The sequence below is a fragment of the Pseudomonas jinjuensis genome (assembly GCF_900103845.1).
Lineage (GTDB): Bacteria > Pseudomonadota > Gammaproteobacteria > Pseudomonadales > Pseudomonadaceae > Pseudomonas > Pseudomonas jinjuensis.
On the sequence record NZ_FNIJ01000016.1, the window covers coordinates 1 to 57,354 of the forward strand.

A 57,354-nucleotide genomic window follows, 5' to 3' on the forward strand; every position below is an offset into this window, starting at 1 on the left:
CAGCTTGCTGGCGATCAGTTCCTCCGGACACGTTGGCATCAAGCGAAGCATGGATCGAGAGCAGGCTCGCTCCTACGAAAAGAGGCAAAAACTTCAGCCCGCCGCCAACACCCCCGCCTCCGCCTCGCTGCGCTTCAGCACGGCATACAGCACCCCGGTCACCACGCTCCCCGCGGCGATCGCCAGCAGGTACGCCAGCGCGTGGTTCATGGCGTTGGGGATCAGCAGCACGAACAGCCCGCCGTGGGGCGCCAGCAGTTTGCAGCCGAACAGCATGGACAGCGCCCCGGTCAGCGCGCCGCCGACGATGCTCGCCGGGATCACCCGCAGCGGGTCCTTCGCCGCGAAGGGGATGGCGCCTTCGGAGATGAAGCACAGCCCCAGCACCAGCGCCGCCTTGCCGGCCTCGCGTTCGCTCCGGGCGAACTTGCGGCGGGCGAGCAAGGTGGCGATGCCCATGCCGATCGGCGGGACCATGCCGCCGGCCATCACCGCCGCCATCGGCGCGTAGCTCTGCGAGGCCAGCAGACCGACCGAGAAGGCGTAGGCGGCCTTGTTGATCGGGCCGCCGAGGTCGACGCACATCATCCCGCCAAGCAGCAGGCCGAGCAGGATGGCGTTGGTGGTGCCCATCCCGGCGAGGAAGGTGGTCAGGCCGGACATCATCCCCGCCACCGGCTTGCCGACCACGTAGATCATCACCAGCCCGGTGAACAGGCTGGACAGCAGCGGGATGATCAGGATCGGCTTGAGCGCCTCGACGCTGGCCGGCAGCGGCAAGCGGCGGGCGATTTCCCGGGCCGAGTAGCCCGCCAGCAGGCCGGCGACTATGCCGCCGAGGAATCCCGCACCGAGCGTGCTGGCAAGCAATCCACCGATCATCCCCGGCGCCAGCCCCGGGCGGTCGGCGATGGACCAGGCGATGTAGCCGGCCAACATCGGCACCATCAGCTTGAACGCCGCGTCGCCGCCGATCTGCATCAGCGCCGCCGCCAGGGTGCCTTCCTGCTTGAACGCCTGGATGCCGAAGACGAACGACAGCGCGATCAGCAGGCCGCCGGCCACCACCATCGGCAGCATGAAGGACACGCCGGTAAGCAGGTGCTTGTAGATGCCCGTCGCCTCCTTCTTGCCGCCCGCAGCGGCCGGTGCAACAGCCGGCCCCTCTTCCCTGCCCTCGGCAACCGCGCGTTCGAGGATCGCCCGGGGCTGCTTCAGCGCCACGCCGGTGCCGCAGCGGAAGATGCGCTTGCCGGCGAAGCGCGCGGTGTTCACCTCGATGTCCGCCGCCAGCAGCACCACGTCGGCGGCCTCGATATCGGCCGGCTGCAGCGGATTGCGCGCGCCCACCGAGCCCTGGGTTTCCACCTGCAGTTCCCAGCCCATCTGCTTCGCCGCCTGCTGCAGCGCCTCGGCGGCCATGAAAGTGTGCGCCACGCCGGTCGGGCAGGCGGTGATCGCCACTACCCGTCTGGTGGCAGACGGCTGCACGGCGGGCGCGGCCGATCCCGCCCAGACCTGCGCCTCGCGCTCGGCGCGCTGCAGGAAGGCCGGGCAATCCGCCAGCGCCTCGGCCGGAGTGGCCTGGACCAGGCGCTTGCCGGCGAAGCGCGACAGGTCCAGCGGCAGGCTGCTGACCACCAGCACCAGGTCGGCGGCCTCGATCTGCGCGGCGCTCAGCTGCAGTTCCGGCTTCTGCGGATCATGCTGTTCGACGCTCACGCACCAGCCCAGCCGCTCCGCCGCGGCGCGCAACAGCCGCGCGCTGAGCACGCTGGCGATCTGGCCGCCGGGGCAGGCCGTGATCAGGGCAAGGTTCATGGAAGTACCTCTTGTTGTTCTGGGGTGCCTTTTGATGGGTATCGCTCCGCTCAACCCATCCTACGGTTGGTGGCGGCGGTGATATTCACGCCCCCGGATTGACGCGCACCGCGCCCTCGATGATCGCCAGCCGCTCCGGGTCCTGGATGCCGAAATCGAACTGGGTCACCGCCAGCGCGGCGACGGCGGTGGCATGGCGGATGACGCGCTCGGCGTCCCAGCCGGCCAGCAGGCCGTGGACCATCGCCGCCAGCAGCGAATCGCCGGCGCCGACGGTGCTCGCCACTTCCACCCGCGGCGGCGTCGCCCACAGCGTCGCGTCCGGGCCGAACCAGTTCACCCCGTGGGCGCCGTGGGACACCACCACATGCTCGATGCCGCCGGCGCGCAGCCGTTCGCCCAGCTCGCGCTGCCCTGCCCCGGACAGGTGCGGCTTGCCGCCGATCTCGGCGAACTCCACGCCGTTCGGCTTGATCAGCCAGGGCTGCGCCTGCAATCCCTCGACCAGCGCCGGCCCGCTGCAGTCGAAGGCCACCCGCAGGCCGAGGCGCTTCAGCCGCAGCAGCAGTTCGCGCAGCCAGTCCGGCTCGACGCCGCGCGGCAGGCTGCCGGCGACCACGGCAAGCTCGTGCCCGGCGGCAATCTCGTCGAGCCGCGCCAGCAGCTGCTCCTGCGCCTGCGCATCGACTTCCGGACCAGGGCCGTTGAGGTCGGTGATGCGCCCGCTGCGTTCGGCCAGCTTGATGTTGCTGCGCGTCTCGCCCGGCACGCGGACGAATTCGTCGACGAAGCCACGGCGGCGGAACAGTTCCTCGAACGGCGCCAGGTTTTCCGCGCCGAGGAAACCGCTGACGGTCAGCGAATGGCCGAGATCGGCGAGCACCTGGGCGACGTTCACGCCCTTGCCGGCGGCCTGGGTCAGCACCGCCTCGCTGCGGTTCACGTCGCCGAGTTCGAGATGTCGCAGGCGCACGGTGAGGTCCAGCGCCGGGTTCAGGGTCAGGGTCAGGATTCGGGCCATCAGTGCATCTCCTCCAGTGCCTGGGCGACCAGCGCGCGGACCTCGGCGGCCGAGCCGAGGCCGAGGGCGGTCTGCGCCAGTTGGCGGACTGCGGACAGTTGCAGTTCGCGCACGCGCTGCTTGACCAGCGGGATGCTGCGCGCCGAGACGCTCAGCTCGTCGACTTCCAGCCCCAGCAGCAGCGGCACGGCCTGGGCGTCGGCGGCCAGTTCGCCGCACACGCCGACCCACTTGCCATGGGCATGGGCCGCGCGCACGGTCATGTCGATCAGTTGCAGCACCGCCGGGTGCAGGCCGTCGGCCTGGGCGGACAGGGTCGGATGGCCGCGGTCGATGGCCAGCGCGTACTGGGTCAGGTCGTTGGTGCCGACGCTGAAGAAGTCCACCTCGCGCGCCAGCACCGGGGCGAGCAGCGCGGCGGACGGCACCTCGACCATGATGCCGAGCTGCAGGTCGCCGTCGACACGCAGCTCGTCCTTCAGGCGCAGGGTCATGTCGCGGGCCTGCCGCCATTCCTCCAGCTGGCCGACCATGGGGAACATGATCCGCAGCGGCCGGCCATCGGCGGCAGAAAGCAGCGCGCGCAGCTGGGTCTGCATGATCTGCGGGCGCTGCAGGGTCAGGCGCACGCCGCGCACGCCGAGGAAGGGGTTTTCCTCCGTCGGGACCGGCCAGTACGGCAGCGGCTTGTCGCCGCCGACGTCGAGGGTGCGCACCACCAGCGGGCGGCCGCCGAGGGCATCCAGCACATGGCGGTAGGCCGCTTCCTGGGTCGCGTGGTCCGGCGCCTGGGCGCTTTCCATGAAGATGAATTCGCTGCGCAGCAGGCCGACGCCCTCGGCGCCCAGTTCCACTGCCTGCGCGGCGCCGGCGGTGTCGCCGAGGTTGGCGACGACCTCCACGGCATGTCCGTCGCGGGTCTGCGCCGGCTCGTGGCGGCGCGCCTCGGCCAGTTCGCGGCGGCGCCGGGCTTCCTCGCGCTGGCGCAGGGCCTGGGCCAGCACGTCGTCGGCCGGCGCCACGCTGAGCAGGCCCCGATCGCCATCCAGCAATAGCAGCGTGCCCGGCTGCAGCGCCAGCACGTCGTCGCCGGCGCCGACCAGCGCGGGAATGCCGAGGGCGCGGGCGATGATGGCGCTGTGCGAGGTGGCGCCACCGCGCGCGGTGACGATACCGGCAACGCGCTCGCGATCCAGCCGCGCCACGTCCGACGGGCCGACCTCGTCCATCACCAGGATGTACGGCTGCTCCGGCGCCTTCGCCGCCTCCACGCCGCAGAGCCGCGCCAGCACGCGCCGGCCGACGTCACGCAGGTCCGCCGCACGCTCGGCCAGCAGTGCATCGCGCAGCCCTTCCTGCTGGCTGGCGACACGCTCGATCACCGCGTTCCAGGCGGCCTCGGCGCTGTCGCCCTCGACCAGCCGCGCCTGTACTTCCTCGGTCAGTTCCGGGTCGTCGAGCAGTGCCTGGTGGGTGACGAAGATCTCGCGGATCGCCTTGACCTGGCTGGACTGCACCAGCGCCTCGATCTCCGCGCCGATGGCCGACTTGGCCTGTTCCAGGCGCAGCATTTCCTCTTCCGGCGAGCGGCCGTGGGGGGAGAATTCGAAGACCTGCGGCACCTGTGGATAAGCCGGGCCGCTGGCGATCCCCGGCGATGCGGCGATGGCCTGCAGCACGCTGCCGGCGGGCGGCGCGGTGCGTTGCACGGAAGCCACTTCCTCCATCGCAGCCTCGGCGACTTCCGGCAGCGGCTCGACTTCTTCGCCCAGCCCCTCCTCCACCGCCGCCACCAGCGCCGGCAGGGCATCGGCGGCGATCTGCGGTTCGGCGAAGAACTCCAGCCCCTGGCCGCGCCGGGCACCAAGGCTGAGCAGCTTGCTCAGGCTGCGGATCGACACCGGGGCGCTGTCGCTGCCGGCGATGCGCACGCGCAGTTCGCCGGTGAAGTTCTTCGCCAGGCTCATGAGGACCTGCGCCGGCCGCGCATGCAGGCCGTGGGGGTTGGCCAGCGTCACCTGCGCGCTCGGCCAGTCCACCGGCAGTTCGCCGCCCAGCGCTTCCAGCACTGCGCGCACCGAGGTCGCGGACGCCAGCTCGCCGCCGCGGCCGTCCACCAGCAGATCGCCCAGGCGTTCCAGCACGCCGCGCTGCGCCTCGCCCTGGCTGGCCAGGCAGAACAGCCCGCGCACCGTGGCACCGGCATGCGCCACCTCGCGCGCCGGGGTGACGAAGGCCAGCCCAGGGCGCAGCACCTTGTCGCCGCTGTGCAGCCACCACAGGCCGTGGCCCAGCGGCAGCGCCTGGTCCTGCGGCAGGGTGGCGGTGAAGCCGGTCTCCACGCAGCCGAGCTTCTTCAGCCGGCGGGTGGCCTGCAGCACCAGTTCGTCGAAATCGTCCACCGCCACGCCGAGGCCGACCAGCTGCGCCTCCAGCGCCAGCGGCTGCGGCGCGCCCTGCAGCACCTGCAGCAGTTCTTCCGGGGTGCGCGCCTCGCGCAGGGCGGCGCCGGCGTCGGCCTCGCCGAGGGTGCGGGTGAGCAGTTGCAGCAGGCGCAGGTGTTCGTCGGATTTCGCGGCGATGCCGATCGCCAGGTGCACGGTCTGGCCGTCGCCCCAGTGCACGCCCTCGGGGAAATGCAGCAGGCGCACGCCGGTGCGCAGCACCAGCTCGCGGGTTTCCGGCGTGCCGTGGGGAATCGCGATGCCCTGGCCAAGATAGGTGGAACCCTGCCCCTCGCGGGCCTGCAGCCCGGCGAGGTAGCCGCTGGCGACCAGGCCGTCCTCTTCCAGCATGGCGCCGAGCAGGGCCAGTGCTTCGGACTTGTCCGCCGCTCGCTGGTCCATGCGAATCTGCCGGGGGTCGAGTTCGAGCATCGTGCATCTCCTCGCCACGCCCCGCCGGGGGCGCGAGGGCGGCGTTTCGGGCGGTAATCCGCTTGTATGGTGAATCAGCTTAGCCGGGTGGGCAGGGGCAGGAGCCGGCGCTTGCTGAATCGTTTCACCTATTGAGGCTGGCACGTTACTCGATAATGCGTGATCCTTGAAGACCCCAATCGTCGGCAGCAGTCCAGGGATTCCGTTGAAACTCAGTGATATCGCCCGTCTGGCCGGCGTTTCCGTCACCACCGCCAGCTACGTGATCAATGGCAAGGCCGAGCAGCGGCGCATCAGCAGCGCCACGGTGGAACGCGTGCGCGCGGTGATCGAGGAGCACGGCTATCACCCCGACCAGCAGGCCGCCAGCCTGCGCCGCGGGCAGACCCGCACCCTCGGCTTCATCCTCCCGGACCTGGAGAACCCCAGCTATGCCAAGCTCGCCAAGCTGCTCGAACAGGGCGCCCGAGCGCGCGGCTACCAGTTGCTGATCGCCTGCTCCGACGACCAGCCGGAAAGCGAACAGCAGGTGCTCAACCTGTTCCGCGCGCGGCGCTGCGATGCACTGATCGTCGCCAGTTGCCTGAGCAGCGACGACAGCCAGCTGCTCCGGCTCGCCGAACGGGTGCCGGTGATCGCCGTCGACCGCCAGCTCGATCCGCAGCGCTTCTGCTCGGTGGTCAGCGACGACCGCGACGCCTGCCAGCGCCTCACCGCCACCCTGCTGCAACCAGCGCCGCGGCACATCGCCCTGCTCGGCGCGCGGCCGGAACTGATCATCAGCCAGGAGCGCGCCGCCGGTTTCCGCAGCGCCCTGCGCAACTTCTCCGGCGAAGTGCTGGTGGAGCACGGCGCCAGTTTCAGCCGCGAGTGCGGCCGGCAACTGATGGAAGAGCTGCTGCAGCGCCTCGGCTACCTGCCGGACGCGCTGATCACCACCTCCTACGTGCTGCTGCAGGGCGTCTTCGACGTGCTGCAGAACCTCTCCGGCGGCTGGCCGGCGCAGCTGCGCCTGGCGACCTTCGGCGACACCCAGCTGCTCGACTTCGTGCCGCTGAAGGTCAACGCCATCTCCCAGCAGCACGCGCTGATCGCCGAGCGCGTGCTGCAACTGGCGCTGGAGGCGGTGGAACACAACTCCTACCGCCCCGGCGTGACGGCCGTGCCGCGCGTGCTCAAGCTGCGCGCCGGCTGAGGAAAACGCCGATGCGCCTGATCGACACCCACAACCACCTGGACTGCGCGGACTTCGCCGAAGACCGCCAGGCGGTGCTGCAGCGCAGCCGCGCGCTCGGGGTGGAGCGGCAGGTGCTGCTCGGGGTATTCCGCGAGAACTGGGAGGATGTCTGGCATCTGGTGGAAACCGAGCCGGACCTCTACGCCGCACTGGGCCTGCATCCGATCTACCTGGCGCGGCACCGGCAGGAACACCTCGCCGACCTGCGCGCCTGGCTGCAACGCCTGGCCGGCCACCCGAAACTCTGCGCGGTGGGCGAGATCGGCCTGGACTACTACGTGGAAGGGCTGGACCGCGACGAGCAGCAGCAGGTGTTCGAGGCGCAGCTGCAGGCCGCCATCGATTTCGAACTGCCAGTGCTGCTGCACGTGCGCCGCGCCCATGCGCCGATGATCGCCACGCTGAAGCGCTACCGGCCGAAGCGCCAGGGCATCGTCCACGCCTTCACCGGCAGCCGCGAGGAAGCTCGGGAATACCTGAAGCTCGGCTTCCGCCTCGGCCTCGGCGGCGCCCCGACCTGGCCCCAGGCCAACCGCCTGCACAAGGTGGTGCCGGAGATTCCGCTGGAAGCCATCGTGCTGGAAACCGACTCGCCGGACATGGCGCCGGCGATGCATCCGTACCAGCGCAACAGCCCGGAATTTTTGCCGGACATCTGCGCTGCGGTGGCGGAGTTGAAAGGGACCAGCCCCGAGGAGCTGGCGGCGGCGACCACGCGCAATGCGATGGAGTTGTTTGGCTGGAGGTAGGGTGAATGACGCGCCAGCGTCATCCACCGATGGGGTTCGTGCCCGGCCTGGCGGCGGATAACGCCAGGGGCGTTATGCGCCCTACGGTCTACGAACAGCGGCGCTGCAGACGTAGGGCGAATGACGCTCCAGCGTCATCCGCCAATGGAGGTTCGTGCCGGCCCTGTGGTGGATAACGCTGGCGCGTTATTCACCCTACGAAAGGCTCACTCAAACCCTGAACGCCCCAATCAACCGCTTCAGCTCCACCACCTGCTCGCCCAGCTCGCGGCTGGCGCGTTCGGTGGCGTTGGCGCCTTCGGCGGTGCGTTCGCCGGCCTGGTTGATCTGCACGATGTTCTGGTCGATATCCTGGGCCACCGCGGTCTGCTGCTCGGCGGCGGCGGCGATCTGCTGGTTCTGGTCGACGATCATGCCCACCGCGCCGAGGATGTTCTCCAGCGCCTGCTGCACGCGGGCGGACTGGCTGACGGTGCCGTCGGCGGTCTGGTGGCTGTTGCCCATCGCCTTCACCGCCGCGCCGACGCCCTGCTGCAACCGGGCGATCATCTGCTCGATCTCCTCGGTGGACTGCTGGGTGCGCTTGGCCAGGGTGCGCACCTCGTCGGCCACCACGGCGAAGCCGCGGCCCTGCTCGCCGGCGCGGGCGGCCTCGATGGCGGCGTTGAGCGCCAGCAGGTTGGTCTGCTCGGCGATGCCCTTGATCACGTCCAGCACGCGGCTGATCGAGGCGCTGTCGGAGGCCAGCTGGTTGATCACCGACACCGACTCGTCGATCTCGCCGGCCAGGCGCTGGATGCTGCCGACCTGCTGTTCGACCAGGGCGCGGCCGCTGGCGGTTTCCTCGTTCACGCTCTGCGCGCTGCCCACCGCGGCCACCGCGCTGCGCGCCACTTCCTGGGCGGTCGCGGACATCTCGTTCATCGCCGTGGCGACCTGTTCGATCTGGTCGCGCTGGCCGGCCACCGCCTGGTTGCTCTCGGTCGATACCGACTCCACGCGCACGGTCTGCCGCTCCACCTCGGCCACGGTGCGGCCGACCCGGCTGATCAGGTCGTGGATCTTCACCACGGTGTCGTTGAAGGCCTGGCCCAGCTCGCCGAGTTCGTCGCGGCTGTGCACCTTGAAGCTGACGGTCATGTCTCCGCCCGCGACCTTTTCCATCACCCGACCCAGCTGTTCCAGGGTGCTGCGGGTGGAGACGTAGAAGGCGCCGTACAGGTAGACGATGGCGAGGAACACCAGCACCAGCGCGCCCACCAGCATGACCATCTGGCCCTGCTTGGCGGCCAGGCGCTGCTCCAGCTCGCCGCCGACGTAGCTCAGCACGCGGTCTTCCAGGCCATGGGTCTTCGCCAGCAGCGCGCTGGTTTCGTCGAAGAACTGCTGCCAGGTGCCGTTCAGCGTCTCGGTCATGATCAGGCGGTCCTCGAACAGCTTGAAGACGTCCTTCAGCGACTCCCCGCTGGCGGCGACATCGGCGGCCAGCGCGGCGTTGGCCGCCGGGCTGGAGGCGAGTACATCCTGCAGCTTGACGGCGTAGTCGCCGCGCAGCTTTTCCAGGTCCAGCTGCAGCTCTTCGAGCTTGCTGCTCGCGGCGGAGTTGAGAATCCGCTGGCCCAAGGCGATCGAGCCGATGACCCGGCCGGTGCTGACGGTTTCGCTGACATGCGGCGTCACCGAGGTGATCAGCTCGGCCATCAGCCGCACTTCGCTGGAATCGTCCTGCGCCAGCCCCGCCTGCGAGACCTGCAGGCGGACGAGGATGCGCATGGCGTTGCTCAGGCGCATCGCCAGGGCGCTCCGGCTCTGCACCGACTTCTCCTCGACGATGGACTTGAGCGCGGCCAGCACTTCGTCGCGCTGGCTGTTGAAGGCGGCGATCTGCTCCGGCTCCCCGGTGATCGGCTGCATGGCTTCCAGCTCCGCCTGCAGGCGTTTCTGCATCGGGTCGGCACGCTCCTCCACATCGACGGCATTCTTCGACTGGAAGAGCGCGCCGATCTGCATCAGGTCGGCGAAAGCCTCAACGTCGCGGCGCAACTGCTGGGCGGCGGCGATTTGCTGCATGCCCTGCACCTCGATGCGAGTGGTGACGAACTGGCGGTAGGAATCACGCACCAGGTAGAAATTGGTGATCAGCATCGGCAGGAAAAACAGCACGCTGATCAGGCTGAACTTCTTGCCGAAGCTCAGGCGGTTCATCAGCGCGATCGCCGGATAGAGCGCAGTCTTCACTACGACGTCTCCTGTTCCCGTTGTTCTTTTATCGTTTCGGGGATCGACGGCTGGGGTTCGAGGTCGGGACAGCCGTCCGTGTGCGGGTGGGGCTCCCGCAGCACTCATATCGGCCGGGACAGGCAGGACTTGAGGACTTGTGGGATAGATGGCCTTTACAGGAACAGCGCCTGCAGCGCGAACACCGCGTACCAGAGCACCGCGGAGCGCACCAGCAGTTGCCACAGCGCATCCAGGCTGGCGACGCCCTGGGCGCCGACGCGGCCTTCGTCGGCATGCTCGGCGACGCAGCTGGACATCGCCAGCAGGCGCGCGGCGGGGATTTCCCAGGACAGCAGCTCCTGCAGCAGGGTGCGGCTGACCACCACGAAATCGCCGACCAGGGCGAAGCTCGCCACCAGCGCCCGCGCCGGCAGCCAGTCGAAGGCATGGCGCATCTGCGCCGCGCGCTCGCGGATCGCCGGTTGCGCGGCGTGCTCGGCGGTCAGGGCGAGCAGCCGGTAGGCCAGCGCGGCGACCGGGCCGAGCAGCGCGTACCAGAAGATCACCGCGAAGAAGCTCTGGTAGCCCTGCCAGACCAGCAGCGCCTGCACCTGCTGCAGCAGGTCGCGATCGCTCTCGGCGCGCACGCCGAGGTCGCGCTCGGCGACGTGGTAGGCGCCCTGCACGTCCTCCCGCCGCCAGGCGTCGCGGAACGGCCCGATGGAGCGCAGCACGTCGCCGCGGCCGAGGCTCCAGACCACCACCAGCAGGTGCAGCGGCAGCGCCAGCAGGCCGTAGGCGACCGGCTGCAGCAGGCTCATCACCAGCGCCAGCAGCATCAGCGGCGGCAGTACCGCGAGCAGCACGCCCAGCCACGGCCGCTGCGCCACCGCCGGCATGCCTTCCACGGAGCGCAGCAGGCCGAGCCAGAAACCGTCGCGCTGCAGTCGGCCGCGCCAGCCGGAGAACTTCTCGATCAGCAGCGCCAGCAGAAGCACCAGAAAACTCATTTCGACTCCTTGTGATGGCCGAGGGCGGCCAGGTAACGCGCCCAGTCGAACGCCTCGCCGGGATCGGTCTTGCGTACGGGGGCGATGTCGCAGTGGCCGCGGATGCGCTCGGGCGTGATGCCCGGATAGGCGCGCAGCAGCTGCCGGGTCAGATCGGCCAGCGCGGCGTATTGCTCGTCGGTGTAGGGATCGCTGTCGGTCCCCTCCAGCTCGATGCCGATGGAGAAGTCGTTGCAGTTCTCCCGCCCGTCGAAGCGCGAGACGCCGGCATGCCAGGCGCGGTCGTTGCAGGAAACGAACTGGAACGTGCTGCCATCGCGCTCGATGAGGAAATGCGCGGAAACGGTCATCGCGGCGATGTCGCAGAAGTAGGGATGCTCGTCCGGGTCCAGGCAGTTGCGGAAGAACTCCTGCACCTTGCCCGTGCCGAACTGCCCCGGCGGCAGGCTGATGTTGTGGATCACCAGCAGGGACACCACCTCGCCGCCCGGACGGGCATTGAAGTTCGGCGATGGGCAGTGCGCGATGCCATGGCACCAGCCGCTGGCGGGGTCGAGTTGCATGCAGGATTACCGCGGGGAACGACAGGAGCCCCACTCTAAAGCAGGGGCCGGGGGAAAGGAACTCGGGACGCCGATGGAGGTGAGGACTTGACCCTGTAGGAGCGCGCCATGCGCGCGACATCCCGAACAGGTCGCGGGCATGGCCCGCTCCTACACGAGTGCAAGGCCGGCCGGAACGTAGGGTGGATCAGCTCCATCGATCCACCATGGCCGCGCATGCGGCCCCGGAATGGTGGAGTCGCTCCCACAAATCGCCAGAGTGCAAAACCTGTAGGAGCCAGCTTGCTGGCGATCGTCCATGCCAGCCGGCGACACAACGATCACCGGATTATTCGGGATCGCCAGCAAGCTGGCTCCTACAAGTGCAGTGCCCAGGCGCAACTCCGCTGCCCTGGACGTAGGGTGGATCAGCTCCATCGATCCACCATAGCCGTGCATGCGGCCCAGTAATGGTGGATGAAAAAAGCCTCATCCACCCTACCGGAGCGTTCGGCGCCTACCCCAATCAGGAATGCTTCAACCGCCGCAGATTGCCGATCACCGACTCCAGCGCCCGGTCGAACAGCAGCGCGTCGTCCAGCAGGCGCACGGCGTTGCGGCGGAATTCGACGGCCAGGGCCATGCGGGTCTTTTCCAGTACCTTCATGCCGGTGCGGTTGACGAAGATATAGCGGCCGCTCGGCTTGATCACCGCGGCCAGCTTGCAGCGCAGCTTGTGCTCGGGGGTGGTCTGGATTTCCAGCCAGCTGCCGACGCGCAGCGAATCGACCTGCAGCAGGGCCTCGTCATCGTCGGCGAGGAATTCCTCCGGCTCGTGCAGGCGCGGCTCCTCGGGCGAGACCAGGACGATCTCCTCGACCACCGCGACCATCGCCGGCAGCCCGGTCCCCGGCGCCTCCTGCGGGGCGGCGTCCGCCGCGGCGCGGGCCGCATCTTCCTCGGCCTGCTTGTAGCGCTGGAAGGCCTGCACGTGCAGCCCCTCCAGGCGGCTGAAGAACTCGCCGGTGGAGAACGGATCGAAGGCCGCGCTGGCCAGGCCGTCGCGCAGCGACTTGAGCAGGCACGGCACCATCTCCAGCAGGCGCATGCGCGACTCCGGCTCCTCGTGGGGCTCCACGCTCCAGATCAGGTCGTCCATGGTCGCCACCGCCGCGCGCCATTCCTCGGAAGCCGTGCCGTGCTTCAGGCAGGTCAGCAGCAGCACCTTGCTCCAGGCTTCCTCCAGCAGGCGCACCACCACTTCCGGCAGGGTGCGGCCGAGCAGGCGGTCGTTGAGCACGCGCTCGACGTCCTGGCGCGCCAGGTCCGCGCGCATGCGGCCTTCCTCGGCGTCGCGGATGCGCTGCTCCAGCAGTTCGCTGCGGCGGCGCTCCACGCCGGTGAAGGCGATGAAGTCTTCCAGCAGCTCGGAGAAGATCGCCGGGTCGTCGGTGAAGTCGTTGAGCAGGCGCATCATGATCTGCTCGATCTTCTGGAACAGGCTGTCACGCTGCACGTCGCTCTGCTCGCCCCAGCCGAGCGCCGCCGAGGCGATCTCGTTGAGCAGGCGCCGCGCCGGGTGGCCGCCCTGGCTGAAGAAGGTCTTGTCGAGCACGGCGACCTTGAGCATCGGGATCTGCATGCGCGCGATCAGCGCCTTCAGCGAATCTGGCAGGGTGCGGTCGTCGAGGATGAATTCGAAGAGCATCGACACCAGGTTGATCACGTCCTCGTCGACCTGGCCGACCACCCGCGCGCGGCCGCTCTTGTTGCTGACGCGCATCAGCAGCTGTTCCAGGCTCTGGCGCACGTCGACCTCGTGGCCGTGTTGCGCCGGCATGTGCGCCTGCAGGTGGGAAAGCAGGCGCATCAGGTCGTTGCTGGTGATCGGCAGGGAGTCCGGTGCCGGCTGGCGCGCAGCCATGCTGCCGCGCACCTGGGCGAGGAGGTCCTGCAGGGCGCCGAAGGCCTGCTGGCTGCCGGCGTCCAGGTGGTAGCTGCCCGCCGCCTGCGCCTGGGCGACCTGGGAATCGGCGCCGCGAGCCGCCGCGCCATGCCGCGGCGCACGCGGCGGGACGCTGCTCTTCAGCTCCGGCAGCACCCCGTGCGCCACCAGCACCTGGTTGGCCTCGGCGTACAGATGTTCGGCATCCGCCAGCACGTATTTCTCGAACAGCTTGAGGATGATCAGCTTGACCTTGATCTCCACGCCGAGCCCCTGGCAGGCCTCGAGGAAGGCCTCGCAGAGCAGGCGCGGGCCGAGGGGATTGGTCTTGTCCTCGACCTTGCGGCTGACCAGGCTGTTCAGGCGGGTGCTCAGGTGCGCCAGGGCGACGCCGGCGCGGCTCATCACCTTGGCGACCATGGCGTCCATGGCGACGGATTCTTCCAGCTCGTCGTTCTGCACCAGGGTCAGGCTGTCGCAGGAAACCGGCTCCAGCGGCGCGGCGCGAGCGACTTCGTACTGGTTGAGGCTGGCGAAGTTGTCGATGAATTTCTGCAGGAAGCCGCGCTCGATGGCCTTGCGCTTCAGGCGCAGGTCGCGCATGGCTTCGAAGAAGGTGTTCTGTTCGGCGTTGCTGGTGGCGCGGTCGGCCATCTCGAACAGGGTGTCGTCGGCATTGTCGAACAACGCCTGCATGGCGTGCCGCAACTGCAAGGCGACCCTGTCGCGCACGCTGACCAGCGCCACGGGCAGGCGGCCCATGGAAGAAGTCTGCGACTGCCCGGCAGCCGCCTGTTTCAGCGGCACAACATTCGCGTCATTCTGCATCGCAAGTCTCCGGCTGCCGCGCCCGTTACGGGACCAAGACAGCGCTTTATTGCGGCGTCATCCGTGTCGCCAAAATAATGACGTCAAATAGACAAACTGCGACGCATTATAAGGAAGCTTCCTACACAACCAATAACGTTTTCTTTCAATGTTGATAAGCATCACAGTAGACGGTTCCCACAACGCCCACTTGATCAAAATGCCATCAGACGAGCGTAACCCCACACGATCCGACGTGCGGCTCGTATAATCCCGGCACCGCGAACCAGGAGCATCCCATGCCGAACCTCACCCTTGCCGACCTCACCGGGGAAATCCAGGCCAACGTCCGCGCCGCCCTGGCCGAGGACATCGGCAGCGGCGACATCACCGCCCAGCTGATTCCCGCCGATCGCCTGGCTTCCGCCCGCATCATCACCCGCGAGGACGCCACCGTCGCCGGCACCGCCTGGGTGGACGAGGTATTCCGCCAGCTCGATGCGCAGGTGAAGGTGGAATGGAAGGTGAAGGACGGCGACCGGGTCAGCGCCGACCAGACGCTGTTCACCCTCGAAGGCCCGGCCCGCGCCCTGCTCAGCGGCGAACGCAGCGCCCTGAACTTCCTCCAACTGCTCTCCGGCACCGCCACCCGCGCCCGCCACTACGCCGACCTGGTGGAAGGCACCGGGGTGAAACTGCTCGACACCCGCAAGACCCTCCCCGGCCTGCGCCTGGCGCAGAAGTACGCCATCACCTGCGGCGGCTGCCACAACCACCGCATCGGCCTCTACGACGCCTTCCTGATCAAGGAAAACCACATCGCCGCCAGCGGCGGCATCGCCCAGGCCATCGCCGCCGCCCAGCGGATCGCCCCCGGCAAGCCGGTGGAAGTCGAAGTCGAAGACCTCGACGAACTGCGCCAGGCCCTGGACGCCGGCGCCGACATCATCATGCTCGACGAACTCAGCCTCGACGACATGCGCACCGCCGTGAGCCTCACCGCCGGCCGCGCCAGACTCGAAGCCTCCGGCGGCATCAACGAAACCACCCTGCGCGGCATCGCCGAGACCGGCGTCGACTACATCTCCCTCGGCACCCTGACCAAGGACGTCAGGGCGCTGGACCTGTCGATGCGGCTGAGCCTGTGACCACCCGCTTCGCCACTCCCGCGAACGCGGGAGCCCAGTAGGCAGCTCCAAACAAAAAGCCCCGCACGAAGCGGGGCTTTTTGTTGAAGCTGGTGCCGGTAAGAGGAATCGAACCCCCGACCTTCTCATTACGAATGAGCTGCTCTACCGACTGAGCTACACCGGCGGCGGGCGCTAAATTAGCATCTGCCAACAGACTAGGCAATCACTCCCGGTGCGGCTGTATTTCGGCGAGCAAAAAGCAATGCATAGCCGAGGGCCAGATATACCAGTGGCAAGCCGTAGTAAAAAATTCCATCCACCATCGAGAGCAAGAACAGGGCGAAAAGAACGGCAATTCCCAAACTCAGGGAGTCGCGCTCAACAATGGGGAAAGAACGAAGTCTTCCAATTCCCTTCATCCAGATCCCAAGCATAGGGCTGCATATAACGAAGAGTCCGCCAAATCCCCACTCGACCAGCAATTGAACTATGGCGTTATGTGCCTGCAATACATGCTTACCCTGCATGATTTGCCTTACGTAATCACCACCCCAGCCAAGCCAGGGGCGCTGAACGACATACTCCCACAGGTTTCCCCAGATCGTCAGTCGCCCGGAACTCAGCCTGTTGACGGAATCAGCTGCATCCGATCGCAATACGGCGGAAACCCAGCCCAACCCCGAATGCTTGACCGGGAAAAGCGCCGAGATAAGGAGTGCCACTGCCAAACCGACCAGAAGCGCAAACCACGCGCGCTTGTAAACGCTCAATGGAGCACGTGTCGCCAGCAGCGTAAGAATCCCGGCCACTCCTCCTGCAAAGGCTCCACGACTGCCACTCCACAACAAGAGCGTCATTGCGATCATATAAGCCAGCCATGCCACTTTCTGTGCCCGTCCCTTGTAGATCAGGGCAGCCCAGGCTGACACTACGATCCCGACACAGAACAGATAACCGACGTGGCGAATATGCAGGAACAGCGGCGGCTCGCCAAACCAGTTGTATGCATATGGGTCCGCAACCGAGACCCAGACCAGAGCGACGATCCCGGTATAGAAAACCACAGCCCCCAGGATCGCCCCAACCGCGTAATGCAACGCGCGCTCGTCAAGCCTCAACCATATGAGCAACGTGACGGCAAAACAGAAATGAATGAATACCTGCACCGCTCGCCAGCGCCCTTCCAGCACCATGCCTTCACGCTCTAGCAGAAATGACGAACCTATGAGCAGCAAACCAATGACGCCAATCCATACCAGCAGCCACCCCGGTAATCTCTCCATCTTTTCGAAGGCCAGAAGCCCCAGCATGACCAGCAGCGCTTCAACAATAGCGATATATCGCTGATTCTCATCGATCGTTCCTGCATTCATCAGGCAGACACCGAATAGAAGCCCCGTGATTGCCAGACGGAAGATTCGTTTCGACACAGTCTCATCGATGCAGCCGGAAACCTTCAAGATTCCGAAGATCCATACCAGATGCACCAGCAGATAATTTCCGCCAGGCCAACTCCAGAATGGTAGATTGTCAACTCGACTCAACAGAAATCCGGCAATCAGGGAAAATAGCGAGACACCGAAAAAAATCATCGCCATTGAGACAGTCGGGGTGCGTTTCAACAATGCGAATGAAGAAAAAGCCAGGGAAAACTGGAACAGTCCAATCGGCCAGTAATTAATGAACGCAGCCGACAGGTAATAAAGCGCTGCCGGCAGAAACAGAAAACCAGCAAACTGTGACGCTATCTCGACTGTTTCGCGTTCAGCAAATGCAACTGCTCTCTCTATAGTGCTCATTTCTTCAGATACCGATCCCTGTATGCCTGAATCCTGGCAATGTCATCTTCTTCAGGCTGCAACTGATCGGTCGGCAGCCCATGTTCGTCCAGCCTGTATGCCAGATACCTGTTCCCAGCCGGCTCATACCAGGTGATGCGGTCGGCACAACGCCAGCCGATGTCCTTGGTGGCAAGCAGTTCGGGCAGGCGGTCTTCGCGCAGGCGCAGGCGCCCCTGCTGATCGATCTCGTAATACGAAGCCGCCTGCGCCGCCACCTTCGTCTCGTCGAGCGTCCGATAATCCTGGGTGGTATCCAGCCGAATGCCGGTTTCGACCATGATGCATGGACTGCCGGCCTGCAGATCGACCTTGCCGTCCCGGACGTAGTTTTCAACGGTGCGCCGGATATCCAGCAACGAAACCTGCTGCCGATTCAGACCGGCCTTGCTCACCGGCTTGCCATCCCGAAACTCCACCGTCGCCAGCAGAATCCGATTCTCATGGTCACTCAGCACATCAGCGCCGTGACCATAGCCCCGCACGGAAAATGGCTGCCCATCACGCAGCACCGAAGCTTCCACCTCGCCAAGCCCTTCGCCGTGATCGGACAGCAGAATCACCAGCGCGTTATCGAGCACCCCATTCTTTTTCAGCCCATCAAGGAGACTGGCAATCTGTCCGTCAACAACTGTCAGCGCCTCCAGATGTTTACCCAGGAAGCCGTTCTCCCTTTCCACACGGGCCTGTGCATGCCGGGTCTTGAACGGAAAATGAGCGGACTCGAAGTGCACCGCCAGGAACAGCGGCTGACTGGTTCGTGACGAACTGATTATGTGGTTGACGAAGGCACTGGAAGAGTAGTTGGTGTAGGACGCCACATTCATATAGGAGTACGGAAAAAGATAACCCCCCAGCGGAGTTTGCAACAGCAGATTGCTCAGAGGGTTATCATTTATACCCTGAAGCACGAAATCCAGCGCACCAGCCTTCGGCCCGATGACTTCGTCAAAACCGAAGCTTTCGTCGATATTCGAAAAGCGCCGTTCATCGATGGCAAAGACGGTGCGATACCCCTGACCTTGCAATGCAACAGGTAACAGGTCAGCTCGCTCGACGTGTTCCATATTGCGCAAATTGAATACAGCCCCATGCTCGACAGGCTGTTTCCCGCTCAGAATGCTGACCCAGGCAGGGAATGTGCGCCCAAGCGGTGTATATGCTCTGCTGTAACGATCCGCATGACTAATCAAACTGGAGAGCTCTGGCAGCAACAAGCGATTACGCTCAAATACGCTAGAAGACAAAGAGTCCGCGCCTATCAAAACTATATTTCGCCCTTTATTCTCAGCCCCTCCCCAGCCTAAAAAAAACACACTTCCAAACAACAAAGGAAGGGCAAACAAAAAGAATCGCACCGTTCTCCATCGCACAGACGAAAAAAATGTGAACAAAATCAAAAACAGCCAAAACAAAGATAAAACCGTCAACCAAACCGGTCCAGAAACCACACGAAAGGAAACAGAATAATTAGAAAAAGAAAAAAACCAAGAGTTTAATGCCACACCCAACAACCAAGCAAAAAACAAAACAAAACCAATAACAAAAAGTGAATTCTGCCTTGCTCTTCGAGCAACATCCTTTCCCGCCCAGCCCCCCACCAAAACAACAAACAACACTAGAAATGCTAAAGAAATAAAGTTTCGAATAATCTCGAACCACACCACCTCAAAGGACAGGAGTTCACCAAACAAACGCTCTACTCTTGCCTCATCATGCGTAACGAAAGATGCATCGATAAAATAGGGGGATAGGTATAACAAAAAAAACAAAACAAAAAATATCCCTCCCCGAACGCCCCTCCATTTTATCCAAGACATTTTCACAACCTCTGCAGACCGCAAATAAAAAAGAGACCGCAAACGCGGCCCCTTTTATCTACCCGAGAAACAACTCAGGAACTGGAAAGACGACACTCAGCCGGCACATACTTATTCTGATCAGCAGAACCCACTTCACATTTCCAAGTAACGCCATTACTAGCAATCTCAGGCTTTAGAGTAAGAGTAACCTCACCGGCTTTCTTAGTCGTTACCACAGTCACTTCGCCATTCTCACAGGCTAGCGACGCAACGTTCCCATCTTCTTTGTCTTTAAACTGGCTGACACCATCGCAGGACTTAGCGTCGATGTCATTGTTGTTAGCAATATTTTCCCCGATGGTAGCTTTAGACCCGGAAGCCAGAACCAACGCCTCAGAAACGCGAGCACGAATGGTGTAATCCTGATAAGCCGGCAGCGCAATGGCAGCCAGAATACCGATGATCGCCACAACGATCATCAACTCGATCAGCGTAAAGCCTTTTTGAGCTTTCATTTAACTCTCCTGGATTTGAATTCGGTCTGCGACCTGATCACATCAGTGCATAACGCATGCCATTTCCGAGAGAGTCATTTTTCCTAGGGAAAACAGAGAAAGGTCCTACGACCTCCTACCGAGTCAGGCAATAACTGACATTTTTTGTCATGTGACTCCCGGGCATTTGGCGCCAATCTGCCAGTGCGTTATAAGTTCAGAAAATTCTCATCCGATCCCGCCTCCCATGAACGATCAAGTCGTCCTCTCCGGCCTCGCCCGCCAACTGGTTCTTGCCGAGCTGCTCGATGAAAGGAGCGCCCAGCAGGCGCAGTTGCAGGCGCAGCGCAACAAGCTGTCGCTGGTGACCTACCTGGTGCAGAACAAGCTGGTGAAGAGCCGGCCGCTGACCGAGCTGGCCGCCGAGCAGTTCGGCGTGGCCTTCTGCGATCTGAGCAGCATCGACCGGGAAAGCATGCCCAGGGAGCTGGTCAGCGAGAAACTGGTGCGCCAGCACCGCGTCATCCCGCTCTGGCGCCGGGGCAACAAGCTGTTCGTCGGGCTCTCCGACCCCACCAACCACCAGGCCATCACCGACGTGCAGTTCAGCACCGGGCTGACCACCGAGGCCATCCTGGTGGAGGACGACAAGCTCGGCGACACCATCGAGAAGCTGTTCGAGAGTCCTAGCGGGGGCTTCGAAGACCTGGCCGATGTCGATCTCGATGGACTGGATATTGAAAGCGGCGATACGGAGCGAAAGGAAGAAGCCATCGGCGGCGATGCCGACGATGCCCCGGTGGTGCGTTTCGTCAACAAGATGCTGCTGGATGCCATCCGCGGCGGTTCCTCGGACCTGCACTTCGAGCCCTACGAGAAGGTCTACCGGGTGCGTTTTCGTACCGACGGCATCCTCCACGAGATGGCCAAGCCGCCAATCCAGCTGGCCAACCGCATCGGCGCACGCCTGAAGGTCATGGCCGGCCTGGATATCTCCGAGCGGCGCAAGCCGCAGGACGGCCGGATCAAGATGCGCGTGTCCAAGACCAAGTCCATCGACTTCCGCGTCAACACCATGCCCACCCTGTGGGGCGAGAAGGTCGTGATGCGGATTCTCGACGCCGCCAGCGCGCAGATGGGCATCGACGCCCTGGGTTACGAGGACGACCAGAAGCAGCTCTACCTGGACGCCCTGAAACAGCCGCAGGGGATGATCCTGGTCACCGGGCCGACCGGCTCCGGCAAGACCGTTTCCCTGTATACCGGCCTGAATATCCTCAATACCCCGGACATCAACATCTCCACCGCCGAGGACCCGGTGGAGATCAACCTGGAGGGCATCAACCAGGTCAACGTCAATCCCAAGCAGGGCATGGACTTCTCCCAGGCGCTGCGCGCCTTCCTGCGCCAGGACCCGGACGTGATCATGGTCGGCGAGATCCGCGACCTGGAAACCGCCGAGATCGCCATCAAGGCTGCCCAGACCGGCCACATGGTGATGTCCACCCTGCACACCAACAGCGCCGCGGAAACCCTGACCCGCCTGCTGAACATGGGTGTCGCCGCCTTCAACCTGGCCACCTCGGCCAACCTGATCATCGCCCAGCGCCTGGCCCGCCGGCTCTGCGCGCACTGCAAGAAGGAGCATGACATTCCGCACGAGGCGCTGCTGCAGGAAGGCTTCCCCGCCGACACGCTCGGCACCTTCAAGCTCTATGCCCCGGTGGGGTGCGAGAATTGCAAGGGCGGTTACAAGGGCCGGGTGGGTATTTATGAAGTGGTTAAAATCACTCCCGCCCTGCAGCGCATTATCATGGAAGAAGGCAACTCCATGCAGATCGCCGAGCAGGCCCGCAAAGAAGGCTTCCGCGATCTGCGCACTTCCGGGCTGATGAAGGCCATGCAAGGCATCACCAGCCTCGAGGAAGTCAACCGCGTCACCAAGGATTAATCCATGGCGGAAAAAGCACAAAGAATGAGTGTCTTCGTCTGGGAAGGCACCGACAGGAAGGGCGGGAAGATCAAGGGGGAGCTGTCGGGGACCAACACCGCGCTGGTCAAGGCGCAACTGCGCAAGCAGGGGATCAACCCGACCAGGGTGCGCAAGAAGGGCATATCCCTGCTGGGCGCGGGCAAGAAGATCAAGCCCCTGGACATCGCCCTGTTCACCCGCCAGATGGCGACCATGATGGGCGCTGGCGTGCCGCTGCTGCAGTCCTTCGACATCATCGCCGAAGGCTTCGACAACCCCAACATGCGCAAGCTGGTGGAAGACATCAAGCAGGAAGTGGCCGCCGGTAACAGCCTGGCCAATTCCCTGCGCAAGAAGCCGCAGTATTTCGACGACCTGTACTGCAACCTGGTGGATGCCGGCGAACAGTCCGGTGCGCTGGAAGCACTGCTGGACCGGGTGGCAACCTACAAGGAAAAGACCGAGTCGCTGAAGGCCAAGATCAAGAAGGCGATGACCTACCCCATCGCGGTAGTTGTCGTCGCAGTCATCGTTTCGGCGATCCTGCTGATCAAGGTAGTTCCGCAGTTCCAGTCGGTGTTCTCCAGCTTCGGCGCCGAGCTTCCGGCCTTCACCATGATGGTCATTCATCTTTCCGAAGCGCTGCAGAAGTGGTGGTTCATCTTCCTGGTGGCGCTGTTCGCCATCGCCTTCGCCTTCCGCGCCGCCCATAGGCGATCGGAGAAATTCCGCGACTCGGTCGACCGCACCATCCTCAGGCTTCCCATCGTCGGCCCGATCCTCTACAAGTCCGCCATCGCCCGCTATGCGCGCACCCTGTCCACCACCTTCGCCGCCGGTGTGCCGCTGGTGGAGGCGCTGGATTCCGTGGCCGGCGCGACCGGCAACGTGGTGTTCCGCAATGCCGTGAACCGGATCAAGCAGGATGTCTCGGCGGGTACCCAGCTGAACTTCTCCATGCGCACCACCGGCGTCTTTCCCAGCATGGCCATCCAGATGGCCGCCATCGGCGAGGAATCGGGCTCACTGGACTCCATGCTGGACAAGGTCGCCTCCTTCTACGAGGAAGAGGTCGACAACGCCGTGGACAACCTCACCACCCTGATGGAGCCGATGATCATGGCCGTACTGGGTGTGCTGGTGGGCGGCCTGATCATTGCCATGTACCTGCCCATTTTCCAACTCGGCTCAGTCGTCTAGAACATGTCCGTTATCGAATTACTGGCCAGCCAAGCGCTGGCCTTTGTTTTCTGTGCTGCCCTGCTCGGCCTGCTGATCGGCAGCTTCCTCAATGTGGTCATCCACCGCCTGCCACGGATGATGGAACTGGAGTGGCGGCAACAGGCCCGCGAGACGCTCAGCCTGCCGGAGCACGGGCCAAAGGAAATCTACAACCTGGTCCTGCCGCACTCCGAATGCCCGCACTGCGGGCACGCCATCCGCGCCTGGGAGAACATTCCCGTGCTCAGCTACCTGGCGCTGCGCGGCAAGTGCTCGTCCTGCAAGGCGCCGATCAGCGCCCGCTATCCGCTGGTCGAGCTGGCCACCGCCCTGCTCTCCGGCTTCATCGCCTGGCATTTCGGCTTCACCTGGCAGGCCGGCGCGATGCTGCTGCTGAGCTGGGGCCTGCTGGCGATGAGCATGATCGACGTCGACCACCAGCTGCTGCCGGACGCGCTGGTGCTGCCGCTGCTCTGGCTGGGGCTGATCGCCAACTCCTTCGGGCTGTTCGCCGACCTCGGAGATGCGCTGTGGGGCGCGGTGTTCGGCTATCTCAGCCTGTGGTCGGTGTACTGGGCGTTCAAGCTGCTGACCGGCAAGGAAGGCATGGGCTACGGCGACTTCAAGCTGCTCGCCATGCTCGGCGCCTGGGGCGGCTGGCAGGTGCTGCCGCTGACCATCCTGCTGTCGTCGCTGGTCGGCGCCGTGCTGGGGCTGATCCTGCTGCGCCTGCGCAACGCGGAAAGCGGCACGCCGATCCCCTTCGGCCCCTACCTGGCGATCGCCGGCTGGATCGCCCTGCTCTGGGGTGATCAAATAACCAGCAGCTACCTGCAATTCGCTGGCTTCAGATAGTCAGAAGCTGTTCATGATCTGCTCGCGAGATCGTAAACAGGTTCTCAGGAAACTCCCGACTCGCTAGGATGCGTTCCCCCTGAAGCCACACGAACGGCCCGAGGAGAACGATGAAACCCTGGATTCTTGGCCTTACCGGCGGCATCGGCAGCGGCAAGAGCGCTGCCGCCGCGCACTTTTCCGCACTGGGCGTGCACATGGTCGATGCCGACCATGCGGCGCGCTGGGTGGTGGAGCCGGGCCGTCCCGCGCTGGCGCGGATCGTCGATCGCTTCGGCGAGGAAATGCTGCTGCCCGACGGCCAGCTCGACCGCGCCGCGCTGCGCGAGCGGATCTTCCGCTCCGAGGACGAGCGCCGCTGGCTGGAACAGCTGCTGCACCCGCTGATCGGCGAGGAAATCTCCACCAACCTGGCCCAGGCCGAGTCGCCCTACGCGATCCTGGTGTCGCCGCTGCTGGTCGAGTCCGGACAGAAGCGCATGACCCGCCGCGTACTGGTGGTGGACACCCCGGAGCACCTGCAGCTGGAGCGCACCATGCGTCGGGACAATGTTCCGGAAGAGCAGGTTCGGGCGATTCTCAAGGCGCAGGCCCAGCGCGAGGAACGCCTGAAGTACGCCGACGACATCCTGGTGAACGACGCCGACCTGGCGCACCTGCAGCGCGAAGTCGAGCGGCTGCACGATTTCTATCTCAGCCTGCGAGGAGGACAACCATGAGCCAGCCCCTGATCGTGGAATGCCCCACCTGCGGCGCACCGGTGGAATGGAGCGACAAGAGCCCGTACCGGCCGTTCTGTTCCGACCGCTGCAAACTGATCGACCTCGGCGCCTGGGCGGCAGAGGAGCATGCGATTCCGGGTGACGATCTGGAAGACGAGGTGTTTTCCGGCGACCTGGATGCGCCGCGGCGGGGGCATTGAGGACGGTTTATTGGTTCCCCGCGTTCGCGCGTGGGAACCAATAAGGGTGGGTGACGTTGTAGGAGCGAGCGGGCCGGGGCGGGCCATGTCCGCGAATCGCACCCATGGCGCGCCTACGTTTTCGGCGAACGCCTGGGCCGGGGCATACGTAGGGTGAATGGGGCTTTTTCCATCCACCATTCGCGTGACTCTCAACATCGATGGAGAGCCGCTCCCACAAATCGCCAGAGTGCCAAACCTGTAGGAGCCAGCTTGCTGGCGATCATCCATGCCAGCCGGCGACACAGCGATCGCCGGATCGTTCGGGATCGCCAGCAAGCTGGCTCCTACGAAGAGCGGCGGCATTTCACGGATCGAGCACGCCGGGGTGGGCGATCACTTCGGCAACGAGCCGACATCGGCCACCACCACAACGCCATGCCCCTGTAGGAGCGGGCCATGCCCGCGAATCGCACCCATGGCGAGCCTACGTTTTCGGCGAACGCCTGGGCCAGGGCATACGTAGGGTGGATGGGGCTTTTTCCATCCACCATTCGCGCGGCTCTCAACATCGATGGAGAGCCGCTCCCACAAATCACCAGAGTGCCAAACCTGTAGGAGCCAGCTTGCTGGCGATCATCCATGCCAGCCGGCGACACAGCGATGGCCGGATCGTTCGGAATCGCCAGCAAGCTGGCTCCTACGAAGAGCGGCGGCACTTCACGGAACGAGCGGGCCGGAGCGGGCGATCACTTCGGCAGCGAACCGGCATCGGTCGCCACCATAGTGCCATGGCCCTGTAGGAGCGAGCTTGCTCGCGAACCCCAGCCCCGCAGCGGGGTTCGTTCGCGAGCAGCCCCCTCCCCCTAACCCTCTCCCGGAGGGAGAGGGGACCGCTCGAAGTTGCCGGTTGGCACGACATTCCCCCCCGGATGCCGGGGCATACGTAGGGTGGATCACGCTCCATCGATCCACCATTCCCGAGCGCCAGGGCCAGGATGGTGGATGGAAAAAGCCCCATCCCCCTAGGTGTCATCATTCTTGTCTTCCTCCTTCCACGGCGCCTGCAGGTAGCGCGTGCGGTTGAAGGTTTCCAGCCAGTCCGGATAGAACACCACCAGTCCGGTGATCACCGTGCCGTTGATGAACGCCTCGGGGAACATCACCAGCCACAGGTAGCCGAAGAAGTCCTCCAGCCAGGGCGGCATCGGGAAGATGCCATCGACCCAGAGCACGCCGAGGCCGAGCATCAGGCAGCAGACCGCGGTCAGCGCCGCCGGGAAGAAGCACGAGCAGAAGATGTAGACGAACAGGTTCCGCGGCTGGCGGCGCTCGACGAAGATCGCCGCCAGCTCGGTGATCAGCACCGGCACCAGCACCAGCAGCACGCCGTTCACGCCGATCGCCAGCCAGTCCTGGCGGTCGAGCAGGCACAGGCCGATCTGCGCCACCAGCCCCACCAGTATCGCGAAGGGCCAGTCGAGCAGCAGGGTCACGGCGGTCATGCCGAGGAAATGGAAGGACACGCCGGAATCGAAATCCCGCCGCACCAGCCACAGGAAGAACACGCCGAGCATGGTGCCGAACACCAGGTGCTGGCGGCGGAAGTCGCTGATCAGCTCCAGCCAGGGCGCGCGCCAGGCGGCCAGCAGGACCATGGGCAGGTAGATCGCCCAGCCGATCTCCAGGCTCTCTTCGGACAACAGTTGCGCGGCGATCACCGGGGGGCCTGCTCCAGCGCTCCGCGCAGTTGCGCGGCGGAATCGAAGGCCTGGCTGGAAACCAGCCGCCCGCGATCCAGCTGCAGCCACAGCACCTTCTTCTCCGGCACCTGTGGATAACGGTTGACCACCCGCGGCTCGCGATCCAGCAGCACCCGGTAGGTGTAGTCGCGCATGGCCGGCACGGCGAACAGCTTCGAAACCATGGCGGGCATGCGGCTGACGTCGGCGACGAACAGCGCATGCCGCGCTTCGAGGTAGCCCTGCGGGCGCCCGGCCAGCGCCTCCTTCACCAGCCCGGCGCCGGTCATGTCGCGGGTGATCAGCAGGATGCGCAGCTCATCGTTGAGCGTGTAGGGCTTGTCGAACTGGTCGAGCAGGGTCCAGCCGGTCGGCAGTCCCCCGTCCCCGGCATGCGCCAGCGACGCCAGCAGGCACAGCAGCAGCGACCCGCAGAGTTTTCTCATCTGTCATCTCCCGACTGAATAGACCTGGATGTCCTCGCGACGCTGCCAGTCCTGCTGGGCATCCCAGAAGGCCAGCGCCTGCGGCTCGTCGCGCAGGACGAATACGTGGGACTTGCCGATCCCCAGCCGCGCCAGGCGGGCCAGCGCCTCATCCAGCAGGGCGCGCGCCAGGCCACGGCCGCGAAAGCCCTGGTCGACCAGCAGATGCTGCAGGTAGCCACGGCGCCCGTCGTGCCCGACCAGCAGGCTGCCGACGATGCCGCCGTCGTCCTCCAGCACCAGGCTGAGGCCGGGATTGCGTTCGAGATAGGCGACGAAGGGCGCGTACTCGTCGTCCCGGCGCAACTGGATGCCCGGCGTGCGCGCCCACAGCGCGACGAGTTGCGGATGATCGGCGGGAGTGGCTGGGCGCAGCAGCATCGACTGGTTCCTGGGGAGGCTGAGGACAAGTCTACACGGCCACCCCGCAGTCCGGAGCGCTACTCTCGGCCAGGATGCGGTCGATTGGCGCGGCCTTCGCGGCTACGCTGAAGGCATGAACGAGTCCGATTATCTGCGCCTGCTGACCCGCCAGGCCGAGCAGGCCAACGATTTCCTCTCCAACGCCCGCAAGTGGGAGCGGGAATGCTGGGCCTGCGAGCGCCTGCTGTCGGCGCTCAACGTGCAGTACCGCCGGGAAGACTTCATCGCCCCCACCCAGCAGCCGCCCGACGTGCTGTTTCGCGACGCCTGCTTCGAGGTGTTCTTCGTGCTCGATCCCGGCCGCCGCCTCAACGAGGAATGGCGCGAGGAACTGCTGCGCCGCCGTTCCGCGCGCAGCCTGAACCAGCTGATCCGCCGCGAGCAGCGGCCGCGGCGGATTCCCTGCGCGGAACTGCAGGCGCGGCTGGCGCCGACCCTGCGCAAGAAGGCGCACAACTACCGGGAGCGCGGGATCGATCCCGGCGAACTGGACCTGGTCGCCTTCGTCAGCCTCAGGCGCGAAACGCCGGATTTCGGCACGCCCTTTCCGCCGCCCACGGAATACCTCCGCCAGGGCTGGCGCTCGCTGTCGCTGGTCGGCCCGACCTTCGCCCGCGTGCTGTTCGCCCACCTGGACGCGCCGGACTTCCTCCGTGGCAACCTCGGACGCAGCGTGCTGTTCGACATGGGCGTCGGCCTGTAGCCGCTTCGCAAGTTGCCGATTGAGGGCGCCAGGGCGCACGTCTAGAATGCTTCGCATTACAAACGGAGGCCCCTCATGCCCAGTCGTCTGAGCCCCGAAGACCAGCAGAAGGTCGAGCAATACCTCAGCTCCCCCGTCCACCAGGTCAAGCGCGCGCCGTTCCGGCCGTGGCTGATGATGGGCGCGCTGCTTCTCGTGGTCATCGCGCTGGGCCTGCTCAGCCGCCTCCTGGCCTATCTGGCATGACCAGTCCCCACGGCCCGCACAGGATTCCCAACCTATGAGACCCACTCATGTCACATCGCATCGTAATTGTCGGCGGCGGCGCCGGCGGGCTGGAGCTCGCGACCCGTCTCGGCCGCACCCTGGGTAGACAGGGCAAGGCCAGCATCACCCTGGTCGACGCCAACCTCACGCACATCTGGAAACCCCTGCTGCACGAAGTCGCCGCCGGCTCGCTCAACTCCTCGGAGGATGAGCTGAACTATGTCGCCCAGGCGAAATGGAACCACTTCGAGTTCCAGCTCGGCCGCCTCGCCGGGCTGGATCGCGCCGCCAGGCGCATCGAACTGGCCGCGACGCTGGACGAGAACGGCGTCGAGCTGGTGCCTGCGCGTTCGCTGGAGTACGACAGCCTGGTGATCGCCATCGGCAGCACCACCAACGACTTCGGCACCCAGGGCGCCGCCGAGCACTGCATCTTCCTCGACACCCGCGAGCAGGCCGAGCGCTTCCATCGCCAGATGCTCAACCACTATCTGCGCGCCCACGCCGGGCACGAGGGCAGCGAGCAGATCAGCGTGGCCATCGTCGGCGCCGGGGCGACCGGCGTGGAGCTGGCCGCCGAACTGCACCACGCCGCCCACGAACTGGCCGCCTACGGGCTGGACCGCATCCAGCCGGAGAACATGCGCATCACCCTGATCGAGGCCGGCCCGCGCGTGCTGCCGGCGCTGCCGGAACGGATCAGCGGCCCGGTGCACCGCACCCTGGAGAAGCTCGGCGTGCGCGTCGTGACCGGCGCGGCGGTCAGCCAGGTGACGGCCGACGGCCTGCACACCAGCGCCGGCGAGCACATCCCGGCGAGCCTGAAGGTGTGGGCGGCGGGCATTCGCGCGCCGGCGCTGCTGAAGGACCTGGACGGGCTGGAAAGCAACCGGATCAACCAGCTGCTGGTGCGCCCCACCCTGCAGACCACCCTCGACGACGACATCTTCGCCTTCGGCGACTGCGCGGCCTGCCCGCTCGGCGACGGCAGCGAGCGCAACGTGCCGCCGCGCGCCCAGGCCGCGCACCAGCAGGCTTCGCTGCTGGTGAAGGCGTTCCGCCTGAAGCTGGAAGGCAAGGCGCTGCCGGAATACCGCTACCAGGACTACGGTTCGCTGATCTCGCTGTCGCGCTTCAGCGCCGTCGGCAATCTCATGGGCAACCTGATGGGCAGCGTCAAGCTGGAAGGCTGGCTGGCGAGGATGTTCTACATCTCGCTGTACCGGATGCACCAGATGGCGCTGTACGGGCGCTTCCGCACGCTGCTGCTGATGCTCAGCGACCGCCTCGGCCGCAGCACCGAGCCGCGCTTGAAACTGCACTGAGCCGCGCAGGAAAAGCGCCCGGCGGGCAGCCGGGCGCTGTCGTCACGAACAGCTGCCGGTCGTCGTCTTGGTCACCGAGGCGCGGCCGGTTGCGCTGAAGGTCACGACACGCTCCTGGCTCCCCGGGTTGGGCGTGGACCGGCACACCGTCAGCACCGCCTGGGTGGAACCGACGCCGGACGGCTGGAACTCCAGCAGCTTCACTTCGGACAAGATTCGCAGTCCCGACGGCGCCGCCTTCTCGGCCATCACCACCGTGCCGCCGCCGAGCACGATCCAGCCATCCTCCCAGTCGGCGGACGAACTGCATGTCGCGCCATCGCTGGAGGCGCACAGCGACACCACCGCGTTGCGCTTGATCGCCTCGCTGCGCGCGACCCGGGCGCCGGACACCAGCGAATTGGCGCTGGCGCCCAGCTTGCTGCCCAGCGTCATGTCGGAGAAGTTCGGCACGGCGATGGACAGCAGGATGGCGGCCACCGCCAGGGTCACCATCAGTTCGATGATGGTGAAGCCACGCTCGTTCAGGTTCGTCATGCCCGGCCCTACTGCTCGATGTTCCAGTACACCCGAGCCTTCGGCTGGGTCTGCCCCGGCGGGGGCTCGGGGGTGGTGCTTTCCAGGGGCGAGTCGCCACTTGCGCCGATGATGAAGGGCACGGTCACGCCGTTGTCCAGCTTGACCATGCCGGCCACCGGCGACGGCGGCAGGCCACCGCCGGCAATCACCTGGAAGCGATCGGTATTGGTGCCCTCGGCGTTGCGGAAGTTGACGTTGTAGACCTGCGCGGTGCCGAGCCCGCTGCAGCTGCTGGTATCGTTCGGGTCCCGTGGCTGGTGGGTGCTGAAGGTCACGTTGCCGAATACGGTGAGGCCCGCAGTCACCACCTGTTCAGTGGATGCCAGGGCGAGGGACCAGCCCTTGGGTGCGGAACTCAACTGCGCGGCGGTAGGCGTGGCGCTCGAGTTGATGTCCAGCAGGGATGCCATGCAGATCAGGCTCGCCCCACCACAGGCGCCGTCCTCGTCCGCCAGCCAGGTGGTGACGTTGGGACGGTCGCGCACCATGAAGAAGCGGTTGGCCACGCCGGCCGCGTCATCGTAGCTCAGCAGGGGTTTCTCCCGGTCTCCCGAGCCCACGAGGAGGATGATGTCGCCATTATCGACGACGATGTCCGGGCCGAAGAAGAACTTGCGGTTGGCGGAGCAATCGACGGTCGGCGTGTCGCAGCCCAGCGAAGCGATCCTGGTGATGCTCCAGGAACCGGGAGGCGTGTCGCCGATGGGGGTGTTGGCGGTGGCGCCGGAGATGCGGTACAGGTTGCCGCCGAGGTCGGCCGCATAGGCATAGGTGAGCATGCCGGAGCTGTCGTTCAGCAGCGAAATGTCGCCCACCACGCCACGCAGCGTGTCGAAGGACTTCAGCAGGTCGCCCGACTCGGCATCGAGCACGTAGATGGCGTCGCCCTTGCCAGCCGAGCCGCAGGTATTGGGATCGGCGTCTTCGCAATTGTCGTAGCCGCCGCCCATCAACAGGATCGGCTCGTCGCCATTCTGATGCCCCCGCGCCCTGGCCGGCACGGCGGAAGACCAGGTCTGGCCGATCTCCTCGATATCCTCGCTGCTGCAATCGTCGTCGTTGCCCAGGTTCGGGCAACCGATCTTCCACTTCAGCTCAGGGTCATTGAACGTGCTGACATCGAAGGCATAGAGCACCCGCCCGCCCCGGCGCATGGTGGCGAAGACGGTGGAATCGCTGCCGTCCCGGATCGCCGTGATGGTTCCATCGATGCCATAGGGCTTCGGCTGCGGCGTCGGGTCGCCCGTCGTATGGCCGGGGAAGGCGATGCTGACGGTGTTGTCGCGCAGGCGCTTGATATTGGGATAGAACTCCGGCGGCATGAACGACCAGATTTCCCGGCCCGCCGCGAAGCCGCCAATAGCCTCGCTACGGTTGCCGTTCACCGCATGCAGCAAACCGTCGTTGCCGCCATAGAACACCACGATCTGCGGAGAGGTATCGGTGCCGTAGTTGATGGCCACCGGACGGGAGTGCACGACATCGCCATGCACCGAGGGGCGCATTTCCGTGGTGTTCTCGTTGGTATTCTCGTCCCGGTTGTCCTGCCCTCGCGCCCAGTTGATCAGTTGATCGCGCTCGGCCGCATCCGCCGCCCCCAGCAGGCTGGCGCTAATCGCATTGTTGCTGATGGCGAACTCGGTCAGGCCATTGCAGTTGTCGAAGTCCGGCGAACAGGTCTTCACCATGCGCGCCGTGCCCGAGCGCAGGACATAGGCCTGGGCGCCCTTCTCCACGATATTGCCGTCCGGCGTATTCGACTTGTCGGAATCAGGCACCGTCAGGCAGGCCCCCTGCGGCCTGAATGCCCAGTAGGTGTCGAGCTCCTCCGGCGTCCAGAAGCTGCGCGCGCATTCGTCGATGAAGCCGGTATTGGAGTTGATCGCACCGTCGCCCTTGGCATCCTGCAGCCTCAGCACATCGCCGGCGAGCCCCAGCCTGTATTGCTTGAGGTTGCCGGCCCAGCGCGGAAGGCCGTTCTGGTCGGGGCGGAACATGCCGACGAAGACCTGGTTGAGGAAGGTGCCCTGGGTGTTCACGCTGACCGGCAGGCTGACCGAGGCGAACACGCTGTTGGTCGCCTGGATCTTCGAGAAGATCGAGTTCAGCGCATTGGCGATTTCCGAGCCGTTGCTGGTGACATCGAAATACGTGCCGCTGGTGACGTTGGCCATGCTCTTGAGCAACGCCGTCCAGCCGGGACCCTGGCCGTTGGTGACCTTGTTGACGTCCACCGTGTAGACGGTGATGCCCAGGTCGCTCTTCTTCATGAAGCGCGCCCACTCGTCCGCCACGTTGTCCTGGGAGCCGCTGGGGGAGATCGGAATGGCCGACGTGTCGCCGCCGACCGCCCTCAGCGCCGCGGTGGCCTGGGTGATGTCGTTGTTGCTGTCCTGCGCGGCGCCGTTGCTGATGTAGATGACGAAGTTCTTGGCGCAGCCGCCGACGACCGGGTTGGCATACTGGGTGGCGTTCTTCGACGGCAACGCATTGCCGGCCAGGGCGTATATGTCCGCGGATGCGTCTCTGCTCCCGGATGCGCCCGTGCCGGTGGGATTGCCGGCGTAGTCGGTCTTGACCTTCTGGTTGCCGGCATACGGCGTGCCGGCGGAGAAGTACAGGTAGGCTTCCTGCATCGCCTTGCCGGCCTTGCCGGCGTTGCCCTTGTCCTCGCCGACGTCGAGGCTGTCGACCAGCGCCTGGTATTTGAGCTTGGTGTTGGCATCCAGCAGGCGGATGGCCGCCCGCACATAGGCGCCATCGTTACCCTTGTTGTCCTTGCCGGTTTCGGTGAACAGCATCAGGCCGACACGGAACTGGTCCGCCTCCAGCGCGCTGATCACCGACGACAGCGCGTCGATCTCGTTGCTGAACGGCGTGTTCCAGTTCGCCGTATTGTCCAGGATGATCAGGACGTTCGGTGCCGACGTGGCGTTTGGCGGGGTCCCGACGAACAGGTCGATGTCCTCCGCCCAGCCCGGGTGCTGGAAGATCAGCAGGAGCAATGGCAGCAGTCTGGACCAGTAGCGCTTCTTCGACTGAGGGTGGTTCGGCAGGACAGTCATGGTCGCTCCCCGTCATTCCAGGTCATGGACACACTGCATTCTTCTGGGCGTCGGTCAGCAATACGCGCACGCCTGACCGGACATGAACCGATGCCCCCGTGGCGGCATCGTCGACGCGTGCGTCCAGGTTCCACACGGTGTTCCACCTGGCGCTGGAAAGACCGGGAAGACTGGCGCTGCTGGGCGTGGAGGAAGGCGCCGCGGTCACCCGCAGACAGGCAGGCGCGGCCATGGCGACCACGTAGTCCGTCCGGTTGTCGTTGTTGAGATCCACATTCAGGGATTCGGCAACCGGGGCGCTGGCGAAGGCCGAACTCATCACCCGTTCGATGGCCACGTTGGCGGCGGCGATCGCCTCGTTGCGGTTCTGCATGTTGCCCACCGCCTTGAGGTTGGAGCCGCTCAGGTTGAAGGCGCCGGTGACCATCAGGGTCATCAGCAGCATCATGATCAGCGCGACGATCAACGCCGCGCCGCGCTGCGCAGGGGCCGTATTCATGGCGTTGCCCTCCTGCCGGAGATGTTGTTCAGCCGCACCGTGGTGCTGAAGACGTGGCGCTTGTAGCTGTCCGTGAACGGCCCGTAGGTGACGCCGCCCAGGCTATAGGTCTTGCTCGAACTGTAGCCCGGCGTGGCGTCGCGGCTGCGGACCAGCACGTCGATCTTCGCGGCCACGGCATTCATCAGCTGATCCATGCTGCAGGGCACCGCTTCGGTGCATCGGACGAAGGCGCCATCGGGCGTTCCATCGCCGCGGTTGGTGGGAGATGTCCGGGTGGACTCGTCCGCCCAGGCCACCGCCGCGGTGTAGTCCACAGCCGCGCCGCTGTCGCTGACGTCGTCTATTCCCAGCGTCACGGCGAAGCCCTCGATGCCCTCGATCAGGGCTACCGCCGGCTGCTGCTGGTTTTCCGGGGTGGCGCCGGCGGAGGTGCCGAACTGCGAACGCATCAGGGTCGGTATCCCGTCGCCCGGGGTTACCGCGTAGTCCCGGATGTAATAGAGGTTGGCGACATAGCGCCGCTTTTCCGCAATGGTGGTGCAGTTGCGCCGCTGCAGGGTGAATCCGGTGGTGTCCAGGACGTAGGGCTCGGCGGTCTCGCTGTCGCAGAACGAGGCCTGGAAATACACCGGCCCGCTCACATCGGCCGCACAGTTCGCCGCCCCGGCTGCGCAGGTGTCGGCATGGCGCACCACCAGCACATCGGTGCCTTCCTTTCTGTCGGTGACGATCGCGCCACAGCCGGCCGGGACGCCCGCATAGACCTGCAGCGGGATGCCCAGCAGGTTGGTCCTGTCCTGCGCCGTCCAGGACGAGAAGACCTCGCAGGGGGCCGGTATGTCATCGGGCACGTCGCTGGGGATGTCGCTGGCGGTCAGGTCGTCGAACTGCGGGATATAGCCGTTCCAGAAGCCGGTATGCAGCAGGTCCGCCTGCACGACCTGGATGGCGAAGCGGCCGTTCTCGATCAGCGCGTTGGTCTTGGCCATTTCGTCGTTGGCGCGACTGAGATTCAGGTAGAGCGTCAGTACCGCCGACATGATCAGCAGGCTGATCACCGACGCCACCATCAGTTCGATCAGGCTCAGGCCCCGCTGCCGGCCGGCCGGCGCACCCGTCTGTCGGCGCTTCATAGCGGCGCCACCCGGACCATGGTGGTCACCACGCGCCGGCAGAGGTCGTTCACGCAGGCCGAACTGCCGTTGTACAGGCCGGCGCCACAGGCCACTCCGTCGGGCGGAGCGGAAATGGGCGTCATGCCCTGCCAGGCGATGGTGATCAGATAGGTGTCGCTGCCTACCGATTCGACGCAGCCGCGGCCGCCGATCATTGCCCCCAGCTTCTTGCTGGCAGCATCCACTTCGGCGGCGCCCTGCAGGGCACGGCACCACTCCGCGCTGTCGCTCTGCTGACGGGAGGCGCCATCGCTGCAGGTCGCGCCGACGCCAAGCGGCGAGGATGCGCCGGTCACATAGCTGGCCGCCGCGTTCGCGTTCGCCAGGATGCGATTGGACATGTCGTCCAGCAGGATCAGCGCCTGGGCGCGCTGGTAGGACTCGACGTCGGAAACCTGCATGCGCGACTGCAATTTCGCGAGGCCGAGCAGACCGATCAGCAAAATCACGATGGTGACCAGGACTTCGATCAGGCTGATGCCACGCTGTCGTGGTGAAACGGCCGAAGCGTCCATGATCACCACTTCCCGGTCGGCGTCTTCACGCCTTCGCTGGTGAGCGTCAGTGCGCCATCGCCGGCCTGCGCCCCGGTGGGCGTGAAGGTGATGGTGAAGGTCGGAACCGATCCCGAGCCCAGCGTGATGTCATAGCCGTAGTTGGCGGACACCTCGCTGGACAGCGCGTATCCGCCGCTTTCCAGCTCGCTCTTGCTGGCATAGGTCCGGTTGGCGAGAAGATATTGCTGCTGGCGGTTGGCAATATCCATCATCTCGGCCTGCGCGGCGGCGCGCTTGCCTCGGATCACGTATTGCTGGTAGCTCGGATAGGCCACCATCGCCAGAATCGCGACGATAGCGACGGCTATCATCAGCTCGATCAGGGTGAACCCCTTGCGATGCTTCGACATCAGTGCGCCTCACGGATGGCACATATAGTTCTTGTCGTCGCACTCGTTCTTCGAGCGGTGCAACTTTTATTTTAACGCTGCCCGAGGCAAGGCCCAGAAAACAGCTGTGGCTCACTGAGCCGTTCGGCAAGCACATTCATCCATATATCGGATCAGCCGCCAAACCTCGCGAACCTAGCATATGGCCAGACCTCCAGCCTTCTGCGGAGCTCTTTTTTTGAAAAGCGGGAGATACATCACACTCTACTGCGGCCTGCCAACCGGCCTTATATCCATAAAGGCGAGCGGGCGAAAAAGTTATCGATAAAACCTCTTGGCCCACCACCGATCCGGTGGAAGCGCTGTCATCGATACAAGCAGAAATGTGGGGATGGCGGCCGGAAGGAAGGCCCTGCGGCGTTGCCGCGAAGCCATGAATGGCCCGGAAACGAAAAAAGCCAGGACTATGCCTGGCTTTTTTCTTGCTGAACTTGCCAGCAATATATGGTGGGTCGTGTAGGATTCGAACCTACGACCAATTGGTTAAAAGCCAACTGCTCTACCGACTGAGCTAACGACCCATAAAGGTGGTCGGGGTAGAGAGATTCGAACTCCCGACATCCTGCTCCCAAAGCAGGCGCGCTACCGGACTGCGCTATACCCCGCTTGGAAGTTGGCTCCGCGACCTGGACTCGAACCAGGGACCCAGTGATTAACAGTCACTTGCTCTACCGACTGAGCTATCGCGGAACGACGAGCCTTCCAATCTCCTCTACGCTTCGGCTTTTGCCGAGTTCCCGTAGCTGAGGCGCGCCATTTTACGGTTCCCGAACCGCATGTCAACCCTCTGATCCAAAAAGTTTTTTCTTCCTTTGCAGGGGTGCTTGCACATTGCTATATCTCAATAGGATTCGCGAGAACTCTGCAGCGTGTTTCGGATTGATCACGGACAGGATCGCCAATGAGTAACAAGGACACGCCACCGCCATCGACCATCGCCAGTCGCGGCATACAGCCGCGCTTCGGCGAGCTCGTGCAGAACTGCAGGCAGCTGGCGATGAACCGCCTGGCCGAGCTGCTGGGCGAAGTCTTCGCCCAGGTCGACGACACGCTCTTCGAGTGCGCCGAGAAAGCCGAGAACAACCAGGTCCAGGCGCTGTTCTTCGACAGCATGCGCGAGATCCGACGCCAGCGGCCCACCCTGGAGCGCGCCTATCACCAGCGCATCGCCAAGGGGCTGGTGGACTTCCTCGAGGGCCGGCTTTCCTCCGGCGACGAGCTCGATGAACTGGACATCGACCAGCTGGCGCTGGTGGAGGCGGACGAGTACGAGGAAACCCTGCTGATCACCAACATGGTCAACCAGGTCAAGGCGCAGTGCGTGCAGGCGCTGTTCGCCCTCGAACAGCGCCTGGCCCTGCTCAACAACGGCTGCAAGCTCAGCGAGGACAACAACCCCTTCGGCCCCCAGGCGATCGCCCGCGCCTTCCGCGAAACCCTGGCGGAAAGCCCGTTCCCGCTGCGCGTCAAGACCGTGCTCTACGTGCTGTTCGACCAGCAGGTGATGCGCAAGCTCGGCCCCCTCTACGACCAGCTCAACCAGCGGCTGGTGCAGGCCGGGGTACTGCCCAACCTGAAGCACCGCCCGCAGCAGAGCGCCACGCGCCAGCCCGCCAACGGCTCCCGGGCTGCGCCTGCACCCGCCGGCGACGCCGAACGACCTTCCGCCCCGCCTTCCGGCCAGGGCATCGGCGATCTCGATCTTTCGCTGCTGCCGCCGAGCGATCCGGGCGCGCTCTACAGCGGCCTCGCCGCGCTGCTTACGGAATACCGCAGTGTGGAGACCAGCGACCTGCTGTTCGGCCACAGCCCGAGCATCGCCAGCTTCGACCCGGAAACGGCCACCAGGACCTACAGCGCCGACGAGCTACTGGATGCCCTCAACCAGCTGCAGAAGGAATCTGCCTTGGACCTGGCAAAACGCTTGCGCTTCCCGCAACCGGTAGACCAGTTGAAAGCCGAGCTGCATCGCCAGTTGGAGGCCGGCAGCGCGCATCCCGGCCAGAACCGGTTGACCGAGCAGGAAGCCGATGTGATCGACCTGGTCGGGATGGTCTTCGACTTCATCCTCGACGACCCCAACCTGCCGGACAGCTGCAAGACCGCCCTGTCCCACCTGCACACGCCCTATCTCAAGGTGGCGCTGCAGGACAAGGCGCTGTTCACCCAGCACCACCACCCGGCGCGCCGACTGCTCAACGCCATGGCCCAGGCCGGGGTGCTGTACGGCGGCGAAGGCGAGGAACGCAACCTGCTGGCGAAGATGCAATGGGTGGTCGAGCAGGTGATCCAGAATTTCACCGGCGATCTCGGCCTGTTCGACAACCTCATCGCCGAGTTCAACGAATACCTCGCCACCCTGCGGCAGAGGGTCGAACTTCGCGAACGCCGCGCCGTGGAAGCCGCGCGCGGCCGCGACCGCCTGCTTTCCGCCCGCGAGCACGCCCTTTCCGTGGTGCGCACGGCCATGCAGGGGCGCGAGTTGCCGGAGCTGGTCAGCAACTTCCTCGAACTGAGCTGGAGCGATGCGCTCACCTTCATCCTGCTGCGCAACGGCGAGCAGAGCCTGGAATGGAAGCGCGCCTGCGTCGCCTGCGAGCAACTGGTGTGGAGCGTCACGCCGCTGGACGCCGACGGCCGCGAGCATCTGCAAGGCATCCGCGCGGGCCTGCTGGAAGACCTGCGCCGCGGCCTGGAAGTCCTCGGCGGCTACCACGAGGACAGCATCCGCCGGCTGCTGCAGGACATAGTCGCCTGCCAGCAGGCCATCCAGGCGCGGCAGCCGCAACTCGCCGCCGACCTCAAGCCGGAACTTCCGGAAAGCCCGCTGGGCGCCATGCTCGGCGACGGCTTCGAATTCAGCGGGAAGGAAATCGAGGAGCAGCTTTCCGGCCGCGCCCGCGCCATCGTCAAGGAACTGGAGGGCATCGGCTTCGGCGCCTGGTTCGAATTCCACGACGCCACGCCACCGCGCCGGCTGAAGCTGTCCTGGTTCAGCCCGACCACCCACAACTACATGTTCGTCGACCACTCCGGACAGCGCGCGGCGATCAAACCGCTGCTGCAACTGGCGCTGGAGATGGAACGCGGGGAGGTGCGCCTGGTCGCCGAGGAACAGGACGCCCCGCTGATGGACCGGGCCATGAACGCCATCTACCGGATGCTGCAGCGCTTCGCCGGGCGGCCGCCGAAACACAGTTGAGGAGCAATGCATGGAAGAGCGTCGCCAGCGCAATCGGCAGGAAATCGATGTCACCGTGGATGTATTCGATCGCAACTCGGGACGCTATCTCGGCCGGCTGGCCAACCTTTCCCCGGACGGTTTCATGCTCTGCGGCAAGGAAGTGCCGCCGGTCGACTCCGTCTGGGATTGCCGCCTGGTACCGGCACCGCCGCTGAGCGACCTCGGCGAGATTCACTGCGGCGCCGACTGCCTGTGGACCCGCAGCGGACAGGACGGCCAGCTGGGCTGGGCCGGTTTCCACATCATCGACCTGGCGGAAGACCAGGCAGCGGCGCTGGAGGTGCTGCTGTCGCGGATCTGAGCGATTCGCCAGAAAGATCGCCAGCAAGCTGGCTCCTACAGGTTCGGCGTAGCGCTCATCCCTCGTGGATAACGCTGGCGCGTCATTCGCCCTACGTCGCAAATGAAAAAGCCCCGCAAACCGCGGGGCTTCTTCATTGTGGCAGGACCTCAGGCGAACACGATCTCGTCGCCTTCCACCCTGGCGTGGATCTTCGCCCCCGGATGGAACTTGCCGGCGAGGATCTGCTGCGCCAGCGGGTTCTCGATCCAGCGCTGGATCGCGCGCTTCAGCGGGCGCGCGCCATACACCGGGTCGAAACCGACGGCGATCAGCTTGTCCATCGCCTCCTCGGTCAGGTCCAGGCTGAGCTCGCGCTCGGCCAGGCGCTTGCGCAGGCGGCCCATCTGGATTTCGGCGATGCCGGCGATCTGGCTGCGGGCCAGCGGCTCGAACACCACCACCTCGTCGATCCGGTTGATGAACTCAGGACGGAAATGCACGTTCACCGCGTCCATCACCGCCGCGCGCTGGGCCTCGCGGTCGCCGACCAGTTCCTGGATCTGCGCCGAGCCGAGGTTGGAGGTCATCACCACCACGGTGTTGCGGAAGTCCACGGTGCGCCCGTGGCTGTCGGTCAGGCGGCCGTCCTCCAGCACCTGCAGGAGGATGTTGAACACGTCCGGGTGGGCTTTCTCCACCTCGTCCATCAGCACCACCGAGTACGGCTTGCGGCGCACGGCCTCGGTCAGGTAGCCGCCCTCCTCGTAGCCGACATAGCCCGGAGGCGCGCCGATCAGGCGGGCCACGGAGTGTTTCTCCATGAACTCGGACATGTCGATGCGCACCAGCGCTTCCTCGGTGTCGAAGAGGAACTCGGCCAGCGCCTTGCACAGCTCGGTCTTGCCCACCCCGGTCGGGCCGAGGAAGAGGAACGAGCCGCTCGGCCGGTTCGGGTCGGCGAGACCCGCGCGGGAACGGCGCACGGCGTTGGAGACCGCTACCACCGCCTCGTTCTGGCCGATGACGCGCCTGTGCAGTTCATCCTCCATGCGCAGCAGCTTCTCGCGCTCGCCTTCGAGCATCTTCGCCACCGGGATGCCGGTCCACTTGGACACGACCTCGGCGATTTCCTCGTCGGTCACCTTGTTGCGCAGCAGCTGCTTCTCGGCCTTGCCGTGCTGGTCGACCATCTGCAGGCTGCGTTCCAGGTCGGGAATGGTCTGGTACTGGATGCGCGCCATGCTCTCCAGGTCACCCTTGCGCCGCGCCGCTTCCATTTCCTGCTTGGCCTGCTCGATCTTCTGCTGGATCTGCGCGGAGCCCTGCACCTCGGCCTTCTCCGACTTCCAGATTTCCTCGAGGTCGGCGTACTCGCGCTCCAGCTTGACGATATCGTCCTCCAGCTTGGCCAGGCGCTTCTTCGCCGCCTCGTCCTCTTCCTTCTTCAGCGCCTCGCGCTCGATCTTCAGCTGGATCAGGCGGCGGTCCAGGCGGTCCAGCTCTTCCGGCTTGGAGTCGATTTCCATGCGGATGCGGCTGGCGGCCTCGTCGATCAGGTCGATGGCCTTGTCCGGCAACTGGCGGTCGGTGATGTAGCGGTGGCTGAGCTTGGCCGCGGCGATGATCGCGCCGTCGGTGATTGTCACGCCGTGGTGGACCTCGTAGCGCTCCTTCAGGCCACGGAGGATGGCGATGGTGTCTTCCTCGCTCGGCTCGTCCACCAGCACCTTCTGGAAGCGCCGCTCCAGCGCCGCGTCCTTCTCGATGTACTGGCGGTATTCGTCCAGGGTGGTGGCACCGACGCAGTGCAGCTCGCCGCGGGCCAGCGCGGGCTTGAGCATGTTGCCGGCGTCCATGGCGCCCTCGGCCTTGCCGGCGCCGACCATGGTGTGCAACTCGTCGATGAACAGGATGATCCGGCCTTCCTGCTTGGACAGCTCGTTGAGCACCGCCTTCAGGCGCTCCTCGAACTCGCCGCGGAACTTGGCGCCGGCGATCAGCGCGCCCATGTCCAGCGCCAGCAGGCGCTTGTCCTTCAGGCCGTCCGGCACCTCGCCGTTGACGATGCGCTGGGCCAGGCCCTCGACGATGGCGGTCTTGCCGACGCCGGGTTCGCCGATCAGCACCGGGTTGTTCTTGGTGCGCCGCTGCAGGACCTGCACGGTGCGGCGAATCTCGTCGTCACGGCCGATCACCGGGTCGAGCTTGCCCTCCTCGGCGCGTTTGGTCATGTCGACGGTGTACTTGTCCAGCGCCTGGCGCGATTCCTCGGCGTTCGGGTCGTTCACCGCCTCGCCGCCGCGCAGGTTGGCGATGGCGTTCTCCAGCGCCTTGCGGGTCACGCCCTGGCCGAGCAGCAGCTTGCCGAGGCGCGAGCTGTCGTCCATCGCGGCGAGCAGCACCAGCTCGCTGGAAATGAACTGGTCGCCCTTCTGCTGGGCCAGGCGGTCGGCCTGGTTGAGCAGGCGCGCCAGGTCCTGCGACAGGTTCACGTCGCCGGTGGGGCTCTGGATCTTCGGCAGCGCGTCCATCTCTTTATTCAGGGCGGTGCGCAGGCCGCCGACGTCGAAACCCACCTGCATCAGCAGCGGCTTGATCGAGCCGCCCTGCTGGTCGAGCAGCGCGGAGAGCAGGTGCACCGGCTCGATGGCCGGGTGGTCATGACCGACGGCCAGGGACTGGGCATCGGAGAGGGCAAGCTGCAGCTTGCTGGTCAAACGGTCTATTCGCATGGGGTCGTCCTTCCTATGTATGACAGGCCGGGCGATGAGTGCCCCTGATCAAGAAATAACCTGTCGGGATGCCAGTTAGATAAGGACGATTGTGGCCGCTTCAAGGCGTAGGACAATGATTCCGGTCAGAATGACCATTTCTGACACGTTTGCTCCGCACTTCTGTAGGAGCGCACCTGGGCGCGACCGGTCGCGGGCATGGCCCGCTCCTACACGGATGCCTGGCGCCATCGTTCCCACGCTCCTGCGTGGGAATGCAGCTCTCGACGCTCCCGCGTCGATGGGACGCGGAGCGTCCCCGGATGGGTTCCCACGCAGGAGCGTGGGAACCATATGGATGCTCTTGATGCTGGCCCTACATGGAGTCGCGCCGCCCCTGGATCGCCAGCAAGCTGGCTCCTACAGGTATGGCGTCAAGCGGACCATGAGCACCCGCCCTCACCAATGCAGAGATCAGCGCTCCAGCCAGACCAGACTGGCAAACCGCCCCGTACGCGCGCTGCGGCGGTAGGAGTAGAAACGCCCGGTATCGCTGAAGGTGCAGAAACCGCCGCCATACACCGCCTCGACGCCCCGCGCCGCCAGGCGGATGCGCGCCAGTTGGTAGATGTCGGCCATGTAGCGCCCTTCATTGCTGCTCGGACGGAACGCGGCGTCGGCCTGCGGATGGCTGGCAAGGAACGCCTCGCGCACTTCCGGGCCGACCTCGAAGGCCTGCGGGCCGATGGCCGGGCCGAGCCAGACCAGCACGTCCTCGGCAGGGACGGCCAGCGCATCCAGGGTCGCCTCCAGCACGCCGCCAGCCAGCCCGCGCCAGCCGGCATGAGCGGCGGCCACGCGAGTGCCGGCGCGGTCGCAGAACAGCGCCGGCAGGCAGTCGGCGGTCAGCACCGCGCTGGCGATGCCCGGGGTCGCGCTCCAGCTGGCGTCGGCTTCGGCCACCACGGAAGGATCGGCCTCGACCACCGCGATGCCATGCACCTGGCGCAGCCAGGCCGGCTCGCAATGCAGCGCGGCCGTCAGGCGCCGGCGGTTTTCCGAGACCGCCTGCGGATCGTCCTCGACATGGTCACCGAGATTCAGGCCGTCGAACGGCGGCAGGCTGACGCCCCCGGCCCGCGTGGTCATACAGGCACGGACGTTGGCCGGGGCCGGCCAGTCGGGTGTCAGCCAGTCGGTCATACGAAGGACTCGTTGTCCTGCCGCAACAGGCTGAGCAGCCAGGTGAAATCGTCCGGCAGCGGCGACTCCCACTTCATGCGCACGCCGGTGGCCGGGTGGTCCAGTTCGAGGAAGCGCGCATGCAGCGCCTGGCGGGGGAAGTCGCGCAGCGATTCGACCAGGGTCGGATTGGCCCCCGGCGGAATGCGGAAACGGCCGCCGTAGACCGGGTCGCCCACCAGCGGATAGCCGATGTGCGCCATGTGCACGCGGATCTGGTGGGTGCGGCCGGTTTCCAGCTTGACCCGGGTATGGGTGTGCGAGCGGAAGCGTTCCAGCACCCGGTAATGGCTGATCGCCTGCTTGCCGGTGGGAACCACCGCCATCTTCTGGCGCATCACGCCGTGGCGGCCCATCGGCGCATCGATCTTGCCGCCGGAGACGATCACGCCGACCACGATGGCCTCGTAGATGCGGCTCACCGAGCGCGCCTGCAGCTGGGCGACCAGGTTGGTGTGCGCCTCCAGGGTCTTGGCGACTACCATCAGGCCGGTGGTGTCCTTGTCCAGGCGGTGGACGATGCCGGCGCGCGGCACGTTGGCCAGTTCCGGCACGTGGTGCAGCAGGGCGTTGAGCATGGTGCCGTCCTGGTGGCCGGCCGCCGGGTGAACCACCAGCCCGGCGGGCTTGTCGATCACCAGGATCTGCTCGTCCTCGTAGACGATGTCCAGCCCGATGTCCTGGGCCTTCCACTCGCCCTGGACCTCCAGCTCCACGTCCAGCGCCAGGCGCGAGCCGGCATGCACGATGTCGCGCGGGCGCAGCACGGCGCCGTCGACGGTCAGGCGGCCGTCCTTGATCCAGCCGGCCAGACGCGAGCGGGAATGTTCGGAAAAGAGCTGTGCGGCGACCTGGTCGAGACGCTGGCCGCCCAGCTCGAAGGGCACTTCGGCCGCGAGTTGGATGCTATCGGACATATGGGGCACGGAGGGCGCGCAACCTTTTTGTTTCGGCTACGCGCTGTGGTTAAATACGGGACTTTGTTCCAGGGAGGCCCCCTGGGGCGCCAATCATAACAGACGACCGCGGCCACGACAGCCGACCGTCCAGGGATGCAAGCCGCCATGCAAGTGAAACACCTGCTGCTGATCGCCACGCTCGCCTTCGTCACCGCCTGTTCCTCCAAGGGCGACAAGGTCGACGAGAACCTGAGCGAGAGCCAGCTGTACCAGCAGGCGCAGGAAGACCTGAACAACAAGAGCTACACCAACGCCGTCAGCAAGCTGAAGGCGCTGGAATCCCGCTATCCGTTCGGCCGCTATGCCGAGCAGGCGCAGCTGGAACTGATCTACGCCAACTACAAGAACATGGAGCCCGAGGCCGCGCGTTCCGCCGCCGAGCGCTTCATCCGCCTGCACCCGCAGCACCCCAACGTCGACTACGCCTACTACATGAAGGGCATGTCCTCGTTCACCCAGGACCGCGGTCTGATGGCGCGCTTCCTGCCGCTGGACATGACCAAGCGCGACCCGGGCGCCGCCCGCGACTCGTTCAACGAGTTCGCCCAGCTCACCAGCCGCTTCCCCAACAGCCGCTACGCCCCGGACGCCAAGGCGCGCATGATCTACCTGCGCAACCTGCTGGCCGCCTACGAGGTGCACGTCGGCCACTACTACCTGACGCGCAAGGCCTACGTCGCCGCCGCCAACCGTGGCCGCTACGTGGTGGAAAACTTCCAGGAGACCCCGGCGGTCGGCGATGGCCTGGCGATCATGGTCGAGGCCTACCAGCGCCTGGGCCTGAACGACCTGGCCGACAGCAGCCTGCAGACCCTCAAGCTGAACTACCCGGACAACCCCAGCCTGCAGGACGGCCAGTTCGTGCCGCGCGAGGACGAGGAAGACCAGCGCTCCTGGCTGGCCAAGGCCACCCTGGGCTTCATCGAGTCCGACGCACCGCCGCCGGAGCATGTGGAAACCCAGGCCAGCCGCGACGTCATCCGCCAGTACGAGGACGCCGTGCAGCAACTGCCGCCGGAACTGAAGCAGGATGCCCAGGCCGACGAGCCGGAAGAAGCGCCGGCCGAGGAAGACGGCCAGCCGCGCCGCTCCTGGTGGAGCCGCCTGACCTTCGGCCTGTTCGACTGACACGCCGCAACGCACGAACGAGGGAGGCCACGGCCTCCCTTTTTCATTCCCGCTTTCTGCAAGCGCAGCGGCGACGGAAACAGCCCACAACTCCGTCAGATCACTCCTGTGTTCAACGTGCCGGCTTCGATACACTGATGTTCTCGATACGGGAAAGGGAAAGTCATGCTCCGACTGCTGTTCTGGATCGCCCTGGGTGCCTTCATCTACTGGCTCTGGCGCCGGGCCATCCGGCCGAAGCCCCCGGCGTCGCGCGGCGACGAAAGCGCCGAACCGATGGTGCGCTGCGCCCAGTGCGGCGTGCACGTTCCCCGTACCCAGGCGCTGCAGCACGAGCAGCGCTGGTACTGCAGCCGCGCCCATCTCGAGCAGGACCACGCCAACCGTGGGCAGTGAAAGCATCCCGCTCGCCGGCCAGTACGGGCGGCACATCCTCCGCCTCTACCACCTGTACCGCCTGAGCGTCGGCCTGCTGCTGGTCCTGCTGATCTCCAGCAATCTCGACGACGACCTGCTCAACCCCAGCTACACGCAGCTGTTCCATGTCGGCTGCTGGTTCTACCTGATCGTCAACATCCTCATCGCCGTGCTGATGCCGGGCCCGCAGCAGATGCTGCCGATCCTGATGCTGGCGCTGATGGACGTGCTGATGCTCAGCGCGCTGTTCTATTCCGCCGGCGGCGTCCCCAGCGGGGTCGGCAACCTGATGGTGGTCGCGGTGGCGATCGCCAACGTGCTGCTGCGCGGACGCATCGGCCTGCTGGTGGCCGCGGTGGCGAGCATCGGGCTGATCTACCTGACCTTCTATCTCAGCCTCAGCCTGCCCACCTCGATGAACTACTACGTGCAGGCGGGCGGACTCGGCGCCATGTGCTTCGCCGCGGCCCTGCTGATCCAGGCCCTCGCCCGGCGCCAGCACTTCACCGAGACCCTGGCCGAACAGCGCGCCACCACGGTGGCCAATCTCGAAGAACTCAACGCCCTGATCCTGCAGCGCATGCGCACCGGCATCCTGGTGCTGGACAGCGACCAGCGCGTATTGCTGGCCAACCAGAGCGCCAGCGCGCTGCTCGGCATCAGCGAACTGGCCGGCAGGCCCATCGCCCAGAGCAGCCAGGGGATGCTGTACTGCCTGCAGCAATGGCTGCACAACCCGACCCTGCGCCCGCCGAGCCTGCAGGCGCCGGAAAGCGGCCTGACCCTGCAGCCGAGCTTCATCCCGCTGCACCGCGGCGACGAGCAGCACATCCTGGTGTTCATCGAGGACATCTCGCAGATCGCCCAGCAGGCCCAGCAGCTCAAGCTGGCGGCCCTGGGGCGGCTGACCGCGGGGATCGCCCACGAGATCCGCAACCCGCTCGGCGCCATCAGCCATGCCGCGCAGCTTCTGGAGGAATCCGAGGACCTGCAGGGACCCGACCAGCGCCTGGTGCAGATCATCCAGGACCAGTCGCGACGGATGAACCTGGTGATCGAGAACGTCCTGCAGCTTTCCCGCCGCCGCCAGGCCGAACCGCAGCTGCTCGACCTCAAGTACTGGCTGCATCGCTTCGTCGGCGAACTGCGCGAAAACCTGCGCAACGACCAGCGCATCCACCTCCAGACCACCACCGGCAGCATCCAGACCCGCATGGACCCGAACCAGCTGAACCAGGTGCTGACCAACCTGGTGCAGAACGGCCTGCGCTACAGCGCGCAGAAGCACGGCAGCGGGCAGGTCTGGATGAAGCTGTCGCGCGACAGCGAGACCGACCTGCCGGTGCTGGAAATCCTCGACGACGGCCCCGGCATCGCCGCCGAGCAGCAAGGCAAGCTGTTCGAGCCGTTCTTCACCACGGAAACCAAGGGTACCGGCCTGGGGCTGTATATTTCCCGTGAGCTGTGCGAGAGCAACCAGGCCCGTATCGACTACAAGCCGCGCGACGAAGGGGGCAGCTGCTTCCGTATCATCTTCGCCCACCCGCGCAAACTCAGCTGACAGAAGCCGCAAAGAGCATGAGCCGCCAGAAAGCCCTTATCGTCGACGACGAACCGGATATCCGCGAACTGCTGGAAATCACCCTCGGCCGCATGAAGCTGGACACCCGCAGCGCGCGCAACGTCAAGGAAGCCAGGGAATACCTGGCGCGCGAACCCTTCGACCTGTGCCTGACCGACATGCGCCTGCCCGACGGCACCGGCCTGGAACTGGTGCAGCACATCCAGCAGCGCCATCCACAGGTGCCGGTGGCGATGATCACCGCCTTCGGCAGCCTGGACACCGCGGTCAACGCGCTCAAGGCCGGCGCCTTCGACTTCGTCACCAAGCCGGTCGACCTCGGCCGCCTGCGCGAGCTGGTCGGCACCGCGCTGCGCCTGCGCTCGCCGGACGCCGCCGAAGCGCCCATCGACAACCGCCTGCTCGGCGACTCGCCACCGATGCGGGTGATGCGCAACCAGATCGCCAAGCTGGCGCGCAGCCAGGCGCCGGTCTACATCAGCGGCGAATCCGGCAGCGGCAAGGAGCTGGTGGCGCGGCTGATCCACGAACAGGGCCCGCGCAAGGACGACGCCTTCGTCCCGGTGAACTGCGGGGCGATTCCATCCGAACTGATGGAGAGCGAGTTCTTCGGCCACCGCAAGGGCAGCTTCACCGGCGCCGTGGAAGACAAGCAGGGCCTGTTCCAGGCCGCCAACGGCGGCACCCTGTTCCTCGACGAGGTGGCCGACCTGCCGCTGCCGATGCAGGTCAAGCTGCTCCGCGCCATCCAGGAAAAGGCCGTGCGCGCGGTGGGCGGCCAGCAGGAAGTGGCGGTCGACGTGCGCATCCTCTGCGCGACCCACAAGGACCTCGCCGCCGAAGTCGCCGCCGGACGCTTCCGCCAGGACCTGTACTACCGGCTGAACGTCATCGAACTGCGCGTCCCGCCCCTGCGCGAGCGCCGCGAGGACATAGTCCCGCTCACCGAAAGCGTGCTCCGGCGCCTGGCCAGCGACAGCGGCCTGGCAGCGGCGCGGATCAGCGCCGATGCACTGGAAAAGCTGAAGAACTACCGCTTCCCCGGCAACGTGCGCGAACTGGAGAACATGCTGGAGCGCGCCTACACGCTGTGCGAGGACGACCTGATCCAGCCCCACGACCTGCGCCTGGCCGAAACCGGCACCGTCGAGGCCAGCGGCCAGGCATCCCTGGCGCAGATCGACAATCTCGAGGACTACCTCGAGGACATCGAGCGCAAGCTGATCATGCAGGCCCTGGAGGAAACCCGCTGGAACCGCACCGCCGCCGCCCAGCGCCTGGGCCTCACCTTCCGCTCGATGCGCTATCGGCTGAAGAAGCTGGGGATCGATTGAGGCGGCGGATGGCGGATAACGCTGGCGCGTTATGCGCCCTACGAAGCCCCGACCTGTAGGAGCGAGCGTGCCGGAGCGGCGACGAACCGGCGTAGCGCATGCCCCTGTAGGAGCGGGCCATGCCCGCGAAACCCGGCCACTCCAATACATGAGATCGTGCCATCGTTCCCACGCTCCCGCGTGGGAACGCCTCCATGGACGCTCCTGTGTCCGTACACGGAGCGTGGAGGCAACCAGCTCTAAATCCGCCCCTCCGGCGCATAAAGCTGCGGATCGATGATCGCCTCGCGCCCCAGCATCAGGTCCGCCAGCAACCGGCAGGAAGCCGGCGCCAGCACCAGGCCGTTGCGGTAGTGCCCGGTGTTCAGCCACAGCCCGGCGAACCCGGGCACCGGCCCGATGAACGGAATCCCCTCCGGCGACCCCGGCCGCAACCCGGCCCAGTGGCGGATCGGCTGCTGCCCGGACAGGGCCGGCAACAGCTCTTCCGCGGAAGCACGCAGGCTGGCCAGCGCTTCATCGGTAGGCGTCTTGTCGAAACCGGCATGCTCCAGCGTGCTGCCCACCAGGATGTGGCCGTCGCGGCGCGGGATGGCGTAGCGTCCCTTTGCCAGCACCATGCTGGACAGGAAATCCTCGGCGCACTTGTAGAGGATCATCTGCCCCTTCACCGGCTCCACCGGCAGCGACAGTCCCAGCCGGGCCAGCAACTCGCCGCTCCAGGCGCCGGCGGCCAGCACCACGGACTCCGCCCGCAACTCGCCCTCGGCGGTACGCACGCCCTCGATCCGCCCCGGCGCGCCGAGGAAATCCAGCACCTCGCAGTTCTCCCGCAGGGTGACATTGGGCAGACGGCGCAAGGCTTCCCGCAGCGACCTGGCCAGGCGCGGATTGCGCACATTGGCCACATCCGGCATGTGCACGGCGCGCGAGAAACCCTCGCCCAGCACCGGCACCGCCTGCCTGACCGCGGCGATATCCACCTCGTGCAAGGGACGCCCGTTGGCCCGGGCCCACTCCAGCGCCTCGGCCTGATCGTCCAGGTCCAGCCAGTACAGCCCGGTGACATGCACCTCGGGATCGACGCCGGTCTCCTCCAGCAGACGCTGTCCCAGCTGTGGATAGAAATCCTGCGACCAGTGCGCCAGGCTCGCCACGGCCCGGCCATAGCGCCAGGGATAGAGCGGCGACACGATCCCGCCCCCCGCCCAGGATGCCTCCCGCCCGGTTTCGCCACGCTCCACCAGCGTGACCCCGACTCCTTCCTGCGCCAGCGACCAGGCACTCAACAGCCCGATCACACCCCCGCCAACCACAATCACATCCGGCATGCCGCACACCTTCTGGCCAAAAGAAACGCCGGCGACACTATACCGGCCTCCCCTCCCCCTGCCCAATCGCAGGCGCGGAACAGGCCCATGGCAATTCCGGATTGCGCCTACAAGCCCCCGTGCAGACTTCTCGGCGCATGTCCGCACACCCCGCCGATACTGTCCCGACCGCCATCGATCAAGGAACGATCATGTCCAGGACACACGGCTTCAGCCTGGTCGAGCTGCTCGTCACGCTCAGCCTCCTCGCCATCGCCCTCTCCTTCGCCGCCCCCGCCTTCAGCGAACTGGTCGCCGCCCAGCGAACCCGGATCGCCCTGCACGACCTCACCGAAGCCCTCCTCCAGGCCCGCGCAACCGCAATCACCACCGGCAAGCCGATCAGCCTCGCCGCCACCGGCAGCGCCTGGGCGAATGGCTGGACGCTGTTCGTCGACAGCAACAACGACGGCATCCGCCAGCCGCACGAACGACTGATCAGCGTCCACGAGGCCCTGGAAGGCATCGAGATCAGACCCGACTCCACCTCGCGCAAATACATCCACTACATCCCCCGCGGCAGCAGCATCCAGCAGAACGGCGCCTTCCACGCCGGCAACCTGGTCATCTGCGGCAAAAGCCAGCGGAGCTACAAGATCGTCATCAACCGCGTCGGCAGAATCCGCTACGAAAGCGCAGCCAGCGCAACCCTGTGCCCACGCTGACCAGCGCACAGACACTTCGCGAAGCGGTTCACAGAAGCGGCCGGACGACGACCGGACATCGTCCTATCGGCAACGATCATCCATAGAAAAAGGACATTTCCCACAAGAAAAGGCAGCATTACCTCTATCCAAAGTGTGAGGAATGCGTCTATGCGGCGTCCTGTGAAGTCGACAGGATTCACCCTGATCGAGTTGATGGTCGTAATCGCGATCGTCGCCATCCTGGCGTCGGTAAGCGCACCGAACTTCCGCAACCTGATCCTCGACAACCGCCTGAGCAACACCACCAACCTGATGCTCGGCATGCTGCAACTCGCCCGCAGCGAAGCGGTCATGCAGCGCACCACCATCAGCGTCTGCGCGGCGAACGACGCCAAGAGCGCCTGCGCCGACAGCACCAACTGGAGCAACGGTGCGTTGTTGATGAGCGGCAGCACCGTCCTGAAGGTGATAAACCCGGTCAGCACCGAGGTGACCATCACCAGCTCGGCCAGCAAGGTCGAGTACCAGCCCGACGGCACCACCACGGCGGGCACCATTTCGATCAGCGACGCACGTCCGGCGTCCCGCCAGATCAAGATCAACGCCATCGGACAGGCGTGCAGCGGAAGCGCCTGCTCATGAGAACCAGACCAGCGAACCGTGGTTTCACCCTGATCGAAGTGCTGATCGCCCTGGTCATCCTCGCGGTCGGCCTGCTCGGCATGGCTTCCCTCATGATGAGCAGCCTGCAATCGAGTCAGGGCGCCTATCTGCGCAGCCAGGCCAGTCTGCTCGCCTTCGACATCGTCGAACGCATGCGGGCAAATCATGCACAGGCTATTAGCACAAACGACTACACCCTCGCCGAGAACGCCACAGGGTCCACCGATCCGAACTGCAAGACATCCGGCTGCAATCCGGCACAGCAGGCGCAGCAGGATCTCCACGACTGGCGGGCAGCGCTTGCCGACGGCATCCCCGGGGCCAAGGCGAGTATCACTCGCACGCCCCCAAACGAGTACGAAATAACCATTTCCTGGGAAGAGACGGGAACAGCACTGAAAAAGTCTGACGAGACGGAGATTTCTCCATCCTTCAGCCTGAGGGTCGACCTATGAAGCGGCAGCAACAGGGTCTGTCCCTGATCGAACTGATGATCGCCATACTCATCAGCTCGTTGTTATTGCTCGGTGTAATTCAGCTCTTCGGCAACACGAGCACTTCCGATCGCACCAATACTGCAATGGCCAGAATCCAGGAGAGTGGCCGGATTGCCCTGGAGATCATCGGAGCCGACGCTCGCCGGGCCGGCTATCAGGGATGCAGCTCTGCCGCAAACAAGACCACTATCGGCAGTTTGACCTTTCCTGCCGATGCCCTGGCCGCCACGGAAAACAGCGTAACTTTCCGCTACGCCACCGCGGCCAATACCGGCACCCTGTTCGGCGCCAACAAGACGTGCGACGACGACGCGCTCTATTTGAACAATGTGACCTACAGCAGTTGCCCCAGCGGGGGCGTGCAACATATCTGCAAGAGCGTCAATGGCGGCACTGCTACCGCAGTGCTGGACAATGCGGAAATCACCTCCATCAGCTTCGGGGTGCCCAGTGGCGGAGTTACGCAGTGGAAGGACAGCGAGGATATTTCGTCCACTGATCTGGCATTGGCCCACGCAGTAAGACTCACGCTGACCGTTACCGACTCGCGCAATGAAGTATCGCGCGAATTTTCCAGCACCTATGAACTCAGGAATCGCCTCTGATGAACCTACGCGCCCACCAGAACGGTATGGCCCTGCTCGTCAGTCTGGTATTGCTGCTATTGCTGACCATCATCGCCATAACTGCCGCCAACCAGTCATCGCTGCAGGAGCGCATGGCGGCCAACAGCCAACAGCAGACCATTGCATTCCAGGCCGCAGAAAGCGGCATCCAGGGCTGGCTTGCCGAATACGAAAGCAACCCGCGCATCGAACCCATCAGCGCCGCAAAGGAACTGACCGCGACGGCTCCCTATGAAGCAAGCGCGCCCCAACCCGGCACCTGTTTCGACGTGGTTCCGTCCTACTCGCTGAATGCGGCTGACGATAGCGGTTCATTCCAATACGCCTGTTTCGATATCCAAAGTACCGGCAAGTCCTGTGTCGACAGCAACTGTGCTGACGAAGACAACCCGGCGCGCGCCAGGCACCTCCAGGGCCATCTGGTTCGCTACTGAATTCAAGGACACGAAATCATCATGAAAGCGCCAAGCTTCCTGTGCAGCGCCTTTGCCTCCGCCCTCGCCACAGCGACGATTCTGTACAGCGGCATCAGTTATGCCGACGACACGGAAATCTTCTTCGGCGGCTCTACCATCGACGCAGGCATTCGGCCCAATGTGCTGTTCATTCTCGACGATTCCGGGTCGATGAACGACAACAAGACTCCGACTCGCATGGCGCAGTTGAAGAGCGCATTCAACACCATCATTCACAGCGCCGGCAGCATCAATGTGGGAGTCATGGCGCTCAATACCAAATCGGGCGGATCACGCCTGCTGTCCCCGGTCCGCCCGATCGACGAGTCCATCAACGTCAAGCTATCCAGCCCGGTACTTCTGGCCAGCGGCGACGATGCCAGTTATTTCAGCAGCGGCACTACGAACATCAACGATCCTACTCTGGTGATGGGGTATACGGGCAACAATGAAGGTGTTACGCGCTCGCTTGGGTTCAAGACCACCTATTCGGCGGAAAACACGTCCTACTATGTAGTAAGAAGCAATAGTACCGACTATGCCTGCTCCTCCAAGATCGCCGATAAGGGAAATGTATGCCCCACCGGACTCAAGGCGACTATCAACTCAAACAAAGACAGTGGTAACGACGGGATTCTGTTGTTCCGAAATCTGAATATCCCTGCTGGTGTCAGCATCCAGTCTGCGAAACTGGTTATAACCCGTGCCACCACCGGTACTGTCAGATCATTCTCGGTAAAGATAGAAAATACAAAAACGGCAGCCGCCTTCAATAACGACGACGTCATCGGCAGTGAGCGGAATTATGGAAATTCCGACCTGAACATTTCTTCAGTCACTCCGAGCCTGAATGGGGAAGAGCTTACCTTCGACCTCAAGAACCAGCTCCAGAAGTTGAAAGACCTGTCCCCTGCCGCCAACCCCATTGGCGATATTTCCGTGCGTCTGCGCGGCACTGGCAGCAATAATTATTCCTGGTATCTCGGCGACGGCACAGAGACATCTCCGGAAATCACGCCCCGCCTGGAAATCACCTGGACGGGCAGCGAAAGCACGAACCGCACCACAGGCCTGCGCTTCCAGAATGTCGCCATTCCCAAGGACGCGATCATCACTTCCGCACGCATCGACTTCGTACCGGCCGCCTCGGACGATCGCCCGGTAACCTTCAGCGTCACGGCACAGAACAGCTCGGACGCGAACATCTTTACTGCAGATGCCACCAACTTCACCGGCCGCCCCAAGACGGCGAACAGTTCCACCTGGACACCCGCCGAATGGCGCACAACCAAGCCCCAGGTCTATGTGGAAGGCCCGACCGTCACAGCCCTGGTACAGACTGTCGTCAACAACAACGATTGGTGCGGCAACAACTCCATGGCCTTCTTCATTACTCCCACAGCGGGAAGCGGAAACCGTACGGCCTTCAGCGTCGATGCCGCCAAGGATCTCCAACCCGTACTCAACGTCAAGTATGAAGGCGGTGACGAAGGATGCCTGGACCCGATCCTCGACATATCGGTAGTCGACAACAAGGATGATGGATATCAGGAGAGTACTTCTCAGGGGGAGAGAACTCCCAACCTGACCTCGACCTCTCTCTCCTTCAGCAATGACTATATCGTCAGTCGTTACCAGAGAGTTCCCGTCAAGCAAGGCGCGACAGTAAAAGAGGCGCAGATAATAGTCACGCCCAACAATGCCAACTCCGGCACGGCAACGGTCAACTTCCATGACATCGACAACTCTCCAGAGCTCAATACCAATAACCGTAATCTGAGCGATCGATTCCCAGGTAGTGGCGGAGCCAGTTGCAGTTTCCCGTCTGGCACGGCGGGAATCCCTGTCACCTGCTCGGCCGCAGGAATAAAAACACAACTACAAGCGATCTTCTCCCGCCCGGGATGGAGCGACGGCAATGCGCTGAGCCTGCTGCTCAAACCCTCCAGCGGCAGCCTGGCGCTCAAATCGCGGGACAGTGGCGCAGGCAACAGCATCGTTCTCCGCGTCAAGCTTGCTTCCGGCGGCCTGGGTGCAAACAGCTACACGGTCCGTGACTACACGGATGGCATCGTACAAAGCCTGTCGGCCGACGGTAATACGCCCATCGTCCCCGCCCTGCACGAAGCCGCAGGCTATCTGACCCGTGCGACGGGCAAGCATGTCGGCACCGTCCCCAGCCCCATCACCAGTTCCTGCCAGGCCAACTACCTGGTCCTGCTGACCGACGGCGAAGCCAACAATGGCCGGAACTCGACGGAAGGTGGCCCAGCCCGAACCAACATCGCGAGCATGACTGGCAGGACATGTACGGGCGACGCCAGCGACACTGACGAGCAGTGCGGCCGGACTCTGGTCACATGGCTGGCAACGGAAGACCAGGCCGATTACGACGGCCTCAATACGGTTACTACCCATACCATCGGTTTCAACACCAGCAACAACGCCCAGGCCACCAGTTTCCTGAACAGCCTGGCCACATTGGGAGGCGGCAAGGCGTACTCGGCGGAAAACGCCGGCGAACTTGCCAGTGCGTTCGACGATATCGTCCAGGCGGCTCTGGCGACCAATACGACGTTCGTGAATACCAGCGCGCCAGTGAACACCTTCAACCGCGCGGACAACCGGGATGAGCTTTACTTCGCCCTCTTCCGTCCGTCCGAATCGGATCGCTGGGTCGGCAACCTCAAACGCTATCGCCTGGCGACTCAGGATGGCGTCGCCACTATCGTCGACGCCGACGATGCCCCTGCCATCGATGCCAATACCGGCTTCTTCAAGACCAGCGCGCGCAGCTTCTGGAGCGCTACCCAGGATGGCAGCGACGTTGCCAAGGGGGGCGCCGCCTTCAACCTGCCAACCCCGGCCAATCGCAAACTGTTCACCTACCTTGGCGATTCGCCGGCAGGCACCTCCGCGGCGCTGGAGAATCTGGTAGGCAATGACAACATTACCGCTACCAGACTTGGCGACAGCACCATGACCACGGTCGAGCGTGCCGCCCTGATCGAATACATCAGCGGGGTGGATACTGACGAAAGCGGCAACAAGCGGAACCGCCAGGCTCTCGGCGACCCTATCCACTCGTCTCCACGCCTGGTTACCTATGGCTGCAACGCCTTCACCGACGGAGAGTGCACAGACCCGGACCTGAGCGCCTTCCTCGGTACCAATGAAGGCTTCATCCATGCCTTCAACACCAATAACGGTGCGGAGCAATTCGCCTTCATGCCCGAGGCCTTGCTGCGGAACATCAGGCAGCTCAGGAACAACGCAAAATCCACTGCGAACAAACCACGCCTGTATGGCATGGACAACACCGTGACTGTCTGGGTGAACGATGCCAACAACAACGGTGTCATCTATGGCGATCCCAGCACCGACACCACGACCGGCCTGAACACCAACGAGTTCGTCTACGCCTATGCCACCATGGGTCGGGGTGGGCGCAATATCTATGCGCTGGATGTCACCGATCGCAGTGCGCCGCGCATGCTGTGGCAGATACTCGGTGGCACGACCCCCGGCTTCGAGAAGCTGGGCCAGACCTGGTCCACGCCGGTCAAGACCCGGATCAGGGTAGGCGACACCATCAGGGACGTACTGATCTTCGGCGGCGGATACGACGAGGACCAGGATGATCTCAACATTTCCACCAGCGTGTATGCGGAAGATGACATCGGCAACGCCATCTATATCGTCGATGCCAGGACCGGGGAAAAGCTCTGGTCCGCCAGCAACGGCGCGGGCCATGACAAGACGCTGGAGAAGATGAAGTTCAGCATTCCCAGCAGCGTGCGGGTGATCGATATCCAGCAGAACGAGGCTGGAGCCCTGGTTACGGACCCCGACAAACTGGCGGACCAGTTCTTCGTCGGCGACATGGGCGGACAGGTATGGCGGTTCTACATAAACAATGGCAGCACAGGTGCCGCGCTGGTAACGCCTGGGGGGACCACTGGCGACGGAGTCTTCGCCAGCATCGGCGGCACCACGCCAGCCACGGCGAGGCGCTTCTACAACGAGCCGGACGTGGCATTGCTGAATGTCGGTGGAAGCCGTGTTCTCACCGTCAATATCGGGAGCGGATACCGTGGGCATCCTCTCAACGAATTCATCGAGGATCGCTTCTACTCGTTCCGCACCACCACGCTGTTCAAGACCACCGGTGAAGGAACCCTGACAGAAACCGGCATGTACGACGCCACCCAGAACCTTCTGCAAGCTGGGGACGACTCGCAAAAGACTACCGCCAACACGGCGTTCCAGAGAACCTCGGGCGGCTGGTTCATCACCCTGACCAACTCGGGAGAAAAGGTACTTTCGCGTTCATTGACCGCCAGTGGAACACTGTTCTTCAACACCTACGAACCCAGCACAAGCACGACAGCCTGTAGTGCGGCAGTGGGAAAGAACCGTTCCTATGCCGTGCGTCTGCTCGATGCCACGCCCGCCTCGATAGAAGCGGGTGGCGACGGGACTCCCAGCGATCGTGCGCAACTCAGTAATAGCGGCGGCATTTCCGGCGACCCGCAACTGTTCT

46 protein-coding genes, 4 tRNA genes and 1 pseudogene (1 of these 51 only partly in view) are annotated in these 57,354 nt (G+C 64.8%); 23 read left to right on the plus strand and 28 right to left on the minus strand.

Going from position 1 to position 57,354, the window contains the following annotated elements; translation table 11 throughout:
• Window positions 1-93: 93 nt before the first annotated feature.
• The 3 genes from BLR75_RS20515 to ptsP form a co-directional block, all read right to left on the minus strand.
• The gene (locus BLR75_RS20515) at window positions 94-1,821 is read right to left on the minus strand and encodes a PTS fructose-like transporter subunit IIB (protein ID WP_084313641.1); all 1,728 of its coding nucleotides are present in this window, start codon (window positions 1,819-1,821) and stop codon (window positions 94-96) included.
• An 85-nt stretch (window positions 1,822-1,906) separates the two neighbouring features.
• Window positions 1,907-2,842 (minus strand): 1-phosphofructokinase, encoded by a 936-nt coding sequence (pfkB, locus tag BLR75_RS20520; RefSeq protein WP_084313639.1) that lies wholly within the window; start codon window positions 2,840-2,842, stop codon window positions 1,907-1,909.
• The gene (gene ptsP / locus BLR75_RS20525; RefSeq protein ID WP_084313637.1) at window positions 2,842-5,718 is read right to left on the minus strand and encodes a phosphoenolpyruvate--protein phosphotransferase; all 2,877 of its coding nucleotides are present in this window, start codon (window positions 5,716-5,718) and stop codon (window positions 2,842-2,844) included. Before ptsP ends, pfkB begins: the two co-directional genes overlap by 1 nt.
• 205 nt (window positions 5,719-5,923) lie before the next feature.
• Here ptsP and cra point away from each other — a divergent pair, with 205 nt between their 5' ends.
• Window positions 5,924-6,913 (plus strand): catabolite repressor/activator, encoded by a 990-nt coding sequence (gene cra, locus BLR75_RS20530; RefSeq protein ID WP_084313635.1) that lies wholly within the window; start codon window positions 5,924-5,926, stop codon window positions 6,911-6,913.
• Window positions 6,914-6,924: 11 nt separating this feature from the next.
• Window positions 6,925-7,704 (plus strand): TatD family hydrolase, encoded by a 780-nt coding sequence (locus tag BLR75_RS20535; RefSeq protein WP_084313633.1) that lies wholly within the window; start codon window positions 6,925-6,927, stop codon window positions 7,702-7,704.
• A gap of 210 nt (window positions 7,705-7,914) precedes the next feature.
• On the opposite strand, the gene BLR75_RS27385 is transcribed toward BLR75_RS20535, so the two are convergent.
• From BLR75_RS27385 to BLR75_RS20555, 5 genes and pseudogenes are all read right to left on the minus strand, one after another.
• The gene (locus BLR75_RS27385) at window positions 7,915-8,628 is read right to left on the minus strand and encodes a methyl-accepting chemotaxis protein (RefSeq protein WP_425439028.1); all 714 of its coding nucleotides are present in this window, start codon (window positions 8,626-8,628) and stop codon (window positions 7,915-7,917) included.
• A 144-nt stretch (window positions 8,629-8,772) separates the two neighbouring features.
• Window positions 8,773-10,050 (minus strand): annotated as a pseudogene (locus BLR75_RS27390) (HAMP domain-containing protein); the annotation flags it as partial.
• A gap of 47 nt (window positions 10,051-10,097) precedes the next feature.
• On the minus strand, window positions 10,098-10,934 hold the full coding sequence (ampE, locus tag BLR75_RS20545) for a regulatory signaling modulator protein AmpE (RefSeq protein ID WP_084313629.1): 837 nt from the start codon (window positions 10,932-10,934) through the stop codon (window positions 10,098-10,100).
• A complete protein-coding gene (gene ampD, locus BLR75_RS20550; RefSeq protein ID WP_084313628.1) occupies window positions 10,931-11,497 on the minus strand; it encodes a 1,6-anhydro-N-acetylmuramyl-L-alanine amidase AmpD in 567 nt (188 codons plus the stop codon). The genes ampE and ampD overlap by 4 nt, the downstream gene beginning before the upstream one ends.
• 505 nt (window positions 11,498-12,002) lie before the next feature.
• Entirely contained in the window at window positions 12,003-14,249 is a 2,247-nt protein-coding gene (locus BLR75_RS20555; RefSeq protein ID WP_084313626.1) for a DUF1631 domain-containing protein, read from the minus strand.
• A gap of 278 nt (window positions 14,250-14,527) precedes the next feature.
• On the opposite strand from BLR75_RS20555, the gene nadC reads away from it, so the two are divergent.
• Entirely contained in the window at window positions 14,528-15,376 is an 849-nt protein-coding gene (gene nadC / locus BLR75_RS20560) for a carboxylating nicotinate-nucleotide diphosphorylase (RefSeq protein WP_084313624.1), read from the plus strand.
• Between the two features lie 90 nt (window positions 15,377-15,466).
• Here the strand turns inward: nadC and BLR75_RS20565 are convergent.
• The 4 genes from BLR75_RS20565 to BLR75_RS20580 form a co-directional block, all read right to left on the minus strand.
• Window positions 15,467-15,542: transfer RNA gene (locus BLR75_RS20565), tRNA-Thr, on the minus strand.
• 31 nt (window positions 15,543-15,573) lie between these two features.
• A complete protein-coding gene (locus tag BLR75_RS20570; RefSeq protein ID WP_084313622.1) occupies window positions 15,574-17,157 on the minus strand; it encodes an O-antigen ligase family protein in 1,584 nt (527 codons plus the stop codon).
• Window positions 17,154-19,016, minus strand: coding sequence for a sulfatase-like hydrolase/transferase (locus BLR75_RS20575; protein WP_084313620.1), 1,863 nt, complete (start codon window positions 19,014-19,016; stop codon window positions 17,154-17,156). The genes BLR75_RS20570 and BLR75_RS20575 overlap by 4 nt, the downstream gene beginning before the upstream one ends.
• 74 nt (window positions 19,017-19,090) lie before the next feature.
• A complete protein-coding gene (locus tag BLR75_RS20580) occupies window positions 19,091-19,513 on the minus strand; it encodes a pilin (RefSeq protein WP_084313618.1) in 423 nt (140 codons plus the stop codon).
• A gap of 226 nt (window positions 19,514-19,739) precedes the next feature.
• Between BLR75_RS20580 and pilB the strand changes: the two genes are divergently transcribed.
• The 5 genes from pilB (at window position 19,740) to yacG (ending at window position 24,462) form a co-directional block, all read left to right on the plus strand.
• Entirely contained in the window at window positions 19,740-21,443 is a 1,704-nt protein-coding gene (gene pilB / locus BLR75_RS20585) for a type IV-A pilus assembly ATPase PilB (protein WP_084313616.1), read from the plus strand.
• 3 nt (window positions 21,444-21,446) lie between these two features.
• Window positions 21,447-22,664 carry a type II secretion system F family protein gene (locus tag BLR75_RS20590; protein ID WP_084313614.1) on the plus strand — a complete coding sequence of 406 codons (1,218 nt, stop codon included), beginning with the start codon at window positions 21,447-21,449 and terminating at the stop codon, window positions 22,662-22,664.
• Window positions 22,665-22,667: 3 nt separating this feature from the next.
• Window positions 22,668-23,540, plus strand: a complete 873-nt coding sequence (locus tag BLR75_RS20595) for a prepilin peptidase (protein ID WP_084313612.1) — start codon at window positions 22,668-22,670, stop codon at window positions 23,538-23,540.
• 110 nt (window positions 23,541-23,650) lie between these two features.
• Window positions 23,651-24,259 carry a dephospho-CoA kinase gene (gene coaE / locus BLR75_RS20600; RefSeq protein WP_084313611.1) on the plus strand — a complete coding sequence of 203 codons (609 nt, stop codon included), beginning with the start codon at window positions 23,651-23,653 and terminating at the stop codon, window positions 24,257-24,259.
• Complete coding sequence (gene yacG / locus BLR75_RS20605) at window positions 24,256-24,462, plus strand: DNA gyrase inhibitor YacG (RefSeq protein WP_084313609.1); 207 nt, start codon at window positions 24,256-24,258, stop codon at window positions 24,460-24,462. The genes coaE and yacG overlap by 4 nt, the downstream gene beginning before the upstream one ends.
• 1,004 nt (window positions 24,463-25,466) lie before the next feature.
• Here the strand turns inward: yacG and BLR75_RS20610 are convergent.
• The 3 genes from BLR75_RS20610 to BLR75_RS20620 are packed head-to-tail and all read right to left on the minus strand — an operon-like array spanning window position 25,467 to window position 27,049.
• Window positions 25,467-26,162: an energy-coupling factor ABC transporter permease gene (locus tag BLR75_RS20610; protein ID WP_084313607.1), complete on the minus strand. Its 696-nt coding sequence runs from the start codon at window positions 26,160-26,162 to the stop codon at window positions 25,467-25,469.
• A complete protein-coding gene (locus BLR75_RS20615) occupies window positions 26,159-26,629 on the minus strand; it encodes an FAD/FMN-containing dehydrogenase (RefSeq protein WP_084313605.1) in 471 nt (156 codons plus the stop codon). Before BLR75_RS20615 ends, BLR75_RS20610 begins: the two co-directional genes overlap by 4 nt.
• A gap of 3 nt (window positions 26,630-26,632) precedes the next feature.
• Complete coding sequence (locus tag BLR75_RS20620; RefSeq protein WP_084313603.1) at window positions 26,633-27,049, minus strand: GNAT family N-acetyltransferase; 417 nt, start codon at window positions 27,047-27,049, stop codon at window positions 26,633-26,635.
• A 115-nt stretch (window positions 27,050-27,164) separates the two neighbouring features.
• On the opposite strand from BLR75_RS20620, the gene BLR75_RS20625 reads away from it, so the two are divergent.
• The 3 genes from BLR75_RS20625 (at window position 27,165) to BLR75_RS20635 (ending at window position 29,386) form a co-directional block, all read left to right on the plus strand.
• Window positions 27,165-27,794 (plus strand): DUF1780 domain-containing protein, encoded by a 630-nt coding sequence (locus BLR75_RS20625; protein WP_084313601.1) that lies wholly within the window; start codon window positions 27,165-27,167, stop codon window positions 27,792-27,794.
• A 75-nt stretch (window positions 27,795-27,869) separates the two neighbouring features.
• The gene (locus BLR75_RS20630) at window positions 27,870-28,040 is read left to right on the plus strand and encodes a DUF3094 family protein (protein ID WP_084313599.1); all 171 of its coding nucleotides are present in this window, start codon (window positions 27,870-27,872) and stop codon (window positions 28,038-28,040) included.
• Window positions 28,041-28,087: 47 nt separating this feature from the next.
• Entirely contained in the window at window positions 28,088-29,386 is a 1,299-nt protein-coding gene (locus BLR75_RS20635; protein WP_084313597.1) for an NAD(P)/FAD-dependent oxidoreductase, read from the plus strand.
• A gap of 42 nt (window positions 29,387-29,428) precedes the next feature.
• Here the strand turns inward: BLR75_RS20635 and BLR75_RS20640 are convergent, their stop codons facing one another.
• From BLR75_RS20640 to BLR75_RS20680, 9 genes are all read right to left on the minus strand, one after another.
• Complete coding sequence (locus tag BLR75_RS20640) at window positions 29,429-29,923, minus strand: GspH/FimT family pseudopilin (RefSeq protein ID WP_084313595.1); 495 nt, start codon at window positions 29,921-29,923, stop codon at window positions 29,429-29,431.
• An 8-nt stretch (window positions 29,924-29,931) separates the two neighbouring features.
• A complete protein-coding gene (locus BLR75_RS20645; RefSeq protein WP_084313594.1) occupies window positions 29,932-33,030 on the minus strand; it encodes a pilus assembly protein in 3,099 nt (1,032 codons plus the stop codon).
• 22 nt (window positions 33,031-33,052) lie between these two features.
• On the minus strand, window positions 33,053-33,529 hold the full coding sequence (locus BLR75_RS20650; protein WP_084313592.1) for a PilX N-terminal domain-containing pilus assembly protein: 477 nt from the start codon (window positions 33,527-33,529) through the stop codon (window positions 33,053-33,055).
• On the minus strand, window positions 33,526-34,665 hold the full coding sequence (locus BLR75_RS20655) for a PilW family protein (protein WP_084313590.1): 1,140 nt from the start codon (window positions 34,663-34,665) through the stop codon (window positions 33,526-33,528). Before BLR75_RS20655 ends, BLR75_RS20650 begins: the two co-directional genes overlap by 4 nt.
• Entirely contained in the window at window positions 34,662-35,222 is a 561-nt protein-coding gene (gene pilV / locus BLR75_RS20660) for a type IV pilus modification protein PilV (RefSeq protein WP_174688577.1), read from the minus strand. The genes BLR75_RS20655 and pilV (BLR75_RS20660) overlap by 4 nt, the downstream gene beginning before the upstream one ends.
• A 2-nt stretch (window positions 35,223-35,224) precedes the next feature.
• On the minus strand, window positions 35,225-35,614 hold the full coding sequence (locus BLR75_RS20665; RefSeq protein ID WP_084313588.1) for a type IV pilin protein: 390 nt from the start codon (window positions 35,612-35,614) through the stop codon (window positions 35,225-35,227).
• A 484-nt stretch (window positions 35,615-36,098) separates the two neighbouring features.
• A tRNA-Lys gene (locus BLR75_RS20670) sits at window positions 36,099-36,174 on the minus strand.
• A gap of 7 nt (window positions 36,175-36,181) precedes the next feature.
• Window positions 36,182-36,258, minus strand: a tRNA-Pro gene (locus tag BLR75_RS20675).
• 9 nt (window positions 36,259-36,267) lie between these two features.
• Window positions 36,268-36,343, minus strand: a tRNA-Asn gene (locus BLR75_RS20680).
• A gap of 211 nt (window positions 36,344-36,554) precedes the next feature.
• Here BLR75_RS20680 and BLR75_RS20685 point away from each other — a divergent pair.
• Together BLR75_RS20685 and BLR75_RS20690 are read left to right on the plus strand one after the other, a co-directional pair.
• Complete coding sequence (locus tag BLR75_RS20685) at window positions 36,555-38,855, plus strand: DUF1631 domain-containing protein (RefSeq protein WP_084313586.1); 2,301 nt, start codon at window positions 36,555-36,557, stop codon at window positions 38,853-38,855.
• Between the two features lie 10 nt (window positions 38,856-38,865).
• Entirely contained in the window at window positions 38,866-39,198 is a 333-nt protein-coding gene (locus tag BLR75_RS20690) for a PilZ domain-containing protein (protein ID WP_084313585.1), read from the plus strand.
• A 149-nt stretch (window positions 39,199-39,347) separates the two neighbouring features.
• Here BLR75_RS20690 and clpB read toward each other — a convergent pair whose 3' ends face one another.
• From clpB to rluD, 3 genes are all read right to left on the minus strand, one after another.
• Window positions 39,348-41,912, minus strand: coding sequence for an ATP-dependent chaperone ClpB (gene clpB / locus BLR75_RS20695; RefSeq protein ID WP_084313583.1), 2,565 nt, complete (start codon window positions 41,910-41,912; stop codon window positions 39,348-39,350).
• A gap of 453 nt (window positions 41,913-42,365) precedes the next feature.
• Complete coding sequence (gene pgeF / locus BLR75_RS20700) at window positions 42,366-43,094, minus strand: peptidoglycan editing factor PgeF (protein WP_084313581.1); 729 nt, start codon at window positions 43,092-43,094, stop codon at window positions 42,366-42,368.
• A complete protein-coding gene (rluD, locus tag BLR75_RS20705; protein WP_084313579.1) occupies window positions 43,091-44,050 on the minus strand; it encodes a 23S rRNA pseudouridine(1911/1915/1917) synthase RluD in 960 nt (319 codons plus the stop codon). Before rluD ends, pgeF begins: the two co-directional genes overlap by 4 nt.
• A gap of 147 nt (window positions 44,051-44,197) precedes the next feature.
• Here rluD and BLR75_RS20710 point away from each other — a divergent pair, with 147 nt between their 5' ends.
• The 4 genes from BLR75_RS20710 to BLR75_RS20725 all read left to right on the plus strand — a co-directional run bounded on the left by BLR75_RS20710 (window position 44,198) and on the right by BLR75_RS20725 (window position 48,553).
• Window positions 44,198-45,220, plus strand: a complete 1,023-nt coding sequence (locus BLR75_RS20710) for an outer membrane protein assembly factor BamD (RefSeq protein WP_084313578.1) — start codon at window positions 44,198-44,200, stop codon at window positions 45,218-45,220.
• A 165-nt stretch (window positions 45,221-45,385) separates the two neighbouring features.
• On the plus strand, window positions 45,386-45,616 hold the full coding sequence (locus BLR75_RS20715) for a PP0621 family protein (RefSeq protein ID WP_084313577.1): 231 nt from the start codon (window positions 45,386-45,388) through the stop codon (window positions 45,614-45,616).
• The gene (locus tag BLR75_RS20720) at window positions 45,606-47,198 is read left to right on the plus strand and encodes a sensor histidine kinase (RefSeq protein WP_084313575.1); all 1,593 of its coding nucleotides are present in this window, start codon (window positions 45,606-45,608) and stop codon (window positions 47,196-47,198) included. The genes BLR75_RS20715 and BLR75_RS20720 overlap by 11 nt, the downstream gene beginning before the upstream one ends.
• 17 nt (window positions 47,199-47,215) lie before the next feature.
• Window positions 47,216-48,553, plus strand: a complete 1,338-nt coding sequence (locus BLR75_RS20725) for a sigma-54-dependent transcriptional regulator (protein ID WP_084313573.1) — start codon at window positions 47,216-47,218, stop codon at window positions 48,551-48,553.
• Window positions 48,554-48,792: 239 nt separating this feature from the next.
• Here BLR75_RS20725 and thiO read toward each other — a convergent pair whose 3' ends face one another.
• The gene (gene thiO, locus BLR75_RS20730) at window positions 48,793-49,884 is read right to left on the minus strand and encodes a glycine oxidase ThiO (RefSeq protein ID WP_084313571.1); all 1,092 of its coding nucleotides are present in this window, start codon (window positions 49,882-49,884) and stop codon (window positions 48,793-48,795) included.
• A 191-nt stretch (window positions 49,885-50,075) separates the two neighbouring features.
• On the opposite strand from thiO, the gene BLR75_RS20735 reads away from it, so the two are divergent.
• From BLR75_RS20735 to BLR75_RS20760, 6 genes are all read left to right on the plus strand, one after another.
• Window positions 50,076-50,588, plus strand: coding sequence for a GspH/FimT family pseudopilin (locus BLR75_RS20735; RefSeq protein WP_084313569.1), 513 nt, complete (start codon window positions 50,076-50,078; stop codon window positions 50,586-50,588).
• A gap of 150 nt (window positions 50,589-50,738) precedes the next feature.
• Window positions 50,739-51,212, plus strand: coding sequence for a GspH/FimT family pseudopilin (locus BLR75_RS27225; protein ID WP_084313567.1), 474 nt, complete (start codon window positions 50,739-50,741; stop codon window positions 51,210-51,212).
• Window positions 51,209-51,688 carry a type IV pilus modification protein PilV gene (gene pilV, locus BLR75_RS20745; RefSeq protein ID WP_084313565.1) on the plus strand — a complete coding sequence of 160 codons (480 nt, stop codon included), beginning with the start codon at window positions 51,209-51,211 and terminating at the stop codon, window positions 51,686-51,688. Before BLR75_RS27225 ends, pilV (BLR75_RS20745) begins: the two co-directional genes overlap by 4 nt.
• The gene (locus tag BLR75_RS20750; protein WP_084313563.1) at window positions 51,685-52,335 is read left to right on the plus strand and encodes a PilW family protein; all 651 of its coding nucleotides are present in this window, start codon (window positions 51,685-51,687) and stop codon (window positions 52,333-52,335) included. The genes pilV (BLR75_RS20745) and BLR75_RS20750 overlap by 4 nt, the downstream gene beginning before the upstream one ends.
• On the plus strand, window positions 52,335-52,790 hold the full coding sequence (locus BLR75_RS20755) for a pilus assembly PilX family protein (RefSeq protein ID WP_084313561.1): 456 nt from the start codon (window positions 52,335-52,337) through the stop codon (window positions 52,788-52,790). Before BLR75_RS20750 ends, BLR75_RS20755 begins: the two co-directional genes overlap by 1 nt.
• Before the next feature lie 21 nt (window positions 52,791-52,811).
• On the plus strand, window positions 52,812-57,354 hold the 5' portion of the coding sequence (locus BLR75_RS20760) for a PilC/PilY family type IV pilus protein (protein WP_084313559.1). The gene runs 110 nt beyond the window's last position; 4,543 of the gene's 4,653 nt are visible here — the first part of the coding sequence; its start codon is at window positions 52,812-52,814; its stop codon lies off the right edge, out of view.

Bases quoted from the DNA above. Each gene is read 5' to 3' on its own strand.
- pilV (WP_174688577.1), bottom strand. From the start codon at position 35,222: ATGGACGCTTCGGCCGTTTCACCACGACAGCGTGGCATCAGCCTGATC.
- thiO (WP_084313571.1), bottom strand. From the start codon at position 49,884: ATGCCGGATGTGATTGTGGTTGGCGGGGGTGTGATCGGGCTGTTGAGT.
- BLR75_RS20625 (WP_084313601.1), top strand. From the start codon at position 27,165: ATGAACGAGTCCGATTATCTGCGCCTGCTGACCCGCCAGGCCGAGCAG.
- BLR75_RS20515 (WP_084313641.1), bottom strand. From the start codon at position 1,821: ATGAACCTTGCCCTGATCACGGCCTGCCCCGGCGGCCAGATCGCCAGC.
- BLR75_RS20650 (WP_084313592.1), bottom strand. From the start codon at position 33,529: ATGAATACGGCCCCTGCGCAGCGCGGCGCGGCGTTGATCGTCGCGCTG.
- BLR75_RS20620 (WP_084313603.1), bottom strand. From the start codon at position 27,049: ATGCTGCTGCGCCCAGCCACTCCCGCCGATCATCCGCAACTCGTCGCG.
- BLR75_RS20535 (WP_084313633.1), top strand. From the start codon at position 6,925: ATGCGCCTGATCGACACCCACAACCACCTGGACTGCGCGGACTTCGCC.
- BLR75_RS27225 (WP_084313567.1), top strand. From the start codon at position 50,739: ATGCGGCGTCCTGTGAAGTCGACAGGATTCACCCTGATCGAGTTGATG.
- ampE (WP_084313629.1), bottom strand. From the start codon at position 10,934: ATGAGTTTTCTGGTGCTTCTGCTGGCGCTGCTGATCGAGAAGTTCTCC.
- BLR75_RS27385 (WP_425439028.1), bottom strand. From the start codon at position 8,628: ATGAACGAGATGTCCGCGACCGCCCAGGAAGTGGCGCGCAGCGCGGTG.
- BLR75_RS20590 (WP_084313614.1), top strand. From the start codon at position 21,447: ATGGCGGAAAAAGCACAAAGAATGAGTGTCTTCGTCTGGGAAGGCACC.
- yacG (WP_084313609.1), top strand. From the start codon at position 24,256: ATGAGCCAGCCCCTGATCGTGGAATGCCCCACCTGCGGCGCACCGGTG.
- BLR75_RS20665 (WP_084313588.1), bottom strand. From the start codon at position 35,614: ATGTCGAAGCATCGCAAGGGGTTCACCCTGATCGAGCTGATGATAGCC.
- pgeF (WP_084313581.1), bottom strand. From the start codon at position 43,094: ATGACCGACTGGCTGACACCCGACTGGCCGGCCCCGGCCAACGTCCGT.
- BLR75_RS20570 (WP_084313622.1), bottom strand. From the start codon at position 17,157: ATGAGCACTATAGAGAGAGCAGTTGCATTTGCTGAACGCGAAACAGTC.
- pfkB (WP_084313639.1), bottom strand. From the start codon at position 2,842: ATGGCCCGAATCCTGACCCTGACCCTGAACCCGGCGCTGGACCTCACC.
- clpB (WP_084313583.1), bottom strand. From the start codon at position 41,912: ATGCGAATAGACCGTTTGACCAGCAAGCTGCAGCTTGCCCTCTCCGAT.
- pilB (WP_084313616.1), top strand. From the start codon at position 19,740: ATGAACGATCAAGTCGTCCTCTCCGGCCTCGCCCGCCAACTGGTTCTT.
- BLR75_RS20615 (WP_084313605.1), bottom strand. From the start codon at position 26,629: ATGAGAAAACTCTGCGGGTCGCTGCTGCTGTGCCTGCTGGCGTCGCTG.
- BLR75_RS20555 (WP_084313626.1), bottom strand. From the start codon at position 14,249: ATGCAGAATGACGCGAATGTTGTGCCGCTGAAACAGGCGGCTGCCGGG.
- pilV (WP_084313565.1), top strand. From the start codon at position 51,209: ATGAGAACCAGACCAGCGAACCGTGGTTTCACCCTGATCGAAGTGCTG.
- BLR75_RS20710 (WP_084313578.1), top strand. From the start codon at position 44,198: ATGCAAGTGAAACACCTGCTGCTGATCGCCACGCTCGCCTTCGTCACC.
- BLR75_RS20755 (WP_084313561.1), top strand. From the start codon at position 52,335: ATGAACCTACGCGCCCACCAGAACGGTATGGCCCTGCTCGTCAGTCTG.
- BLR75_RS20630 (WP_084313599.1), top strand. From the start codon at position 27,870: ATGCCCAGTCGTCTGAGCCCCGAAGACCAGCAGAAGGTCGAGCAATAC.
- nadC (WP_084313624.1), top strand. From the start codon at position 14,528: ATGCCGAACCTCACCCTTGCCGACCTCACCGGGGAAATCCAGGCCAAC.
- BLR75_RS20735 (WP_084313569.1), top strand. From the start codon at position 50,076: ATGTCCAGGACACACGGCTTCAGCCTGGTCGAGCTGCTCGTCACGCTC.
- BLR75_RS20640 (WP_084313595.1), bottom strand. From the start codon at position 29,923: ATGACGAACCTGAACGAGCGTGGCTTCACCATCATCGAACTGATGGTG.
- BLR75_RS20595 (WP_084313612.1), top strand. From the start codon at position 22,668: ATGTCCGTTATCGAATTACTGGCCAGCCAAGCGCTGGCCTTTGTTTTC.
- BLR75_RS20655 (WP_084313590.1), bottom strand. From the start codon at position 34,665: ATGAAGCGCCGACAGACGGGTGCGCCGGCCGGCCGGCAGCGGGGCCTG.
- BLR75_RS20575 (WP_084313620.1), bottom strand. From the start codon at position 19,016: ATGTCTTGGATAAAATGGAGGGGCGTTCGGGGAGGGATATTTTTTGTT.
- coaE (WP_084313611.1), top strand. From the start codon at position 23,651: ATGAAACCCTGGATTCTTGGCCTTACCGGCGGCATCGGCAGCGGCAAG.
- BLR75_RS20635 (WP_084313597.1), top strand. From the start codon at position 28,088: ATGTCACATCGCATCGTAATTGTCGGCGGCGGCGCCGGCGGGCTGGAG.
- BLR75_RS20645 (WP_084313594.1), bottom strand. From the start codon at position 33,030: ATGACTGTCCTGCCGAACCACCCTCAGTCGAAGAAGCGCTACTGGTCC.
- ampD (WP_084313628.1), bottom strand. From the start codon at position 11,497: ATGCAACTCGACCCCGCCAGCGGCTGGTGCCATGGCATCGCGCACTGC.
- BLR75_RS20690 (WP_084313585.1), top strand. From the start codon at position 38,866: ATGGAAGAGCGTCGCCAGCGCAATCGGCAGGAAATCGATGTCACCGTG.
- ptsP (WP_084313637.1), bottom strand. From the start codon at position 5,718: ATGCTCGAACTCGACCCCCGGCAGATTCGCATGGACCAGCGAGCGGCG.
- BLR75_RS20715 (WP_084313577.1), top strand. From the start codon at position 45,386: ATGCTCCGACTGCTGTTCTGGATCGCCCTGGGTGCCTTCATCTACTGG.
- BLR75_RS20685 (WP_084313586.1), top strand. From the start codon at position 36,555: ATGAGTAACAAGGACACGCCACCGCCATCGACCATCGCCAGTCGCGGC.
- BLR75_RS20750 (WP_084313563.1), top strand. From the start codon at position 51,685: ATGAAGCGGCAGCAACAGGGTCTGTCCCTGATCGAACTGATGATCGCC.
- rluD (WP_084313579.1), bottom strand. From the start codon at position 44,050: ATGTCCGATAGCATCCAACTCGCGGCCGAAGTGCCCTTCGAGCTGGGC.
- BLR75_RS20580 (WP_084313618.1), bottom strand. From the start codon at position 19,513: ATGAAAGCTCAAAAAGGCTTTACGCTGATCGAGTTGATGATCGTTGTG.
- BLR75_RS20725 (WP_084313573.1), top strand. From the start codon at position 47,216: ATGAGCCGCCAGAAAGCCCTTATCGTCGACGACGAACCGGATATCCGC.